General features: G+C 59.6%; 42 protein-coding genes and 1 tRNA gene (2 of these 43 cut by a window edge). 37 read left to right on the top strand and 6 right to left on the bottom strand.

Going from position 1 to position 57,671, the window contains the following annotated elements:
• From rpoC to ACOX7T_RS01590, 8 genes are all read left to right on the top strand, one after another.
• Positions 1-647 carry the end of a DNA-directed RNA polymerase subunit beta' gene (gene rpoC, locus ACOX7T_RS01625; protein WP_433439223.1) on the top strand. Its footprint begins 3,103 nt before the window's first position, so 647 of the gene's 3,750 nt are visible here — the last part of the coding sequence; the start codon falls outside the window, past its left edge; its stop codon occupies positions 645-647.
• A gap of 308 nt (positions 648-955) precedes the next feature.
• Positions 956-1,198 carry a ribosomal L7Ae/L30e/S12e/Gadd45 family protein gene (locus ACOX7T_RS01620; RefSeq protein WP_433439220.1) on the top strand — a complete coding sequence of 81 codons (243 nt, stop codon included), beginning with the start codon at positions 956-958 and terminating at the stop codon, positions 1,196-1,198.
• A gap of 71 nt (positions 1,199-1,269) precedes the next feature.
• Entirely contained in the window at positions 1,270-1,704 is a 435-nt protein-coding gene (gene rpsL / locus ACOX7T_RS01615; RefSeq protein WP_006573980.1) for a 30S ribosomal protein S12, read from the top strand.
• A 200-nt stretch (positions 1,705-1,904) separates the two neighbouring features.
• A complete protein-coding gene (gene rpsG, locus ACOX7T_RS01610; RefSeq protein ID WP_198286287.1) occupies positions 1,905-2,375 on the top strand; it encodes a 30S ribosomal protein S7 in 471 nt (156 codons plus the stop codon).
• 12 nt (positions 2,376-2,387) lie between these two features.
• The gene (gene fusA / locus ACOX7T_RS01605; RefSeq protein WP_433439216.1) at positions 2,388-4,496 is read left to right on the top strand and encodes an elongation factor G; all 2,109 of its coding nucleotides are present in this window, start codon (positions 2,388-2,390) and stop codon (positions 4,494-4,496) included.
• Positions 4,497-4,657: 161 nt separating this feature from the next.
• On the top strand, positions 4,658-5,860 hold the full coding sequence (gene tuf, locus ACOX7T_RS01600) for an elongation factor Tu (RefSeq protein ID WP_433439214.1): 1,203 nt from the start codon (positions 4,658-4,660) through the stop codon (positions 5,858-5,860).
• A 249-nt stretch (positions 5,861-6,109) separates the two neighbouring features.
• A complete protein-coding gene (locus tag ACOX7T_RS01595) occupies positions 6,110-6,958 on the top strand; it encodes a mechanosensitive ion channel family protein (protein ID WP_433439211.1) in 849 nt (282 codons plus the stop codon).
• 22 nt (positions 6,959-6,980) lie between these two features.
• Positions 6,981-7,571, top strand: a complete 591-nt coding sequence (locus tag ACOX7T_RS01590) for a hypothetical protein (RefSeq protein ID WP_433439209.1) — start codon at positions 6,981-6,983, stop codon at positions 7,569-7,571.
• Between the two features lie 54 nt (positions 7,572-7,625).
• On the opposite strand, the gene ACOX7T_RS01585 is transcribed toward ACOX7T_RS01590, so the two are convergent.
• Positions 7,626-8,105 carry a DUF4830 domain-containing protein gene (locus ACOX7T_RS01585; protein ID WP_433439207.1) on the bottom strand — a complete coding sequence of 160 codons (480 nt, stop codon included), beginning with the start codon at positions 8,103-8,105 and terminating at the stop codon, positions 7,626-7,628.
• 101 nt (positions 8,106-8,206) lie between these two features.
• Between ACOX7T_RS01585 and ACOX7T_RS01580 the strand changes: the two genes are divergently transcribed.
• From ACOX7T_RS01580 to ACOX7T_RS01555, 6 genes are all read left to right on the top strand, one after another.
• The gene (locus ACOX7T_RS01580) at positions 8,207-8,956 is read left to right on the top strand and encodes a pseudouridine synthase (protein ID WP_433439204.1); all 750 of its coding nucleotides are present in this window, start codon (positions 8,207-8,209) and stop codon (positions 8,954-8,956) included.
• A gap of 189 nt (positions 8,957-9,145) precedes the next feature.
• Positions 9,146-10,237, top strand: a complete 1,092-nt coding sequence (locus ACOX7T_RS01575) for a PucR family transcriptional regulator (protein ID WP_433439201.1) — start codon at positions 9,146-9,148, stop codon at positions 10,235-10,237.
• 153 nt (positions 10,238-10,390) lie between these two features.
• Positions 10,391-11,083 (top strand): cell division ATP-binding protein FtsE, encoded by a 693-nt coding sequence (gene ftsE / locus ACOX7T_RS01570; protein ID WP_433439199.1) that lies wholly within the window; start codon positions 10,391-10,393, stop codon positions 11,081-11,083.
• Positions 11,067-11,966, top strand: coding sequence for a permease-like cell division protein FtsX (gene ftsX, locus ACOX7T_RS01565; RefSeq protein ID WP_433439196.1), 900 nt, complete (start codon positions 11,067-11,069; stop codon positions 11,964-11,966). The genes ftsE and ftsX overlap by 17 nt, the downstream gene beginning before the upstream one ends.
• A gap of 27 nt (positions 11,967-11,993) precedes the next feature.
• The gene (locus tag ACOX7T_RS01560; protein ID WP_433439193.1) at positions 11,994-13,274 is read left to right on the top strand and encodes a murein hydrolase activator EnvC family protein; all 1,281 of its coding nucleotides are present in this window, start codon (positions 11,994-11,996) and stop codon (positions 13,272-13,274) included.
• Between the two features lie 109 nt (positions 13,275-13,383).
• Positions 13,384-14,556, top strand: a complete 1,173-nt coding sequence (locus tag ACOX7T_RS01555; protein ID WP_433439191.1) for a S41 family peptidase — start codon at positions 13,384-13,386, stop codon at positions 14,554-14,556.
• Positions 14,557-14,595: 39 nt separating this feature from the next.
• Here ACOX7T_RS01555 and ACOX7T_RS01550 read toward each other — a convergent pair whose 3' ends face one another.
• Both ACOX7T_RS01550 and ACOX7T_RS01545 read right to left on the bottom strand, forming a co-directional pair.
• Entirely contained in the window at positions 14,596-15,765 is a 1,170-nt protein-coding gene (locus ACOX7T_RS01550) for a YibE/F family protein (protein ID WP_433439189.1), read from the bottom strand.
• A 91-nt stretch (positions 15,766-15,856) separates the two neighbouring features.
• Positions 15,857-17,437 (bottom strand): alkaline phosphatase, encoded by a 1,581-nt coding sequence (locus ACOX7T_RS01545; protein ID WP_433439186.1) that lies wholly within the window; start codon positions 17,435-17,437, stop codon positions 15,857-15,859.
• Between the two features lie 188 nt (positions 17,438-17,625).
• Here ACOX7T_RS01545 and ACOX7T_RS01540 point away from each other — a divergent pair, with 188 nt between their 5' ends.
• The 17 genes from ACOX7T_RS01540 (at position 17,626) to trmFO (ending at position 41,786) form a co-directional block, all read left to right on the top strand.
• On the top strand, positions 17,626-18,378 hold the full coding sequence (locus tag ACOX7T_RS01540; protein ID WP_433439184.1) for a hypothetical protein: 753 nt from the start codon (positions 17,626-17,628) through the stop codon (positions 18,376-18,378).
• A 139-nt stretch (positions 18,379-18,517) separates the two neighbouring features.
• The gene (gene greA / locus ACOX7T_RS01535) at positions 18,518-18,991 is read left to right on the top strand and encodes a transcription elongation factor GreA (RefSeq protein ID WP_433439182.1); all 474 of its coding nucleotides are present in this window, start codon (positions 18,518-18,520) and stop codon (positions 18,989-18,991) included.
• Between the two features lie 76 nt (positions 18,992-19,067).
• The gene (lysS, locus tag ACOX7T_RS01530) at positions 19,068-21,023 is read left to right on the top strand and encodes a lysine--tRNA ligase (protein WP_433439180.1); all 1,956 of its coding nucleotides are present in this window, start codon (positions 19,068-19,070) and stop codon (positions 21,021-21,023) included.
• Positions 21,024-21,235: 212 nt separating this feature from the next.
• A tRNA-Ala gene (locus ACOX7T_RS01525) sits at positions 21,236-21,311 on the top strand.
• A 254-nt stretch (positions 21,312-21,565) separates the two neighbouring features.
• Positions 21,566-22,270: a LytR/AlgR family response regulator transcription factor gene (locus tag ACOX7T_RS01520; protein WP_433439178.1), complete on the top strand. Its 705-nt coding sequence runs from the start codon at positions 21,566-21,568 to the stop codon at positions 22,268-22,270.
• A gap of 2 nt (positions 22,271-22,272) precedes the next feature.
• Positions 22,273-23,580, top strand: coding sequence for a GHKL domain-containing protein (locus tag ACOX7T_RS01515; protein ID WP_433439176.1), 1,308 nt, complete (start codon positions 22,273-22,275; stop codon positions 23,578-23,580).
• Between the two features lie 225 nt (positions 23,581-23,805).
• Positions 23,806-26,682 (top strand): glycoside hydrolase family 3 N-terminal domain-containing protein, encoded by a 2,877-nt coding sequence (locus tag ACOX7T_RS01510; protein WP_433439174.1) that lies wholly within the window; start codon positions 23,806-23,808, stop codon positions 26,680-26,682.
• A 279-nt stretch (positions 26,683-26,961) separates the two neighbouring features.
• Complete coding sequence (locus tag ACOX7T_RS01505; RefSeq protein ID WP_433439172.1) at positions 26,962-28,374, top strand: Wadjet anti-phage system protein JetA family protein; 1,413 nt, start codon at positions 26,962-26,964, stop codon at positions 28,372-28,374.
• Positions 28,371-29,012 carry a DUF4194 domain-containing protein gene (locus tag ACOX7T_RS01500; RefSeq protein WP_433439170.1) on the top strand — a complete coding sequence of 214 codons (642 nt, stop codon included), beginning with the start codon at positions 28,371-28,373 and terminating at the stop codon, positions 29,010-29,012. Before ACOX7T_RS01505 ends, ACOX7T_RS01500 begins: the two co-directional genes overlap by 4 nt.
• The gene (locus ACOX7T_RS01495) at positions 29,009-32,323 is read left to right on the top strand and encodes an SbcC/MukB-like Walker B domain-containing protein (RefSeq protein WP_433439168.1); all 3,315 of its coding nucleotides are present in this window, start codon (positions 29,009-29,011) and stop codon (positions 32,321-32,323) included. The genes ACOX7T_RS01500 and ACOX7T_RS01495 overlap by 4 nt, the downstream gene beginning before the upstream one ends.
• Positions 32,310-33,590 (top strand): Wadjet anti-phage system protein JetD domain-containing protein, encoded by a 1,281-nt coding sequence (locus tag ACOX7T_RS01490; RefSeq protein WP_433439165.1) that lies wholly within the window; start codon positions 32,310-32,312, stop codon positions 33,588-33,590. The genes ACOX7T_RS01495 and ACOX7T_RS01490 overlap by 14 nt, the downstream gene beginning before the upstream one ends.
• A 354-nt stretch (positions 33,591-33,944) precedes the next feature.
• Positions 33,945-35,327 carry a TrkH family potassium uptake protein gene (locus tag ACOX7T_RS01485; RefSeq protein ID WP_433439163.1) on the top strand — a complete coding sequence of 461 codons (1,383 nt, stop codon included), beginning with the start codon at positions 33,945-33,947 and terminating at the stop codon, positions 35,325-35,327.
• A 61-nt stretch (positions 35,328-35,388) separates the two neighbouring features.
• The gene (locus ACOX7T_RS01480) at positions 35,389-36,042 is read left to right on the top strand and encodes a potassium channel family protein (protein ID WP_433439161.1); all 654 of its coding nucleotides are present in this window, start codon (positions 35,389-35,391) and stop codon (positions 36,040-36,042) included.
• Between the two features lie 33 nt (positions 36,043-36,075).
• Complete coding sequence (locus ACOX7T_RS01475) at positions 36,076-36,834, top strand: TrmH family RNA methyltransferase (RefSeq protein WP_433439159.1); 759 nt, start codon at positions 36,076-36,078, stop codon at positions 36,832-36,834.
• 20 nt (positions 36,835-36,854) lie between these two features.
• Positions 36,855-38,081, top strand: a complete 1,227-nt coding sequence (gene dprA / locus ACOX7T_RS01470; protein ID WP_433439157.1) for a DNA-processing protein DprA — start codon at positions 36,855-36,857, stop codon at positions 38,079-38,081.
• A 19-nt stretch (positions 38,082-38,100) separates the two neighbouring features.
• Positions 38,101-40,422 (top strand): type I DNA topoisomerase, encoded by a 2,322-nt coding sequence (gene topA / locus ACOX7T_RS01465; RefSeq protein WP_433439154.1) that lies wholly within the window; start codon positions 38,101-38,103, stop codon positions 40,420-40,422.
• A 59-nt stretch (positions 40,423-40,481) separates the two neighbouring features.
• Entirely contained in the window at positions 40,482-41,786 is a 1,305-nt protein-coding gene (gene trmFO / locus ACOX7T_RS01460; RefSeq protein ID WP_433439152.1) for a methylenetetrahydrofolate--tRNA-(uracil(54)-C(5))-methyltransferase (FADH(2)-oxidizing) TrmFO, read from the top strand.
• Positions 41,787-42,013: 227 nt separating this feature from the next.
• Here the strand turns inward: trmFO and ACOX7T_RS01455 are convergent, their stop codons facing one another.
• Positions 42,014-42,268, bottom strand: coding sequence for a DUF6809 family protein (locus ACOX7T_RS01455; protein WP_294552544.1), 255 nt, complete (start codon positions 42,266-42,268; stop codon positions 42,014-42,016).
• Positions 42,269-42,346: 78 nt separating this feature from the next.
• Between ACOX7T_RS01455 and ACOX7T_RS01450 the strand changes: the two genes are divergently transcribed.
• The 4 genes from ACOX7T_RS01450 to rnc all read left to right on the top strand — a co-directional run bounded on the left by ACOX7T_RS01450 (position 42,347) and on the right by rnc (position 44,798).
• On the top strand, positions 42,347-42,586 hold the full coding sequence (locus ACOX7T_RS01450; RefSeq protein ID WP_006575104.1) for a helix-turn-helix domain-containing protein: 240 nt from the start codon (positions 42,347-42,349) through the stop codon (positions 42,584-42,586).
• Between the two features lie 26 nt (positions 42,587-42,612).
• Entirely contained in the window at positions 42,613-43,653 is a 1,041-nt protein-coding gene (gene plsX / locus ACOX7T_RS01445) for a phosphate acyltransferase PlsX (RefSeq protein WP_433439148.1), read from the top strand.
• Positions 43,654-43,825: 172 nt separating this feature from the next.
• On the top strand, positions 43,826-44,062 hold the full coding sequence (gene acpP / locus ACOX7T_RS01440) for an acyl carrier protein (protein WP_433439145.1): 237 nt from the start codon (positions 43,826-43,828) through the stop codon (positions 44,060-44,062).
• 64 nt (positions 44,063-44,126) lie between these two features.
• Positions 44,127-44,798, top strand: a complete 672-nt coding sequence (gene rnc, locus ACOX7T_RS01435; RefSeq protein ID WP_294552533.1) for a ribonuclease III — start codon at positions 44,127-44,129, stop codon at positions 44,796-44,798.
• A 254-nt stretch (positions 44,799-45,052) separates the two neighbouring features.
• Here the strand turns inward: rnc and ACOX7T_RS01430 are convergent, their stop codons facing one another.
• On the bottom strand, positions 45,053-46,240 hold the full coding sequence (locus ACOX7T_RS01430; protein ID WP_433439142.1) for a YibE/F family protein: 1,188 nt from the start codon (positions 46,238-46,240) through the stop codon (positions 45,053-45,055).
• An 86-nt stretch (positions 46,241-46,326) separates the two neighbouring features.
• Entirely contained in the window at positions 46,327-53,019 is a 6,693-nt protein-coding gene (locus ACOX7T_RS01425; RefSeq protein ID WP_433439140.1) for an S-layer homology domain-containing protein, read from the bottom strand.
• A 385-nt stretch (positions 53,020-53,404) separates the two neighbouring features.
• Between ACOX7T_RS01425 and smc the strand changes: the two genes are divergently transcribed.
• Complete coding sequence (gene smc, locus ACOX7T_RS01420; protein ID WP_433439138.1) at positions 53,405-56,983, top strand: chromosome segregation protein SMC; 3,579 nt, start codon at positions 53,405-53,407, stop codon at positions 56,981-56,983.
• A gap of 71 nt (positions 56,984-57,054) precedes the next feature.
• Positions 57,055-57,671, top strand: the 5' portion of a protein-coding gene (gene ftsY, locus ACOX7T_RS01415) for a signal recognition particle-docking protein FtsY (RefSeq protein ID WP_433439136.1). 283 nt of this gene lie beyond the right edge of the window; 617 of the gene's 900 nt are visible here — the first part of the coding sequence; its start codon is at positions 57,055-57,057; the stop codon falls past the right edge of the window.

Below are 57,671 nucleotides of genomic sequence, written 5' to 3'. Positions count from 1 at the left end.
TCCCCAACTCTGCGGGCATCCGCGTGAAGGACGGCGACACGGTGAAGAAGGGCGACGCCCTCACCGACGGCGCCCTCTATCCCCAGGACGTCATCCGCATCCGCGGCGTCCACGCGGTGTACAACTACCTTATCCAGGAAGTGCAGAAGCCCTACCGTCAGCAGGGCGTTGACATCAACGACAAGCATATTGAGGTCATCTGCCGCCAGATGATGCGCAAGGTCCGTGTGGAGGACGCCGGCGATTCCGACCTGCTCTCTGGCTCCACCGTGGACATCATCGAGTTCAAGGACGCCTACAAGGCGGTTCAGGACCGCATTGATGCCGGCGAGACCAATGACGGCATGGAGCTGCGCCTGCCCACCTGCACCCGTCTGCTGATGGGTATCACCAAGGCCTCTCTGGCCACCGAGTCCTTCCTGTCCGCCGCCTCCTTCCAGGAGACCACCAAGGTCCTGACCGAGGCCGCCATTAAGGGTAAGGTGGACCACCTGCTGGGCCTGAAGGAGAACGTCATCATCGGTAAGCTGATTCCCGCCGGCTCCGGCCTGGCCGCTTACCGGAAGTACGACAAGCAGGAGGAGGCTCAGGCCGAATCCGCCTCCGCGGTTCACGCCACTCAGGAGCTCATGCGCTCCAGCTTCTAAGCAAATCCGGCAAAACACAGTGCTCCGCCGTCTTTCAGAGACGGCGGAGCACGTTTTTCTGTCTGAGCCATACAGAGAAGGGGAGAGGACTGTGCGTTTTCCACAGTAAGAAAGCGGTGACAAGAGGGCAAAATTGTTATTCGTGCCTGAAAGGGAAGAAAACCTTAAAAATGCCGTGTTTTCCGGTATTTTTGTGCTTGACTATCCAATCCACCTATGCTATAATCTCAAATTGCGCAGGTATGTCTGCGCCAAGCGTGTCAAAACGCTGCTTTTGAACAGAAAAATGGGAAGAAGGAGGCGTACAGATGCTCTCGGAGCTGAAGAATGGTCCCAAGGTGGCCGGCGTGAAGCAGACAAAGCGGGCGATCGGGGACGGGAGAGCGGTGCGCGTCTTTCTGGCAGAGGATGCCGACCCCCGCGTAACCGAGCCGGTAGAGGAGCTCTGCCGGGACAAGGGGATTGCCGTGGAGCATGTCCCCGCCATGAAGGAGCTGGGCGCAGCCTGCGGCATTGCCGTAGGGAGCGCTGTGGCGGCTCTGGTTCATTGATTTTAGCGGAATAATCTCACGGTTATTCTGTTAAAATATATTCTATCATCGTCTAAGAAAGGAGGAAAACCATGCCTACGTTTAACCAGCTCGTCCGTAAGGGCCGCGAGAAGGTGACCTACAAGTCCACTTCTCCCGCTATGCAGCATGGCCTGAACACCCTGACCAACCGCGAGACCGACCTGCCTTCTCCTCAGAAGCGCGGCGTCTGCACCGCAGTGCGTACCTCCACCCCCAAGAAGCCTAACTCCGCTCTCCGTAAGATTGCCCGTGTTAAGCTGACCAACGGCTACGAGGTCACCGCCTATATCCCCGGTGTGGGCCACAACCTGCAGGAGCACTCTGTGGTCATGATCCGCGGCGGCCGTGTCAAGGACCTGCCCGGCGTTCGTTACCACATCATCCGCGGCACTCTGGACACTCAGGGCGTCAATGGCCGTATGCAGGGCCGTTCCAAGTACGGCGCCAAGCGTCCCAAGGCCGGCAAGACCGCCGGAAAGAAGTAATCTTCCTGCGGCAACCTACCCCAGCAACACTGAAATGACACAATGCGCATGCGCGCAAGGCAGTTGTCCTTGCAGAAGCGCTTCCTTATATATAGGGGCGTTTCCGGCAGGGCACTGGACAAGCAGGCACTTGTCTTACACGGGGGCGCATGAGCGCCTTCGAGTACCTATGAAATCATACTATGAAGGAGGGAAGCAAAGTGCCCAGAAGAGGAAACGTACCCAAGCGGGAGGTTCTGCCCGACCCGCTGTATAACTCCGTACTGGTTACCAAGCTGGTCAACAGCATCATGCTGGACGGCAAGAAGGGCGTGGCCCAGAAGGTGGTCTACGGGGCGTTTGACATCATCAAGGAGAAGACCGAGAAGGATCCCCTGGATGTGTTCACCGCCGCTATCGAGAACATCATGCCTTCCCTGGAGGTCAAGGCTCGCCGCGTGGGCGGCGCCACCTACCAGGTGCCCATCGAGGTCCGTCCCGAGCGCCGTCAGACCCTCGGTCTGCGTTGGCTCACCACTTACTCCCGCGCCCGCAGCGAGAAGACCATGAAGGAGCGTCTGGCCGGCGAGATCATGGACGCCGCCAACAACCTGGGTTCCGCCGTCAAGAAGCGCGAGGATACCCACAAGATGGCCGAGTCCAACAAGGCGTTCGCTCACTACCGCTGGTAAAGGAGTTAAAGTATGCCTAGAAAAGTTAGCCTGGAGAATACTCGTAACATTGGTATCATGGCCCACATCGACGCGGGCAAGACCACCACTACCGAGCGTATTCTCTACTATACCGGCGTCAACTACAAGATCGGCGAGACCCACGACGGTACCGCCACCATGGACTGGATGGCTCAGGAGCAGGAGCGTGGTATTACCATTACCTCCGCCGCTACCACCTGCTACTGGCAGGGAACCAAGAACCAGTTCCCCCAGACCCGTATCAACATCATCGACACTCCGGGCCACGTGGACTTCACCGTCGAGGTGGAGCGCTCCCTGCGCGTGCTGGACGGTTCCGTGACCGTCATGTGCGCCAAGGGCGGCGTTGAGCCCCAGTCCGAGACCGTTTGGCGTCAGGCCGACCACTACAAGGTCCCCCGCATGATCTACGTCAACAAGATGGACATCATGGGCGCTGACTTCTATCACGTTCTGGACATGATCCACGACCGTCTGAAGTGCAATGCCGTGCCCATCCAGCTCCCCATCGGCAGCGAGAGCACCTTCAAGGGCATCATTGACCTGGTGGAGATGGACGCCGACATCTACTACGACGAGATGGGCAAGGACATGCGTGTGGAGCCCATCCCCGAGGATATGATGGAGCTGGCCCAGGAGTACCGGACCAAGCTGATCGACGCCTGCGCCGATCTGAACGACGAGATCATGGAGCTGGCTCTGGAGGAGCAGCCCATTCCTCAGGATCTGATCCGGAAGGTTCTGCGTCAGGGCACCATCGACAACAAGATCGTGCCTGTCACCTGCGGTACTTCCTACCGCAACAAGGGCGTGCAGAAGCTGCTGGATGCCATCGTGGACTTCATGCCCTCTCCCGTGGACATTCCCGCCATCAAGGGCGTGAATCCCGACACTGAGGAAGAGGATGAGCGTCCCGCTTCCGATGAGGCTCCCTTCTCCGCCCTGGCCTTCAAGATTGCCACCGACCCCTTCGTCGGCCGGCTGTCCTTCATCCGCGTGTACTCCGGCGTGCTGAACACCGGCACTGCCGTCCTCAACTCCACCAAGAAGCAGAAGGAGCGCATCGGCCGTATTCTGCAGATGCACGCCAATCACCGTGAGGATATCGAGACCGTGTACTCCGGCGACATCGCCGCCGTTATCGGCCTGAAGAACTCCACCACCGGTGATACCCTCTGCGACGAGAAGCACCCCATCATCCTTGAGTCCATGGAGTTCCCCGAGCCCGTTATCCGCGTGGCTATCGAGCCCAAGACCAAGGCTGGTCAGGAGAAGATGGGTATCGCTCTGGCCAAGCTGGCCGAGGAGGACCCCACCTTCAAGACCTACACCGACGAGGAGACTGGTCAGACCATCATCGCCGGCATGGGCGAGCTTCACCTGGAGATCATCGTGGACCGTCTGCTCCGCGAGTACAAGGTGGAGGCCAACGTGGGCGCGCCTCAGGTCGCCTACAAGGAGACCATCAAGAAGACCGTCGAGCAGGATACCAAGTATGCCCGTCAGTCCGGCGGTAAGGGCCAGTACGGTCACGTCAAGATCGTGGTTGAGCCCAACGAGTCCGGCAAGGGCTACGAGTTCGTCAACGAGATCACCGGCGGCGTCATTCCCAAGGAGTATATCCCTGCGGTCGACGCCGGTATCCAGGGTGCCATGCAGGCTGGCGTGCTGGCCGGCTACCCTGTGGAGGACGTCAAGGTCCGCCTGATCTACGGTTCCTACCACGAGGTCGACTCCTCCGAGATGGCCTTTAAGATTGCCGGCTCCATGGCCTTCAAGGAGGCCTGCCGCAAGGCCAATCCCATCCTGCTGGAGCCCATGATGAAGGTCTCCGTTATTGTTCCTGACGAGTACCTGGGCAACGTCATCGGCGATCTGAACGGCCGCCGCGGCATGATCCAGGGTCAGGAGAGCCGTACCGGCGCTACTCAGGTTGATGCTCTGGTGCCTCTGGCCAACATGTTTGGCTACGCCACTGACCTGCGTTCCTCCACTCAGGGCCGCGGCCAGTACTCCATGGAGCCCCACAGCTACGTGGAGATTCCCAAGAGCATTGCTGAGAAGATCATCGCCGAGCGCGGCCGCAACAATGCTGACTAAGTAATTGCTCATACCATGGCCCCCCGAAGAGGGGGGCTGCGGGATGACTTTTGCGCGGATGCGGAATAGGGTATTGCAATTTTCCCGTCAATGCTATACAATGTTTACGCATTCTCTACAACATCAAACATGTTAACATGTAATTAAGGAGGATATCCAACATGGCTAAGGCAAAATTCGAGCGTAATAAGCCCCATGTCAACATCGGCACTATCGGCCACGTTGACCACGGCAAGACCACTCTGACCGCTGCCATCACCAAGTACCTGGCTCTGCAGGGCGGCGCCGAGTACACCGACTACAGCTCCATCGACAAGGCTCCCGAGGAGCGCGAGCGCGGCATCACCATCAACACCTCTCACGTTGAGTATCAGACCGCTGCCCGTCACTATGCCCACGTCGACTGCCCGGGCCACGCCGACTATATCAAGAACATGATCACCGGCGCTGCTCAGATGGACGGTGCCATCCTGGTCATCGCCGCCACCGACGGCCCCATGGCTCAGACCAAGGAGCACATCCTGCTGGCCCGTCAGGTCGGCGTGCCCGCTATCGTTGTCTTCCTGAACAAGTGCGATCAGGTCGATGACGAGGAGCTGCTGGAGCTGGTTGAGATGGAGGTCCGTGAGACCCTGTCCAACTACGAGTTCCCCGGCGACGACATTCCCATCATCAAGGGCTCCGCTCTGAACGCCCTGGTGTCCGAGTCCACCGATCCCAACGCTCCCGAGTATGCTTGCATCAAGGAGCTGATGGACGCTGTTGACTCCTATATCCCCACTCCCGACCGTAAGGCCGACCAGCCCTTCCTGATGCCCGTCGAGGACGTGTTCACCATCTCCGGCCGTGGTACCGTTGCTACCGGCCGTGTCGAGCGTGGCCAGCTGAAGGCCGGCGAGACCGTCGACATCGTGGGTCTGACCGAGGAGAAGAAGTCCACCGTCGTCACCTCCATGGAGATGTTCCGCAAGACTCTGGACTACGTCGAGGCCGGTGATAACGTCGGCTGCCTGCTGCGTGGTATCGCCAAGACCGACATCGAGCGCGGCCAGGTTCTCTGCAAGCCCGGCTCCATTCACCCCCACACCAAGTTCAAGGGCCAGGTTTACGTCCTGTCCAAGGACGAGGGCGGCCGTCACACCCCCTTCTTCAACAACTATCGTCCTCAGTTCTACTTCCGTACCACCGACGTGACCGGCATCATCACCCTGCCCGAGGGCACTGAGATGTGCATGCCCGGCGATAACGTCGACATGGACGTGGAGCTGATCACCCCCATCGCCATCGAGAAGGGCCTGCGTTTCGCTATCCGCGAGGGCGGCCGTACCGTCGGTTCCGGCGTTGTCATCGACATCAACGAGTAATTGAGGTCCTGACACACGACTGATGTGTGCTCTCAGAGAGGCTTTATCCGTAATGGATAAAGCCTCTCTTTTTTTGACCATACGCAAGGAAAATTTCGGATAACAGCAGACGATTCGTGGAAAATGCAGGATGTACTTCACATTAGAAGCCGAATGTTGTATAATAATGCCGTTATACGGGCGCTCTGATATGCAGAATGGCATGGCAGGGGGCTCTTGTTTAAAGTTTATGAAGGGAGTGGCCGGCTGATGGACAGCAGTACGAGTGCAGCTGTTGGCGCAGATTCGGAAGAGGTAGTAAACGCTTTTACGAAGTTTTTCCAGGCACCGAATCTCTGGCAGCGGGTGCTGTATGTGGTGCTTCTTCTGGCGGTATGCCTGATTGTCATGAAGCTGCTGATGTCAGTGCTGAATCGGGCGCTGGATCGGCTGAACATTGAAAAGGGACTCCATACATTCATCAAGTCCGTGGTCAAAATACTGCTCTGGTTTTTGACTATAACTATTATCCTGGGCTATATCGGGATAGAGGTCACGTCGCTCATTGCGCTGCTCTCTGTCATCGGCCTGGCGGTTTCCCTGGCCATTCAGGGGACACTCTCCAATCTGGCGGGTGGAATCCAGGTGCTGGTGTCCAAGCCCTTCAAGGCCGGGGACTATGTTGAGACGGAGAGCATCAGCGGAACAGTGAGTGAAATTGGGCTGGTATATACCAAAATCAAGACCTATGACAATAAGATCATTATGATTCCCAACGGTCAGGTCGCCTCTGCCAAGATTACCAACTACACTGCCGAGGAGCGGCGCCGGGTGGACCTGAAGTTCAATACCTCCTATGACGCGCCGATAGAACTGGTGAAGGAGACACTTCAGTCGGTGATCCACAGCCACCCCAAGGCCTTGAAGGAGCCTGCGCCCTTTGCCCGGGTTTCAGCTTACCAGGACAGCTCCATTGAGTATGCTGTGCGTGTGTGGTGCGCTACAGACGATTACTGGGACCTCTATTCTGATCTGCTGGAGCAGGTCAAGGCGGCCTTTGACAAGAATGGAATTGAGATGACCTACAACCATTTGAATGTGCATATGAAGCGGGAATAAGAGTACAGGGAGGCGGTTGCCTATGGTGAGGCAGTTTTCTGCGGTGGGACAGGGGTTGATGAAGGTATTCTTCGGTGCATGCCTGTCCGCAGCTTATGTGCTGCTGAATACCACTGGGCTGCTTCTGGGGCTTATGCCGCTGCGGATACTCTCGGCAGTTGTATGTCTGGCCGGTTTTTTTCTGGCATACGTGGGCCTGACAGCGGCTGCCGTAGCTGAGAGCGGGTACCGGCGGGCCATTTGGTGTGCGCGTCTGAGCGCTGTGGCGGGCCTGCTGGCAGCTCTGCTGATGGATAACCCGCTTTTGATTCTTGCCCTTGCACTCTTCCGGCAGTGCATGGATCTGATTGGCATTGTGGTTGTCTGCCGCGTCTCCGGTCAGCTGATGACAGAGCAGCACGGTGAGAGTTATGACGGCAGGGGAGCGCTCACATGGAAACTGAGCCTTCTGTGCGGGGTGGGAGCCGGCGTGTGCGGCTGCGTATCCGTTATCTTCCTGAATGAAAAACTGCTGTTGGCTGCTGTAACGTTTTATCTGATACTTCAGATATTGGAGCGGCTGGTATACATGATTTTTCTCTATCGGAGCCATAACGTGTTCCAGAGCCGGTAAAAAAGAAGTGCGCCGTGCTTAGAACAAGCGCGGCGCTGTGGCTGGAATGCCTTCTCAGGATTGGGGAAGTGCCAGACCGTGGATAAAGCCGTCCAGTTGGCTGGAGAGCACTTCTCCGCCGATGACAGTATTTTTGTAGACCAGAAGGCCGGCCTGAACACCTGTCTCACCGGTTGGGTAATTGGTGATGGTGTAGGCATAGCGCTTGACCCGCTTTCCACAGTATTTGGTCAGGTCAAAGCCCTGCCCGGACTGGAGTTCCAGATACTGTGTATAAGTCTCGTCAAAGGTCTCCGGAATGAGGAGCTCCTCCACTGCGACGGGTTCCGGCTCCACGGTCCAGCCATATTGCTCCAGATAGGCGACGCGGTCCTCATTGGTTTTGACGCCGCTGGGGTCCACCAGTGCGGAGACCGCCGTCCCCTGTCCGCCCAGGAGGACGAACACGGCCACCAGCGCGCCGCAGAGCGCCACCCCGGCCACAGCCGCGGCGGTGAGCTTTCTGCGGTTTACTTTGGCGGTAAAGATAAACACAGCGCAACGCTCCCTCCGTTTTATGTCGTGGTAATCCATATGTGGACGGAGGGCTGGTTATGCCAGAAAGCGGTGCGGACAGATAAACAGAGGGGGATGGCATGGAGCGGCTGGATAAAATTCTGGCCTCTACGGGACGGTGGTCCCGTCGGGAGGTCAAGGAGCTGGTGCGGACCGGACGGGTGACCGCCAACGGAGCGGTGGTACGCAGCCCGGAGGAGAAGTACCAGCGGCAGGGCTTGGTGCTGCTGGTGGATGGGCAGAGTGTGCTCTGTGACCGGTATACCTATTTGATGCTGCACAAGCCTGCGGGACTGGTTTCCGCCACAGAGGACCCCAGACAGCCCACCGTGTTGGAGCTGCTGCCGGAGCATCTGCGGAAAATCGGGCTTTTTCCGGCCGGACGCCTGGATCGGGACACCGAAGGGCTGCTGCTGCTGACCAATGACGGCGCTCTGGCCCATGCGCTCCTCTCACCCAGAAAGCATGTGGACAAGACCTATTTTGTCCGCGTGGAGGGGATATTGGACCGGACGGACGTGGAGGCCTTTCAGGGCGGCATGACCCTGGGGGATGGGCTAGTGTGCCTGCCTGCCGGGCTGGAATTGCTGGAGGCGCCGGATGAGGCCCTTGTGACCCTGCATGAGGGGAAATACCATCAGATCAAGCGGATGCTGGCGGCCCGGGGCAAGCCGGTCCGCTATCTCAAACGGCTTACCATGGGGCCCCTGGTGCTGGATGAGAGCCTGGCGAAAGGGAACTGGCGCCCGTTGACAGGGGAGGAACTGGAGCAGCTGCGGGCTGTTCCAGGAGCTGGAACGGAAAAATCCACAGAAAAACTTGCCGAATAAGTGACGAAAACAATGAAAAAGCGCTGATTTACCCCGATATTGTCGTAAAATGAGGAAGCGTTGAACGAACTTCGGCAATTTTCACAAAAAATTTTGCGTTTCCTATTGAAATGCACAAAAAAATCCGCTATACTGTAAAGGAAAATGTGCGTTCCCATGATACTTAGAGTTTGAGGGAGGCTGTCGCCTATGTCCAGCAGGATTTTTCAGAGCGTCGTATTACAGATGAAGGAGAGCTCAGACAGAGCAATTGGCGTCATCGATTCCGAGGGAACGGTGGTGGCTTGTAATGAGCTGACCAATATTGGAGAGCGTTGGCCCGGTGCGGTGGATGTCGTGAATGCCGCCGGAAATGAGATTGTCACCTTTGAGGGCAGGACCTTCAAGCCGCTGACCGGCTGGGGGGCCCAGTTTGACTATGCCGTCTTTGTCCGCGGTGAGGATGAGCAGGCCAGGCTTCTCTGCGCCATGGCCGCTGTGGCCCTCAACGGTGCCAAGACCTACTATGAGGAGAAGCATGACAAGGCCACCTTTGTCAAGAACATCATCTCCGACAATATCCTCCTGGGTGACATCTATGTCCGCGCCAAGGAGCTGCATTTTGTCTCCGAGGTGCCCCGTGCCGTGTTCCTGATCCGCCAGGTGGGTTCCACCGACGTGGGTGCCATCGACGTGGTCCAGTCCCTGTTCCCCGAGAAGCAGGTGGACTTTGTCCTCTCCATCAGCGAGACTGACGTGGCGCTCATCAAGCAGCTGTCCGACACCACCGAGAGCAAGGATCTCTACAAGGTGGCCAAGCAGATTGAGGATGCCCTGGCCGAGGAGCTCAACGTGAAGGCGGTCATCGGTATCGGCACCATCGTCAGCCACATTCGGGATCTGGCCCGTGCCTACAAGGAGGCCCAGGTGGCCATCGACGTGGGTAAGGTGTTCGATACCGAGAAGAGCATCATTAATTATGAGAACCTGGGTATCGGACGTCTGATCTACCAGCTGCCCACCACGCTGTGCGAGATGTTCCTCCAGGAGGTCTTCAAGAAGAACCCCATTGACGCGCTGGATCAGGAGACCCTGTTCACCATCAACAAGTTCTTTGAGAACAACCTGAACGTGTCCGAGACGGCCCGGAAGCTGTTCGTCCACCGCAACACCCTGGTGTACCGGCTGGAGAAGATCAAGAAGCTGACTGGCCTGGATCTGCGGGAGTTCGATGACGCCATCACCTTCAAGGTGGCCCTGATGGTCAAGAAGTATCTGATCTCCCGGGGCATTGATTCCTGAACATGACAACCGCATATAGGGGACGCCGATACCGGCGTCCCCTATATGCGGTTGAACGGATATGCGGCGCCTGGTTGGTTGTGCGCAGGGAAGAAGGCTAAGAATTTCAAGGCTCGGCAGACACTATGACAATATCAGGCAGACGAGGTAGCTATGATTCGACTTATCGATATCTATAAAACCTATGACAACGGCACCAAGGCCCTGAAGGGGATCAACCTGCGGATTGATGACGGGGAGTTTGCCTTCCTGGTGGGCTCCTCCGGATCCGGCAAATCCACCATCATCAAGCTGCTGACGGCCGAGATTGCGCCTACTGACGGGCGGCTGATGGTGAACGGCTACAATCTGAACACCATCCGTCCCCGGCAGGTGCCCTATCTGCGGCGGACTCTGGGGGTTATCTTCCAGGATTTCCGGCTGATTGAGAAAAAGACAGTGGCAGAGAACCTGACGTTTGCCATGCGGGTGGTGGGTGCCTCCTCCCGGGAGATCCGCAAGCGGATTCCCTATGTGCTGGATCTGGTGGGCCTGTCCAAGAAGAAAGATATGTGCCCCAACCAGCTTTCAGGCGGCGAGCAGCAGCGTGTGGCCATCGCCCGGGCGCTGGTGAACAACCCCAGCATGATCATCGCCGACGAGCCCACCGGCAATCTGGACCCTCAGCGCTCTCTGGAGATTATGATGCTTCTGGAGCGCATCAATGAGCTGGGCACTACCATGCTGGTGGTTACCCATGAGAAGGAACTGGTCAACCGCTTCTCCAAGCGTGTGGTGGCCATTGAAAGCGGCAGGATTATCAGCGACGAGACAGGCGGGTATTACAACAATGAGACATCGTTTTAATTTTACCTATTTTCTGTCAGAGGGCGTCCGCAGCATCTTTACCCACGGTCTCATGTCATTTGCCGCCGTGTGTATGATTGTGGCCTGCCTTCTGATCATGGGCTCCTTTTCCCTGGTGGCCGTGAATGTAGGCGAGATGCTGGGGGAGCTGGAGCGTGACAACGAGTTCCTGGCCTATGTGGATGAGAATCTGTCCACAGAAGAAGTAGCCGCTCTCCAGGGCACGCTTGAGGCGGTACCCAATGTAGCATCCGTGGAGTTCATCAGCAAGGAGACCGCCAAAGAGGACTATGTAGAGCAGTATGCCAGCGGTGAGGACGCGGAACTGTTCCTGGATCTGCCTGATGAGGTGTTCCGGGACCGGTACAGCATCAAGGTCACCGACATTGAGCAGTTCTCTGAAACCGTGTCGGCTGTGGAGGCGGTATCCGGGGTGGTGAATATCCAGGCCATCCCCGAGATCGCCCAGGGCTTTGTGGTTATCAGCAATGTGGCCAGCGGCGTGGCCCTTATCCTGGTGGTGATGCTGGTGGTCATGTCACTGTTCATCATCGCCAACACCATCAAGCTGGGCACCTTTACCCGGCGGGATGAGATCGCCATCATGAAGATGTGCGGTGCCACCAACAGCTTTGTACGCTGGCCCTTCGTGTTTGAGGGTATGATTCTGGGCCTTGCGGGCGCCGTGGTAGCCTTCCTGCTCCAGTGGGGTGTGTACAGCCTTATCGGACAGGCGATTGAGACGTCCGACACCATTCAGCTCATCACCATCATCCCCTTTGATGCCATGGCCCTGAAAGTATTCGGCATTTTCTGCGGTACCGGCCTGGTGGTAGGTGTGGGCGGCAGTATGGTGGCTATCGGCAAATTCCTGCAGGTATAAGGGGAACCGTATAAAAAGGAGATACTCATGGCACAGAAACAGCACAACGGAAAGATGGGGAAGAAGAGAAACTGGGATACCAGAAGAACCCTGATGGCGGTACTTGCCGGCCTGATGGTGCTGCTCCTGCTCCTGCCCATCCTCACCATGGCTATGCCGGCGGCACAGGCCGTGACAGAGGACGAGCTCCGGCAGCAGATTGAGGACCTGAAGGGGAACGCCTCCGACGTAGAGAGTAAGAAGGAGGAGCTTCAGAGCCAGCTGGAACAGATCGAGGGCCAGAAGGATAAGGCCATGCAGGAGAAGCAGCTCCGTGACCAGGAGCTGGCCTACATTGACCAGCAGATTGCCAACACGGAGAGCATGATCGCCCATTATGACCAGCTCATTGAGCAGGAGACCGCTAATCTGGAGGAAGCGGAGGCCAAGGAGGCCGCCCAGTATGAGCTCTTCTGCCAGCGTGTGCGGGCCATGGAGGAGGGCGGCACTGTCTCCTACTGGGCCATTCTCTTCAACGCCAGCAGCTTTTCCGATATGCTGGATAAGCTGGTTTTTGTCCAGGATGTGATGGACTACGACAATGCAGTGATTGAGCAGCTCAAGGCGGACCGCCAGGCGGTGGCCGACGCGCTTGCCGCGCTGGAGAGCTCCCGGACCGAGCAGGCCAATCAGAAAACCCTGTTGGACCAGCAGCGGGCGGACCAGGCCGTCAAGGTGGAGGAGGCCGCCCAGGTGCTGAAGAACCTGGAGGACGATGTGGCCGAGTATGAGCGCCTGCTGGAGCAGCAGGCCGCTGAGGAGGCCCGGGTTAACGACGAGATTGCCCAGCGGGAGGCGGAGCTGGAGGAACTGATCCGGCAGAACCAGATTCAGTTTACTGTCAGCAACGGCTGGCTCTACCCGTTGCCCACCAGCTGCATGACCCTGACCTCTGCCTTTGGTTACCGGATTCACCCCATCACCGGCCGGCCCCACAGCCATACCGGTACGGATATCGCCGCGCCCTACGGCACGCCCATCAAGGCGGTCAAGAGCGGCGTGGTCACCATCTCGGAGTACGGCAGTTCCTATGGCAACTACGTTGTCATCAGCCACGGCGACGGCACCGCCAGCCTCTATGCCCATATGAGCAGCCGTGCGGTGAGCGTGGGCGACGTGGTCAGCCAGGGCGATGTTATCGGCTATGTGGGCTCCACCGGCAACTCCACCGGCAACCATCTGCACCTGGAGATCCGGGTCAACGGCACCCGAGTGGACCCGGAGCAGTACTGGCCTGATCTGCCTTTCTATCGCCAGTACAACACCTGATAACGGGAGAATATGCTTAAGACGGGAGCGGGCGGGGGAGACAATCCCCACCCGCTCCCTATTTTTATAACGTATCCGTACAATCTCCACCCTGAAAGGAAGCATCTCAATGACAAAGAAACGTTTTTCCCCGCTGACCCTGATTCTGGCCGTGGTGATTACTCTGGTGGTGACCCTTGGCGGTGTGGCGCTGGCCGCCTGGGCGTTCATCGGTCCCCAGGGGCTCACCCTGCTGGAGGGTCTGGCCCTGATCAACACCCGTTTCGTGGGCGAGTACGAGGAGAGCGAGGTGGTGGACGCGGCCATGAACGGCATGGTGTCCGGTCTGAATGACCGCTGGTCCTACTACCTGGACCCGGAGAGCTACGCATCCACCCAGGAGCGCCGCCAGAATGTATATACCGGTATCGGCGTGACCGTCAACTATACCAGTGAGGAGGGCCTTACGGTCATCGGCATCACTGAGGACGGGCCTGCCGACCAGGCCGGACTTCAGGTGGGAGATATCATCATCGCCGTGGACGGCACTTCCCTGGCTGGGGATGCCCGCTATGACGGCGCCAATCTGATTCAGGGCGAGATGGGCACCAGTGTGGAGCTGGAGGTCAAGGGCGCTGACGGCAGTGTCCGGACAGTAACCGCCACCCGCGCCCAGCTGGAGACTGACCCGGTGGATTATGAGCTGCTGGAGAGCGGCGTGGGCTATATTCAGGTGAAGAACTTCTACCGCCGCAGCGCCGACGGCGTGAAGGAGGCGGTGGACAACCTGGTGGCCCAGGGGGCCACGGCGCTGGTGTTCGATATGCGCAACAACGGCGGCGGCTATCTGGATGAGCTCACCGAGATGCTGGACTACCTGCTGCCCGAGGGCCCTATCTTCCGCCAGCAGGACCGGGACGGCAACGAGCGGGTGACCAACTCGGACGCCCACTGCATCGACCTGCCCATGGCCACACTGGTCAACGCTGACACCTACTCTGCTGCCGAGTTCTTCGGCGCCGAGCTTCAGGAGCAGGGGGTGGGGGTCATCGTAGGCGAGCCTACCTCCGGCAAGGGTTACTCCCAGCAGACCTTCCCGTTGCCCGGCGGCGGTGGCCTGGGCATCTCCACGGAGAAGTATTTTACCGGAAACGGCGTCTCCCTCATCGGTACCGGTGTCACGCTGGACCGGGAGGTGTATCTCTCCGAGGAGGAGAGCCAGCTGCTGCTGGCAGGACAGCTGCCCCATGACCAGGACGGCCAGCTTCAGGCCGCGCTGGAACTGTTGGGCGTAAGCGAATAAAAGAAAGCGGCCGTCTCGTCTGAGACGGCCGCTTTGCTGTTACTGTTCGGTGGATACGGCAGGAAGAACGTGGGCTCCCTTTCTGGTCAGAAGCCAGCCGCTGGTGAGGGCGGTAAAGGGCGCCACGGTGACCAGGCCGAAGGAGCCCACTACCGTATGGATGATCTCAGCAGCCACGTATTTGTAATTGATGATGTGCTGTACCGGCGTACCCTGGGCCATAAAGACCATGAGAAGGGCTACATAGCCGCCGGAGTAGGCCAGCAGCAGGGTGGTGGTCATGGTGCCCATGGCGGCCCGGCCCACATTCATACCGGACTTGACGGCCTCCTTCCAGCTAATATCGGGCCGCTTCTCCACCACCTCGTTGACGGCGGAGGTGATGTCCACGGACAGGTCCATCACCGCGCCGGAGGCGCCGATAAAGATGGAGGCCATGAAAATCCGGGTCAGGTTTAGGTCCTGGTACCCGGCGTAGAGCAGGCTCTCGGAGCTCTGCATGACGGCGCCGTGGATTTTGAACAGGTCGGTGAAGAGGGCGCCCAGCAGACAGGTCACCAGAATGCCCAGGGAGGCGCCGGACACGGCGGACAGGGAGCGGCGGTCAAATCCGTAGACCAGAGAGATGATCAGGATGGTCAAACCCAGAGTGATGGCCAGGCCGATGAGGATGGGGTTCCAGCCCTTGAGATAGAGGGGGACCAGAACCTTCCACAGCATCAGGATGGTGAGGACGAAGGAGAGGATGGCCCGGATGCCGGTGCGTCCGGCAAAGAGGATGAGCAGCGCGGCAAATAGCAGGGCGAGCAGAGCCTCAGCGCCCATGCGGTCATGGTCGATCATGGTCACGTTGGTGATGCCGTCCTCCGAGAAGCTTACCACCACCAGGGCCTTGTCTCCGGGGGAGAAGAGCTTGTCCTGCTCCACCGACCCGTTGAGCATGTTGACGCCCACGGTGGTCTGGCCCTTGAAGCGGCCGCCCAGCAGCTCCAGGGTACAGCGCTGCTCGCCGGAGCGGACCAGTCCGGTGTCGATAATGGTGGAGTTGTCCACGCTCACCACCAGAGCGGAGCAGCGATCCGCCTCCTGATACTGCACGGCGTCCTCATACCCGGTGGGCAGGAGCATCAGGACCACAATGAGCAGCAGGCACAGGGCCACAGGGGCGTAGTAGCGGCGTTTGGCCGGGTCTCGGAGAAGGGAATTCATATTGACGAGGACATCCTTTCTGTATCAGCAGACGGATGCGGCAGTATCTGCCGCATCCGTCTGCTTTTTTATGGGGAGAGGAAGGGAGTAATCAGGCAACGCCCAGCATGTCTGCCAGCTTGTTGTAAATCTCGGTGTTGTCGTAGTAGCCGTTGAACACCTCGGCGTTGACGCCGTGGGCCAGCACGGCCACGGGCAGACCGGTGTGGCTGTAAGAGGTGAAGGAAATACCGGCCTTGTTGTTGATGATGTGGGTGATGGTGACGCTCAGGGGCTCGTAGGTACCGTAGAGCACATACTCCTCCTGCTCATACTGGCTGGCGGCGGTGCCGTTGATGCTCTTCTCGTAGGCAGCGCGCAGCTGCTCCTGCTCATAGGCGGTGAGCACCAGCTTGTCGCCCTCCTCGCCCTGGGTCTTCAGCCCGAAGAGCGCCTCGATGTCCTTGAGCACGTCCTCGAAGGAGGTCTTGTTCTCCTTGTAGGCGGCCACGTAGTCGCTGTCAAACTTGGCGTAGGAGATCTTCTGGTTCTCCAGCAGGTCCAGATAGGTGTCGTAGTCGGTGCCGGCGAAGCCGATGGTCATACCGCCGGTCTCGTGGTCGCCGGTGACCAGGATAAGGGTCTCCTCGGGGTGCTCTTCGGCGAAGTCCACGGCCACCTGGACAGCGTCAGCCAGGGCCTGGGTGTCGTGGATGGCGGAGGCGGCGTCGTTGGCGTGGCAGGCCCAGTCGATCTTGCCGCCCTCGCACATCATGAAGAAGCCGTTGTCGTTGTCCAGAACCTCAATGCCCTTTTCCACGTAGTCGGCCAGGGACCACATGTCGTCGGTGCGGTCCACCTCGTAGGCCATGGCGTCGCCGTCGGCCAGGTGCTCGTCGATAAGGATGACCTTGCCGTCCTCGGCGGAGACAGCCTCAGCCTCGGCCTGGGTCTTGACCACCTTGTAGCCGGCCTCAGTGGCCAGGTCGTACAGGTCGGCCTGGTCGCCCTCGGAGCCGGTGGGCTTGAGCAGGCCGCCGCCGGCGAAGTAATCGAAGCCGGAGTCAATCAGCTCCAGGCCGATCTCGTAGTAGCTGCTGCGGCTGGCCTGGTGGGCGTAGAAGGCGGCGGGAGTGGCGTGGTTCAGGTTGACGGAGCTGATGACGCCGATCTTGTAGTCCTTCTGGGCCTTCAGCTGCTCGGCGATGGTCTCATAGGCCACGGTGCCGGTCTCGTCCACGTTGATGGAGCCGGAGTAGGTCTTGTGACCGGTGGAGATAGAGGTGGCAGTAGAGGCGGAGTCGGGGGCGAAGGAGTTGGAGTCAAAGGTGACGGCGGAACCGGCAGCCTCGAAGTTCATGAAGTTGAGATACTCGGGGCCGTCCAGAATAGCGCCCTGGTTATCGTCCAGGCTGGGAGCGGCCTGCCAGTAGTCCTCGTCATTCAGCGCGCCCAGGAAATCGGAGGTGGACTGAATCTGAGGATAGCTCATGCCGTCGCCGATGAAGAGGAAGACATACTTGGGAGTCTTGACGGTCTGCTCGGTCTCGGCGGAGAGCTGCTGAACTGTGGGCTGAGAGGGGGTGGACGCGGGGGGAGTCTCCTGACCGGTGGTGGTGCTGCCGCAGCCGGCCAGCATGCCGGAGAGTGTGGCGGCGGCCAGAGTGAGGGTCAGGGAACGTTTGAGCTTCATTTCGAATTTCCTCCATTCGGTGTCTTGTAGATGAACTTGGAACCGGACCTAATCATAGCTATTTCAGAAGGGACCTGCTATCTGAAAAAGGTAAACAAGGGAAAAGAGACGGTAAAGAATTGTAAGGAGCATTTAAAGGCAGGGCGGGGAATATACTCTCGGTGACATGGGCTGTTGGAGGAATTGGGATGTTGGGGCATGTGGTGCTGACCGGAGAAAAGGGCTGGAAAACGGTTGTGGACAGGTATGAGGTGCTGGGGCTGTCCCTGCTCCGGGTGTCGATTCCGGGGCAGTCCGGGCGGCATGAGAAGCGGCTGGAGCGCCGGATTGACCGCGCAGCCCGCCGCCTGAGGGAGGCGGGAGTCCGCCGGGTACTGACAGCCTCCGACTTTTCCTGCTGGGAGCGGCTGGAGGCCCAAGGGCTGAAGGGTGTAGATCCGGGCCCCATGTGTCAGACTATGGCGGCGGAGCTGGCGCTGGCGGCGCTGGAAGGCGGGCTCTGTCCGCCTGAGCGGGCGGTGGTGGCGCTGCGTGGCGGACGGGTGTCCAGACCATTTTTCCAGGCTGCGGTGGCGCTGTGCGCCCGTGTACGGGGCGTTGCGGTATGCGCGCCGTCCGGAGGCGGGGAACTGGCGGATTATCTGCGCCGTGAGTTCGGGCTCCCGGTATTGGAGCGGGAACAGCCTGCCCTGACGCTGGAATTTTCTCCTGTGTCCGGCGAAAACCACGGGGAACCGGTTATGGTGCTCCACGGACCTTCTCTTTCGCTTCTGGGGCTCTCGCTGGGGCCTGAACAGCCTGTCCCCGAAGGGCTGGCTTCACTGCCCCTGACGGCTGCCCTTTGGGAGGAGGGATACCTGACAAAACCGCATGTGATTATGGCTGGAAATTTCGCGAAACAGAGGGACGAGAAGGGAAAAGCCCTTGACAGAACCTTGTAAAATACCTATAATACGTAACGTCACTATTGCGAGATAGTGTATTTTTCTTATACGCAAAAATAGGGACCGACCCCGGCAGCGCCGCCCGGTCTCATTCACAGTTGAAATCTTCTGAAAACGGAAAGGTGTGCGCAGCAGCATGGCGAAAGAATTTAAGCTCAGCCCTGAGCGCTTCAAGGAACTGAAAGACGAGCTGGTCTATCTAAAGACTGTTCGTGAGAAAGAGGTAGCCGAGCAGATTAAGGAGGCCCGTTCCTTCGGCGACCTGAGCGAGAACAGCGAGTACGACGAGGCCAAGAACGAGCAGGGCAAGCTCTACTCCCGGATTGCCGAGGTGGAGAACATCCTGGAGAACTGTGTGGTCATCGAGGAAGAGGTTCACGACGGCAAGACTGTCCGCCTGGGCAGCAAGCTGAAGGTGCTGGACGTGGAGTTTGACGAAGAGCTGGACTACGAGGTGGTGGGCTCTCAGGAGGCCGACCCCATGAACGGCCGCATCTCCGAGGACTCTCCCTTCGGCCGGGCTCTGCTGGGCAAGTGCGTGGGCGAGGACGTGGTGGTAGAGGCCCCCGCCGGCGCTCTGCATTATAGGGTGCTGTCCATCAGCAAGTAAGCCGGGGCCCACAGCCCCAGCGGAAAAACATAAGAGAGGCCGGGAGGAACCGGCCATAAGATAAGGAGCAAGGAGTATGACAGAGAATACCAACGCCCCCGTTCAGGAGGAGCAGTCCCTTTCGGAGCTTCTCCAGATTCGCCGGGACAAGCTGAAGGAGCTGCAGGACGCGGGGATGGACCCCTTCCAGCAGACTAAGTACAGCGTGACCGCCCACTCCCAGGAGATCAAGGATAACTTTGAGACCATGGAAGGTCAGACGGTCTCCGTGGCCGGGCGGCTCATGTCCAAACGCGGCATGGGTAAAGCCATGTTCTGCGACCTGCAGGACGTCCAGGGCCGCATCCAGCTGTACGTCCGTATTGATGAGCTGGGGGAGGAGCCCTTCGCCCGGTTCAAAAAGGTGGACATCGGCGATATCGTCGGCGTGGAGGGCGAGGCCTTCCGTACCAAGCGGGGCGAGATCTCTGTTAAGGCGACGAAGGTTACACTCCTTTCCAAGTCCCTCCGGCCTCTGCCTGAGAAGTTCCACGGCCTGACCGACAAGGAGACCCGCTACCGCCAGCGGTATGTGGACCTGATTGTCAACCCCGAGGTGCGCCAGGCCTTTGTGGTGCGCTCCCGGTTTATCAAGCACGTCCGGGACTTCCTGGACAACCGGGGCTATATGGAGGTTGAGACCCCTGTGCTCAACACCATCTCCGGCGGCGCCACCGCCCGGCCCTTCATCACCCATCACAACACCCTGGACATCGACATGTACATGCGTATCGCCACTGAGCTGCCCCTGAAGCGGCTGATTGTGGGCGGCATGGACCGGGTGTATGAGATTGGCCGTATCTTCCGCAACGAGGGCATGGACCCCAAGCACAACCCTGAGTTCACCTCCGTGGAGCTCTACCAGGCCTTTGCGGACTTCAACGACATGATGGACCTGTTTGAGGAGCTGCTGTCCTCTGCTGCACAGAAGATTCTGGGCACCTATGAGCTGGACTGGCAGGGGGAGCATATCGACCTGACACCCGGCTGGCCCCGTCTGCCTATGCACGAGGCGGTGAAGCAGTACTGCGGCATCGACTTTATGGCCATCACCTCTGACGAGGAGGCCGTGGCTGCTGCCAAGGCCATCGGTGTGGAGCTGCCCGAGAGCAAGGAACCCACCTGGGGTAATGCCCTGTACGAGTGCTTTGACCAGAAGGTGGAGGAGAAGCTGATTCAGCCCACCTTCATTACGATGCATCCTGTGGACGTGTCCCCCCTGGCCAAGCGGTCTCCCAAGGACCCCCGTCTTACCGAGCGGTTTGAGCTGTTTATCTGCCACAGTGAGATGGGCAACGCTTTTTCTGAGCTCAACGACCCCATCGACCAGCGCGGCCGTTTCCAGAAGGAAGTGGAGGCTCGCGCCAAGGGCGACGACGAGGCCGGCATGATGGATGAGGACTTCCTCACCGCCCTGGAGTATGGTCTGCCCCCCACGGGCGGCCTGGGCATCGGCATTGACCGCTGCGTGATGATGCTCACCAACTCCGACACCATCCGGGACGTGATTCTGTTCCCCACAATGAAGCCTCTGGCCTCCGATAACGTTGCCAAGGCGGAAAAGGCCGGGCAGGCTGCTGCCAAGGCTGAGCCTGCTGCCGCTTCCGCAGAGAAGATTGATTTCTCCAACGTGAAGATCGAGCCTCTGTTTGAGGAGATGGTGGACTTTGAGACCTTCTCCAAGTCCGACTTCCGGGCTGTGAAGATCAAGGAGTGCTCTGCGGTGCCCAAGAGCAAGAAGCTGCTGAAGTTCGTGCTGGACGACGGCACCGGTACCGACCGCGTGATTCTCAGCGGCATTCACGAGTACTATGAGCCTGAGCAGCTGGTGGGCAAGACCGCCATTGCCATCGTCAATCTGCCTCCCCGCAAGATGATGGGAATTGACTCCTGCGGCATGCTGATTTCCGCTGTGCACGAAGAGGATGGCCACGAGGGCCTGAACCTGCTGATGGTGGATGACCGTATTCCTGCGGGTGCAAAGCTGTATTAAGCGGCAGCATTTTGGAAGAATAGAGTCGCCAGACGAATAATCCGATATGTAGAGCGGACTGTACCGGCATATGACGGTGCAGTCCGCTTTTCTTTGGGTCAGATAGCATGAGGAATCAAAGAAAAATTGCGATAAAAAATTTTGGATTTATAGTTGACATAGGACGAACAGGGTGCTATACTATACAAGCCGTCGTGAGACGGATATCATTTGGGGGTATAGCTCAGCTGGGAGAGCGCTTGAATGGCATTCAAGAGGTCAGCGGTTCGATCCCGCTTATCTCCACCAAAAAAGGCCTGAAATCTTATGATTTCAGGCCTTTTTGTATTTCTATCTGACAGTAAAATTCGCGCCCTGACAGCAGGCAGACGCATGAGGAAGAGGGAACGGTTACGGAGGAACACCTTTCCAATTGTGGACAGACATGTTATAATAATTTACCTTAGATGTAAGCGAACACCGTTTAAAATCCAACGGAACAGAAGGCAGATGGTATGACTGGGAAAGTATTTCAGCTCTAGATCCGTGAAAGGAGAGGGAAGATGGTACGCATAGCGGTTGCGGAGGACGATGCGGCGTGGGCCGGGCAGTTGCGGCAGTATGTGGATCAATATGCCGCCCAGACCGGCCGGAGTCTTGACCTGACGGTTTATAGCGACGGGGAGAGCCTTGTGGACGAGTACCACGGCCAATTTGACGTGATTCTTCTGGATGTGGAGATGCGCTTCCTGGACGGTATGGCCACAGCGGAGCTGATCCGGCGCACGGACCCTGCGGTGGTCATCATCTTTATCACCAACATGGCCCAGTACGCCATCCGGGGCTATGAGGTAAACGCCCTGGACTATATGCTCAAGCCGGTCAGTTACGATACGTTTGCCCAGCGGCTGGGCCGGGCGCTGAGCCGGATACACCGCCGGGAGAAGCGCTTTATCGCCCTGACCGTGCGGGGCGGAGTCATGAAGCTGGCCACGGAGGACATCACCTTTGTGGAGAGCCAGGGCCACCGGCTGATTTACCACACCACCACCGGGGAATTTACCAGCTCCGGCACCATCAAGGAGGCCGAGGAGATGCTGAGCGGGGCTTCGTTCTTCCGCAGCAACAAGGGTTATCTGCTGAATCTGGAGCACGTGGAGGGTGTGCAGGACGGCTGTGCCCTGGTGGCAGGGCAGAAACTCCTCATCAGCCGGGCATGGAAGGCACCTTTTCTGGAAGCGCTGGCAGCCTATCTGGGGGGGAGATGAGGATGTTCATAAAGGATATTCCCCGTCTGCATACCGCTCTGGCCGAGTGGATGAGCTGCATGATTCTGCTCTCCCTGGTTCCGAGGCGGCTGAACGGGTGGCGCTTTTGGCTGGCAGCCGGCGGGTCGCTGATTGTGATGTATGTATGGCTGGAGTCGACCCGGCCCCTTACCTCGGTGTTCTGGATGCTGGCCATGGCCGTAGCGGTGGGGCTGATGTTCCTGATGATGCTGCTGCTGGGCCGGATGAACGCTGTCACCACCGCCTACTGTACCATCCGTGCTTTTCTGCTGGCAGAGTTTGCCGCCTCTTTGGAGTGGCAGCTGTACAGCTTTTTCCACCACAGTGTGGAGCTGTCCCACTGGATGATATCACTGTTCTCCATGGCGGTGGTATACGCCGCCGTATTCTCTATCAGCTACTTCATAGAGCGCCGGGCCGCACGGGGTCTTCCACCCCCTGAGATGAGCTGGCGGGAGCTGCTGTCCGCTGTGGCGGTGGGCGTCTCGGCCTTTCTCATCAGCAACCTCAGCTTTGTCTGGTCGGATACGCCCTTCAGCAGCTCCATACGCCAGGAGATTTACAACATCCGCACTCTGGTGGACCTGGCCGGCGTGGTGGCGCTGTACGCCTATCATGTGCGGCTCTATGACCTGAACAGCCGCCGGGAGCTGGACGCTATCAAGAACATCCTGCAAAATCAGTATGTCCAGTACCGTCAGTCACGGGAGTCCATTGACCTCATCAACCGGAAATACCACGACCTCAAGCATCAGATCGCCGTGCTCCGCGCGGAGCAGGACCCGGCCCAGCGGGCCGCCTTCCTGGACAAGATGGAGGAGGAGATCCAGCACTATGAGGCCCAGAACAAGACGGGAAATTCCGTGCTGGACACTGTGCTCACCGGCAAGAGCCTCTACTGTGCCAAGCACAGCATCAAGCTCACCGCAGTGGCGGACGGAGAGGCGCTGCACTTTATGGAGGTGGTGGATATCTGCACCGTGTTCGGTAATCTGCTGGACAACGCCATCGAATATGAGCTGACCGTGCCCAACAAGGAGCTGCGCCTGATTCACCTGGAGGTGTCCACCCGCCGCGGATTTCTTCTGATCCGCTGTGAGAACCACTTTGAGGGAGAACTGGTCCTCCATCAGGGCCTTCCCAGCACCACCAAATCGGACACCAATTACCACGGTTACGGCCTGAAGAGCATCCGCTACACCGCCCAGAAATACGGCGGCAGCATGACGGTGAGCAAGGAGGACACTTGGTTTGTGGTGACCCTTTTGATTCCGATCCCTCCGGCATAATGCTGATGAATCAGGTGAAAAGCCCTCTTGATTTTGACGAAACGTCAAAATCAAGAGGGCTTTTTTGTAGACATTTCTGATATTGACAGACAGCTTGTGCATAAAATGAACTGTTTGTGTGTTTTCCGTGCAGAGACGGAATTTCCGTATAAAATAGTGCCTGTCATCAGGCATGTCCTGTGCCGGCAGGGGCGGCCTGAGAGCATAGGAAACGGAGGAAAGAAAATGCTGTCAATCAACATGGAAGACGTCTACAAAACATTGGAGACCTGTTCCCCCTATCTTATCGGACTCGGAATTGTCCTTGTACTGGCGATTGCTGCAATCATCGCCTGCCGGAAGCTGTCCGGCGCCCGGAAGTTTATCGTCCGCAGCCAGGCTGTGCTGGCTATGCCTCTGGCCCTTGTCATCGTGGTCAACCTGATCTGCTTCGGGCCTATGAACACGCTGATCACCCTTGCCACCGGAAACGGGACCATCAGCGAGCAGACCTCCGCCGACGCGGAGAAGCTGGTGCGGGAGATTGCCGGCGAGGGCATTGTCCTGCTGGAAAACAACGACGGCCTGCTCCCGCTGAGCAGCGGCAGCAAGCTGAACGTGTTCGGCTGGGCGTCCACCAACCCCTGCTACGGCGGCACAGGCTCCGGCGCTCTGAATGACAACTATCCCAAGGTCAGCCTGATTCAGGGCCTCACCGAGGCGGGGCTGGAGCTTAATCAGTCTCTTGTGGACTTTTACACCCAGTACTCTGACGTAAGACCCGGCCTGGGCATGCGCACCCAGGACTGGAGCCTGCCGGAGCCTCCGGCGGACACCTATCCCCAGGAGCTGCTGAGCGGAGCAAAGGAGTTCTCCAATACGGCTATGATTGTCATCAGCAGACTGGGCGGCGAGGGCTCCGACCTGCCCACCGACCTCTCCGCCGACAAGCTGCCCTATACCCAGAACTCTGACAAGTATAAAGACTTTGCAGACGGTGAGCACTACCTCCAGCTGTCCCAGACGGAGAAGGACATGATCAACCTGGTTACCGCCAGCTTTGACAATGTAATCGTGGTGTACAACGGCGCCAACGCCTTTGAGCTGGGCTTTGTGGAGGAGTATCCTCAGATCAAGAGCGTCCTGTGGTGCCCCGGCCCCGGCCAGAACGGCTTCTCCAGCCTGGGCAGCATCGTAACCGGCGAGGTGAACCCCTCCGCCAAGACCTCCGACACCTTTGTGTACGACCTGACCAGCACCCCCTACTGGAATAACATCGGCGACTTTGCCTATGACAACATGCAGGAGTTCCAGATCTACAACAAGTATCAGAAGCGGGATATTGTGCCCAGCTTTGTAAACTACGTGGAAAACATCTATGTGGGCTACAAGTTCTACGAGACCGCGGCTGTGGAAGGGCTTATTGACTACGATTCCGCCGTGCAGTATCCCTTCGGCTATGGCCTGTCCTACACCACCTTCCGCCAGACCATGGACTCCATGACAACGGGCAGCGACGGCAGCATTGTCATCAGCGTCACCGTGACCAACACTGGAGACACGGCAGGCAAGGACGTAGTAGAGGTCTACTACAACCCGCCCTACACCAACGGCGGCATTGAGAAATCCTCTGCCAATCTGATTGCCTTCGCCAAGACCGAGCTGCTGGAGCCCGGCGCGTCCCAGACTCTGACGCTCTCCTTCCAGCCCGAGGAGATGGCCTCCTACGACGCCAGAGTGAACGAAGCTTACGTGCTGGAGGCGGGGGAATACGTCATCAGCATCAACAGCGATTCCCACACTGTCATTGATTCCGAGACCTATACCGTGCCCTCCACCATCGTGTACAGCGTGGACAGCCCCTGCTCTTCCGACCAGACTGCCGCCGTCAATCAGCTGCAGTTTGCCGAGGGCGGCGTGGATTACCTGTCCCGGGCCGACGGCTTTGCAAACTATGACGAGGTCACCAAGACCCCTGACAACTACTCCATGCCCGAGGAGTATAAGGCCACTTTCATCAACAACAGCAACTACAATCCGGAGACCACCAATAATCCGGAGGACAAGATGCCCACGCTTGAGGCAAACAACGGCCTTAAACTGGCTGACCTGCGGGGTAAGGAGTACGGCGACCCCATGTGGGAGCAGCTGCTGGACCAGATGAGCGTGCAGGACATGAACCTGCTCATCTCTCAGGCCGGCTTCCAGACGGTCCAGATTGACTCCATCGGCAAGGTGGCCACTGTGGACTGCGACGGTCCCGCCTCCATCAACAACAACTTCACCCGCGTGGGTTCCATCGGCTTCCCCTCCGCCGTCATGGTGGCCTCCACCTGGAACACGGAGCTGGCCCGCGCCTTTGGCGACAGCATCGGCAAAATGGCGGATGAGATGAACGTCTCCGGCTGGTACGCGCCTGCCATGAATATCCACCGCTCCGCCTTCTGTGGACGCAACTTCGAGTACTACTCCGAGGACGGCGTCCTGTCCGGTAAAATGGCCGCCAACGCGGTGGCCGGCGCCCGGGAACACGGGGTGTACGCCTATCTGAAGCACTTTGTGCTCAACGACCAGGAGAACAACCGGGCCAACATGCTGTGCACCTGGGCCAGCGAGCAGTCCATCCGGGAGATCTACCTCAAGCCCTTTGAGCTGGCAATCAAGGAAGGCGGTGCTCAGGCACTGATGTCCTCCTATAACTATATCGGCAATAAGTGGGTGGGCGCCTCCTCCGAGCTGCTTCAGAGTATCGTTCGCGGCGAGTGGGGCTTCCAGGGCTTTGTCCTGACGGATTACTTCTCCGAGCACTACATGAACGCGGATATCGGCACCCGCAACGGCAACGACGCCTGCCTGTCTCCCATGGATGTGGGTGCCAACAACGTGCAGGACACCAGCGCCACTGCCGTGCTGGCCATGCGCCAGGCCTCCAAAAATATCCTCTATACCGTTGTGAACAGCCGGGCCTACGCCCCTGAGAATCTGAACAGCGGCATGCCCGCCTGGCAGATTGCGCTCATCGCAGCAGATGTGATTCTGGCCGCCGTATTTGTGGTGCTGGAGTACCGGGCGGTGAAGAGCTACACCCGCAGAAAAGTCTCGGAGACCCAGGCAAAGCAGTAAGTTGGCTGCACCAACAGAGAGAAACACAGTTCAAAACATCTGACGATCCATATTATCCGGGGCCCCGCGTGAGAAACGCGGGGCCCCGGATTTTCAAGGGTGGAAACTGCAAAAAATATAGAAAGAAAACAAATAAAATGTGCTAAAAAAGGTTGAATAAGAGACTTTTGTGGACAAAATATGCGGGATATGCTATCATCAAAATATAAAAGAGTGGGAGACAGAGCTCGTGCTGTACTGGCCGGGCCTCGCATGCGGCAGAGGAAAGCAGGTAATGGCATGGCATTCTTTCAAAATGCAGGCGACAAGTTTTTCAATCCTTTTGCATGCCGAAACAGGGAGATCTATTTTGACTGCATCAGCCAGCTGATTGAGCGCTCCAAGGAGGTGCCGGTGCTGTATGAGGCGGACGCCAGGGACTGCCTGATTTTGTACCTGCAAAACTGCATGTACGCCATTCAGCGGGAGGATATCGGGGAGGAGATCGATAGCGGGCGGACACCCCAGGAGAACGCCTCGGCCATCCTGCGCTATTTCCGTGCCTGCGGCTGGATTGCCCCGCAGGAGATTGGCCGCAGCGGTGACAATATCGCCTCGGTGTCGGTGTACTGCCGCAAGCTGGTGGACGCCCTGCACCGGATATTCGACAGCGAGGCAAACGGCGCCATCACCAACCACATCTTCTCCATGTATGAGATTTTGAAGGCGGCCTCTGAGAAGGAGGGGCACCGATCCATCCGGCCCTATTCCAATATTCTGGTGCCGCTTCTGGACCACGAGTGCGACCTGAAAAACGAACTGTTGACGCTGCGGGAGAGCATCCGGGAGATCATGCGGGCCATTATGCGGATGGCCGATGTGAACAGCTTTGGCCAGTTTCTGATGAAGGATGAGATTCTGGACCGCTTTTTCAACGACTACTTTTTCATCAAAAAGAGCGGCCTGCTGCCCACCTACCTGTCGGACATTGAGCGAATGCTGGCCAGACTCCGGCGGAGTGAGCTGTGCGGCCGCATGGTACGGGAATACATGGCCTTGAAAAAGGTGGAGGAGGTCCAGGCCCGGGAGCGGATTGACCTCCAGTTTGACGAGCTGGAGCGCTTTATCCAGATTGAGTACCAGCAGGACATGGACTATATCGACAAGCGTATCAACACCTACTACAATCTCTACTCCACCAGAATGGCCATGGTGCTGAACAACCGCATGAACCTGGAGAGCCAGCTGAACCAGCTGCTCCTGCTGCTGAAGGAGCTGGATGAAGGGGAGCGGGAGGAGGTGCTGGGGCGGCTGTCCCAGGCCCACCGGCTGCTGAGCATCGGCTATGTGGGCCGCAAGTCCTTTGAGCGGCGAAAAAAGCCAAACCCCAACAGGGAGCAGGCCGGTCTGCTCCAGGAGGAGCTCACCGAGGAAGAGAAGCGGCGGCTGACCGCCCAGCTGCTGGAGGAGCAGCCGGACCGGTACGGACTTGCCCAGGTGGAGCAGTATCTGGACCGGAAGCTGGCCCACCAGGACAGCCTGACCGTGGAGGAATGGGGCGTTGCCACCCGGGACGACGCCATGATGATTGCAGCCAGTATGATTTACTCCGGCACCGTCGGCTTTCCCTACGAGGTGAAGTTCCAGGACGGAATGGCCCAGACCGAGGTGGCGGCCATCAGCCGGGTTGAGATTAAAAGGAGAACGCCATGAGTGACATCAGCCTGCAGCTTACGATTAAAGAGGAGAGCGGCGGCCTGTTCAAGCGGAGCGTGCGCAAGCTCCTGGAGTCCACGTTCATCCTGCGGGAGAAGGACGAGCGGCTGTATGCCTTTGTGTCCAGAGAGTCCAACCGGCAGGATATCTCAGAGTACCTGCGGATGATGGGCTTTGACATTTTTGTGGATGACAAGACCGGGGTGGCCATGCTCCAGGCCAGCGAGGAGGACGCGGAGACGGTGGGGCTGAAGCGGGCCAACGTGGTCACCTTCACTCCGGCACAGTACCATCTCCTTTTGGCACTCTGGAAGGTCTATCTGGAGAACCTGGGGTACAATGAGGGGAATTTCGTGACCAAGGGGGACCTGATTGACAAGATCAAGGGGTACGGCCTTACACCGGTGCGTACGGAGCTGAACGCCGCGTTCAAGCTGTTCAAGAAGTACAGCCTGATCTCCTACGCCGAGGATGAGGATGGGGAGGACATGAAGATCCAGCTGCACCCATCCCTCCAGTTTGGGTGGGACATCCCACAGTTTCAGACTGTTGTGCGGGAGTACCTGAAAGAAGAGCCGTCGGACGGGGCGGATACACCCGAGGCGGCGCCGGAGGAGTTTGAGGAGGCCCCATGATTCTGCTGAAAAAGGTGCGGCTCATTAACTGGTATGGCTTTACCAACGTCACAGCGCCCATATGCCGCTTTACCCTGATCGCCGGGAAGAACGGAAACGGGAAGTCCGTCATGCTGGACGCCATCAAGTATGCGGCCTACGGCGACACGGTGTTCAACAAGTCCTCCGAGAGCAAGGGCAGCCGGACCCTCTCCTCCTACACGCGGGGGCTGCTGGATGCCACGGCCGGGACCTACATGCGCCCGGCGGAGAAGGCACCCAATGTGTACAGCCATATTGTGCTGGAGTACTTCGACCAGGTGGAGGAGAAGGCCTTTCTGCTGGGCACGGTAATTGAGACAAGCCCGTCCAACAACTGCCAGGCCTACCGGTACGTCATGGACCGCCGGACACTGGACCAGGTGGAGCACACCTACACGGACGGGGCAATCACGGTGCCCTATTCCGCAAGCGGGCTGCAGAAGCGGTACCGGCTGACTCTGCTGAACCGGGAGCAGGGGATTCCCCGCTTTATGCAGATGACCGGCCTGAAGCTGAACATGAGTCAGGTGCCCGTCTACCTGCGGAAGCTCAGGGGGATCATGTCCTACGACCCGGACGCCAAGGTGGACCGCTTCATCCGGGAGAGCGTGCTGGAGGAACGGAACGTGGACTTCACCAAGCTGATTGAGGCTAAGGAGAATATCGGCAGGCTGACAGAGATGTTCAACAGCGTGGAGAAGGAGATAGGTGAGCTGGACGCCATCCTGGCCAAGTACGACGCCCATGACAGCGAGCGGAAGCGCCTGCTGACCGACGACATCAAGCTGGTTTACCTGCGGGTGAAGAACCTGCGGGAGGATCTGGCGGAGCAGTCCGGGCGGAAGCAGCAGGCATCTGAGCGGCGGGAGGAGGCCGACCGGCTCCTGCGTGTTCTGGAGGAGCGGGAGAGGGACGTGGAGGCTCGCCTGCTCCAGGCTAAGGTCAGCCTGCAGCAGCTGGACAGTGCAAGGATGATTGTGGAGGAGGAGCGGCGCATCCAGGAGCTGACCGCCCGAAAAAAGCAGCTGGCAGGGGAACACCGGGCGCTGACCGAGCTCCAGGGCAGAGTCAACGAGATTCTTGGGTTTCTGCTGCCTGAGGGCGTGCCGGTAGAGAACAAGACGGTTCTGGCCTCCCTGTGTGGGGATACCTGCTCCCCGGCGGAAAAGGAGGCGGCGGTGTCCGCGCTGAAGGGCAATGTTGACGCCGCCTATGAGGAGCAGGTGAGAAGGCTGGACCGCCTGGACCAGCAGCTGAGCGCGCTGAACGAAAAGCTGGCGGAGCAGACGGAGATTCTGGAGGAGTGCCGCAGGCACCGGAACAGCTATGACCGGATTCCGGAGTATGTGGGCCTGCGGGATGAGATCAACCGGGAATTTGCCAAGCGGAAGCTCCCGGCCCGGGCACAGTTTGCCTGCGAATATGTGCTGAGCCTGCGGGACGAGGACTGGAGGGACGCCATCGAGGCCTTCCTGGGCCCCCGCCGGTACACCATCCTGGTGGAGCCCCAGTATTACGATATCGCCGACGACGTGCTCAACCGTTCCGCCCACAAATACGCCCATCTGTTCAACACAAAGCTGCTGATGCGGAAGAAGATACAGGTGGAGGAGGACTCCGCCGTACACATACTGGACATCAAAAACCCCATGGCCCAGCAGTATTTCAACTATCAGCTGGGCCGGATGCACGCGGTGCCCATTGAGCAGGTGCGGGAGTATGAGAACGCCATCTCCAGGGAGGGGCGTGTGTCTGTTGCCATGGACAGCTACTTCCTCCGGCTTGACCAGCTGCGGTTCTACTACCTGGGGCAGGAGACCTTTGAGCTAAACCGGATTGGGGCGGAACGGGCAATCCGCCGCCTGAAGGAGGAAAAGCAGCAGCACCTGTCGGAGAAGAAAGAGGAGGAACAGCGCAGGGGCCGCCTGGCCGCTGACCGGGCTTTCTTCAAAATTTACAATTACAGTGCTGCCCAGGAATATCAGACTGCTGCCGTACAGCTGTCCCGGGCGGAGGAACAGCTGTGGGAGCTGAAGCGGGCCCAGGCGAGCAACCGGGAGTACCTGGAGCTGAGCCAGATGGTGGCGCGGCTGGAGCAGGAGCAGCAGTCGGCCAAAAGAGAAAGGTCCAAGCAGAGCGATGAGAAGGTCCACCTTGAATCTGTGATTACCGCCTGCGAAAACCGGATCAGCGATAAATCCCAGGAGCTGAAACGGGAGGAAGCCGCGTTCCACGCGTATGAGCTGGAGGATTACAGCGTGGTCCAACGGGCGGTGGAGGCCTATGAGCACTTCCTGGCCAACGGGAAAAAGGGGCCGGGCGGACTGCTGGCCCAGGAGACCCGAAGCCGTGTGGACAGAAGCATCAAGCAGTACCGGGATGAGCTGGTGGGGCTGCAGAGCGCCTACCGGGGAAGAGCGGAGGAGGATGAGTTGCCCATCGGCGTCCAGGGACGGGAGCGGTACGCGGACAGGCGGAGCCGTATCTGGATGGATGACCTCCAGGAGATCCGCCGGAAGCTGGGGGAGCAGACCAGACGTTATGAGGACATCTTCAAAAACGAGTTTGTGCTCACCATTCTCAAGTCCTGTGATCGGGCCAGGGATGACCTGAAGGAGATCAACCGGGAGCTGGCCAGGCTGAGCTTTGCCGCACGGTACCAGTTTGATGTCCACTATGTGCGGGACGGGTCCGACTATGCCAGAATCATCGACTATGCCCGCTACCTGGATGAGCGGGAGCAGCGGGGGGAGACCGGCGGCCAGATGGTGCTGGGCCCGGCCCCGGCCATCTCCGACCAGGAGGGCGCCCGCCTGGAAGAGGATCTAAAGGGAATCATCAACCGGATCATTGAAAAGAACAGCGAGGAGACCATCGCCCGGTTTGCTGACTACCGAAATTATATGACCTATGAGATCCTCATCAGCAATCAGATCCTGGACCGTGCCAGGCTGTCCCGCCAGACGGGCTTCAACTCCGGCGCGGAGGTACAGATTCCCTATATTTTAATTTTGACCTCCGCTCTGCTGATCATCTACAACCAGCGGGTCAATTCCACCCGGCTGGTGTTTATCGACGAGCCCTTTGCCAAGATGGACCCGGGCAATGTGCAGCTGATGCTGGACTTTATGCGCTCCCAGAACCTGCAGGTGATTTTCTGCTCTCCGGACAAGACGGAATCCATCGGAAACGCGTGCGAGGTGATTCTGCCGGTGCTGCGGGTACGGGCGGACAGCATGCAGCTGGGGATTGTGCAGTTTCATGAGGAAGTGACACATGGAGCACTATGAGGAAAAGCTGCTGATCAGACTGGTGGAGAAGTACCGCAGCAGCAAAAAGGACAGCGGAACCAACCGGATTCACCGCCGGACCCAAGTGCAGCCGTCGGAGCTCTACCGGAAGTACGAGAGGAACGACGGGGACCTGGAGCAGATCAGCGCGGTGAATCAGGCGGCGGAACGGTGTCGGGCAATGGGCTTTCTGACCTATGAGATGAAGGGTTTCAGCAGTGAGATTGAGAAAATCTATCTGGTGGACGAGCGGGTGGAGGAGATTGAGGCCTATCTGGCCGAAAACTGCCAGTACCAGCCCAAAGGCATCAAGCGGAAGTACGTGGAGAATCTGATTGCCCAATACAGCGGCACTCCCGCCGCAGCGCAGGTGTGCGGGGAGCTGCGCCGCGCGCTGGAGAGCGGCAGGATACCGCAGAATTACCTCCAGACCGAGGATGTGCTGAAGGCGCTGGACTTTCTGGAGCGAAACCGGGAGCCGCTGTATTTGCGGGAGGCCTCCATGCTCATCTTCGGCAACTCCAAGGCCCTGGAGGAGCGGGCGCTGGAGGGGGCGTGCCGCGCCCTCAGGGCATATCACGGGAGGCCCTGCGAAGAAGACGAACTGCCCGATGAGATTCTGGAGGTGTGCAGCATCCTGCCGGAGCGGCAGCGGATCTCGCTGAAAGGGGAGGCGACACTCTTCCTGAATGGGAGAGCGGTGGACATCGGGGGATTGGCGGACGGCATCACGTTTTCCGCGGATGAGCTGGCCCGCCTGGAGCGGGTTGAGATCAGAGCTGCCAGGTTTATGACGGTGGAGAATAAGACCTCCTATCTGCGCAGCTGGGGCGATGAGACAGTCTATTTCTTCCTGGGCGGCTATGCCACCCGGTTTCAGCGGGATTTTCTGAAGCTGGTCTACCGGGACAATCCCTTCCTGCATTATCTGCACTTCGGGGATATTGACGCCGGAGGCTTCTATATCCATGAGCATCTGTGCCGGATTACGGGGATCCCATTCCAAATGGACCGGATGTCTGCCGCTCAGCTGGAGGATGTCCGGTTCCGGGACTGCCTTCAGGAGCTGACAGACAATGACCGCCGCCGGCTCAGTTCCCTCGTGCAGCAGCCTCCTTATCAAGAGATTGCGTCCTACATGCTGGCCCACAATGTCAAGCTGGAGCAGGAGATTGTGAGTTATCACAGCGAGGGCAGCGGACAACGCCATCAAAAGCCAGAGGAGAAAACGCCTGCAAAAAAAATCGTTGACTTACATTCCTTTTGAGCGTATGCTATACTTATTTCTGTATAAACTCGTCTGGAATCCCCTGAAAAGCAGAGTGCTCAAGGGAATAGCCCGATGAGAGGCAGCGGCTCCAGGGACTGTCAATACCCCTGCCGGGTACTGCCACAGATAATTTTTTCAATGAATGGAACGGAAGGCGGCAGTATGATATGGGATGTACAGACCCGGCGCGGGCCGGAGCGGCAGCGCGACCCATACCAATCGCAGGTTCCCGGAGAAAATGATACAAACAGCATACCAGAGCGGAGCGCCATCCCTTCGGTATGCTGTTCTGTGTAAAATGGAAAAATAGCGGAACAACAGGTGTCCGCCCATAGTTCTGGAGGCGTTAGATTGACAAAACATATCGGTTTATGGTTCAGGGATGTGCTGATCCGGCGAAAGAGCATGAATGCCACCCGCATGGTGGCGGGGAGCTTCGCTATCATTATTTTGTTAGGGACGCTGCTGCTGATGCTGCCTGTGGCATCTCAGAACGGCCAGAGCGCCGGATTCCTCACCAGCCTGTTTACCGCAACTTCCGCCACCTGCGTGACCGGCCTTATCCCGGTGGACACGGGGATGAGCTGGACCTTCTTCGGACAGCTGGTCATCATTCTGCTGATCCAGGTGGGCGGCCTGGGTTTTATGACCATCCTGTCCCTGTTCTCGCTGCTGCTGCGCCGCCGCATCGGCCTGTCCGAGCGGCTGATTATGGCCTCCACGCTGAACCTGAACGACATGGATGGCGTGGTCCGTGTGGTGCGCCATGCATTGATGGTCACGTTTACCCTGGAGGGTATTGGCGCGGTGGTGCTATCCACCCGTTTTATCTCCCAGTTCGGCATTCTGGGCGGCATCTGGCGGGGCATTTTCCACGCCATCTCCGCCTTCTGCAACGCCGGCTTTGACCTGGTAGGTGGAAAGTTCGGCGCCTTTACAAGCCTTGAGGGATATAATAATGACCCCCTGGTACTGTGCACCATTATGGTGCTGATTGTATCCGGCGGTCTGGGCTTTTTCGTGTGGGAGGATATCCTCCGCACCAGAAGGTGGAAAGGATTTTCCTTTTACACCAAGCTGGTGCTCAGCATTACAGCCGCGCTGCTGGTGGGTGGTACGGTGTTCTTCCTGTGCGCGGAATACTCCAATCCCGCCACGCTGGGAAACATGCCTGTACCGCAGAAAATACTCAACGCGCTCTTCCAGTCTGTAACCCTCCGGACAGCGGGTTTTGCCTCCTTTAATCAGGGCGGCTTGCTGGACAGCTCCATGGCAGTGTCCTGCATGCTGATGCTCATCGGAGGCTCTTCCGGATCCACTGCCGGCGGACTGAAGACGGTGACAGTGGCTGTGCTTCTGCTGAGCCTTCGCTCCAATCTGGCTGGACGGGAGCAGGTGACCGTTCGGGGCCGGGCCATCTCCTACCGGAAGGTTATCGACGCCATGACCCTGGCACTGATTATTATATTCCTGTTCCTGACCGGTTCCATTGTGATTTCTCTGGCGGATGGTGTGCCCTACCTCCATGCCGCATTTGAGACGGCGTCCGCACTGGGCACAGTTGGCGTCACAGTAGGCATTACCCCCACGCTCAGCGCCTTCTCCCATGTGGTGCTGATCTGCCTGATGTATCTGGGCCGCATCGGCGTGATTTCCTTCTCTGTGGCCTTCCTGACCCGGAGCCGCTATCCCGCCAAGATTAAGTACCCCAATTTGGATGTTATGATCGGCTGAGCGTCGGAAGACCTGCCGGAATAATTCTGTATCCGCCGACGGCGGAGAAAGGTGAACAAAAATGAAGACTTTTGTTGTCATCGGACTGGGCCGCTTCGGCACTGCAGTGGCCACCGAGCTGTGTGAGCTGGGCCATGAGGTGCTGGCCATCGACGCCCATGAGGAGAGCGTACAGCAGATTGCGGAGCGGGTGACCCACGCCGTCACCGGCGACGCCCGTGACCCCGCGGTGCTCCGGGCCCTGGGTGTGCGCAACTACGACTGCGCTATTGTGGCCGTGGGCGACGATGTGGGCAACAGCGCCCTGATTACCCTGAATCTGAAGGAGATCGGCGTCAAGCGGGTCATCTGCAAGGCTCAGAGCCATGTCCACCGGAAGGTGCTGGAGAAGATCGGTGCTGACCGTGTGGTATTCCCCGAGCATGAGATGGGCGTCAAGCTGGCCCAGGGGCTGTCCAGCTCCAATGTGCTCAACTTTATTGAGCTGTCCGATGACTTCGGCATCGTGGAGCTGGAAATCCCCAAGAGCTGGCAGCACCGTTCCATCCGGGACCTGGATGTCCGGGCCAAACACCATGTTAACATCATCGCTGTCCGCAAGGGGAGCACCGGCCTGCTGGACGTGGCTCCCGGCGGCGACTACGTTCTGGAGTCCAAGGACGCTGTGGTAACCCTTGGCCGGAACGAGGACATCAACCGTCTGCACGACCTGTAAGCAGCAGACAGAGAAAGAGAGAAGGAGGCCCCTATGGAGCATATTACCAGCCGGCAGAACCCTCTGATGGTCCGCATCAAAAAGCTGGGACAGAGCCGCGCCCTGCGCAGGGAAGAGGGAGTATTTGTCTGCGAGGGGCCCAAGCTGATAGAGGAGGCCCTGAAGTGGGGAGCCTCTGTGGAGACGGTTCTGACAGCGGAAGGGCGAACCTGGCCGGAAGAATTGTCTCGAGAGGCCCGTCAAGTAGAAGTGCCTGACAGCCTTTTGCGGGCGGTCTCCTCGGTAGAGACACCCCAGGGACTGCTGGCCGTATGCCGGACACCTGCGCTCACACCGCCGGACAAGCTCTCCGGCGGACGGTATCTGGTGCTGGACGGGGTCCAGGACCCGGGCAATCTGGGTACCATATGGCGTACCGCCGACGCCTTCGGCGCCGACGGCCTGCTGCTGGTCAATGGCTGCGCCGACCCCTGGAGTCCCAAGACCATCCGGGCCACTATGGGAGCCTGCTTCCGCCTGCCCGCCTGGGAGACCGACCTGGAGACCATCCGAATCCTGCTGGACGGGGCGGACATTCCCCTGTATGCCACCGCCCTCCGGGAGGACACCGTGGACGTGCGGGATGTGGACCTGAAGCGGGCGGCCGTGGTGATTGGCAGCGAGGGACGGGGCATCTCGGAGGAGGCCCTGGCCCTGTGCCGGAGGACCATCAAAATCCCCATGCGGACGCGCTGTGAATCCCTGAACGCGGCTATGGCGGCAGGGGTTGTACTGTGGGAGATGTGCCGGTAAGAGAACAGGAGGGGACAGCTGTGGCAGCGCTGAAATACTGGATCTGGCTCACCACAAGGCGAGGGCTTACGCCGCTTCAGACCTTCCGGCTGCTGGACCATTTCGGCACGCCGGAGGCGGCCTACTTTGCCGACCGGGAGGAGTACCGCCTGTGCGGCCTGACCGACTGGCAGCAGCGTACCCTGCTGGACAAGAGCCTGGACGGGGCGGAGCGCATTTTGGGCGACTGCGACCGGCTGGGCATCCGCATCCTCACCATTCAGGACGCGGAGTATCCCGAGCGCCTGCGGCAGATTGCAAACCCACCCTGTGTACTGTATGTAAAGGGAAAACTCTTCCCATTTGATGAGCTGGTGACTGTCGGCGTGGTAGGCACCCGGCGGCCCACGGAGTACGGAAAAATCATGGCCGGCCGTCTGGGCATGGAGCTGGCCAGAGGGGGCGCGCTGGTGGTGTCCGGTATTGCCCGTGGACTGGACGCCGCGGCGCTGCGGGGCGCCCTCAAGGGCGGAGGCAGCGTGGTTTCAGCGCTGGGCGGCGGAATCGACGTGGTCTACCCGGCGGAAAACCGCTGGCTCTATGAGGATGTGGCGGCGGTCGGAGCCCTCATCTCCGAGTATCCGCCGGGGACAGAGAATAAAGGAGAGCATTTCCCTATCCGCAACCGGATTATCAGCGGTCTGTCCCTAGGCGTGGCCGCCGTGGAGGCGGAGGAGCGCAGCGGTACCCTGATTACCATGCGCCTGGCCCTGGACCAGGGACGGGACGCCTTCGCGGTGCCCGGCAACGCCGACGCGCCCATGAGCCGGGGCACCAACCTGCTCATCCAGCGGGGCGAGGCCAAGCTGGTCCTCTCCGGCTGGGACATTTTGTGTGAGTATGAGCACCTGCTGCCCGGACGTGTAAGCCGACCGGAGCCTCTTCCGGCACAGGAGGAGGCCGCCCGGCTGGAGGTCGCGGAATCCCCTCAGGAGCCGGAGCCTCAGGAAGAGGTGACCGCCGAAACGGTTGACAACCCTGAGAATATGGCATATATTACCTTAGAAGACGGCGCGCTGACCGATGATGAGCGGGACATTCTTCTGGCCCTGGAGGGGCGCGGGCTGCGGACAGACGATCTGGTGGAGTTGACCCAGATTCCCGCCCGCAGGGTGTCCAGTGCCCTGACCATGCTGCAAATCCACGGCTATGTGGAGGAGAAGGCAGGCAGGCGCTTTGAGAGCACCGTGGTATTGAAGCGAGAATAAGCGAGAGGAGCCTGGCCCCATGGAGCGGCCGCTCCCCTTTTGGAGGTATATCGTGGCAAAGACAAATCTGGTTATCGTGGAGTCTCCGGCCAAGGCCAAGACCATTACGAAATATCTGGGCCCTGGGTATCAGGTCAAGGCGTCCATGGGCCATGTGCGTGATCTGCCCAAGAGCAAGCTGGGCGTGGACGTGGAGCACGGCTTCACTCTGGACTACCAGCCCATCAAGGGCAAGGAAGAGGTCATCGACGACCTGAAGAAGGCGGCCAAGAAGAGCGATCAGATCTTCCTGGCCACCGACCCGGACCGTGAGGGTGAAGCCATCTCCTGGCACCTGAAGGAGCTGCTGGGTCTGCCCGACGAGCGGACCCACCGTGTTACCTTTAATGAGATCACCAAGAAGGTGGTCAACGAGTCCATTGCCAATCCACGGGCCATCGACATGGACCTGGTGGACGCCCAGCAGGCCCGGCGTGTGCTGGACCGCATTGTGGGCTATCAGATTTCTCCCTTGCTGTGGAAGAAGATTCGCCGGGGCCTGAGCGCGGGCCGCGTCCAGTCGGTAGCTACCCGGCTGGTTGCGGAGCGGGAGCAGGAGATCCGGGATTTCCAGCCCGAGGAGTACTGGACCCTGGAGGCCGAGCTGGAGCGCATCGCCCCTGCGGCGGGCAAGTTCAAGGCGGCCTTCTACGGCCGTGAGAAGAAGATGGAGCTCCACAGTGAGGAGGAGGTCAACACGGTGGTGTCCGCCGTGGAGCACGCCCCCTTCACCGTCCGGGGCGTGAAGCGGCAGGACAAGCAGCGCAACCCTGCGCCGCCCTTCACCACCTCCACCCTCCAGCAGGAGGCCTCCCGCAAGCTGAACATGACCCCCCGGCGTACCATGTCCATCGCCCAGCAGCTCTATGAGGGCGTGGACATTGCGGGTGAGGGCACCGTGGGTCTCATTACCTATATGAGAACCGACTCCCTGCGCCTGTCCGACGAGGCCACCGCTGCCGCCAGAAGCTTCATCCTGGGCCGTTACGGCCAGGAGTACTATCCTGGCAAGGCCCGGGTTTACAAGGCCAAATCGGGCGCTCAGGACGCCCACGAGGCCATCCGTCCCTCCGACGTGAACCTGACTCCCGAGGACGTGAAGAAGGACCTGACCAGCGAGCAGTACCGGCTCTACAAGCTGATCTGGAGCCGCTTCCTGGCCTGCCAGATGGCCGCCGCCGTGTACGACAGCGTGACCATCGACGTGGAGTCCGCCGGATACACTTTCCGGGCCAACCACTCCGCCATCAAGTTCTCCGGCTACATGGCGGTGTACGTGGAGGGAAAGGACGAGGAGGAGGACGAGTTCCAGTCCCCGCTGCCCGACCTGAAGGAAGGGGAGCCCCTGGACCTGCGGAAGCTGAACCGGGACCAGCACTTCACCCAGCCTCCTGCCCGGTATACCGAGGCCACCCTCATCAAGGCCCTGGAGGAGAAGGGCATCGGCCGACCCTCCACCTACGCCCCCACCGTGTCCACCATTCTGGACCGGGAGTATGTGGTGAAGGAGGGTAAGTACCTGCGCACCACGCCTCTGGGCGAGGTGGTCACCGGGCTGATGAAGGACAAGTTCCCCGACATCGTGGATACCGCCTTCACCGCCCACATGGAGGAGCAGCTGGACGAGGTGGAGACCGGCAAGGTCAACTGGCGTGAGCTCATCAGCGGCTTCTACGGCGGCTTTGAGAAGGAGCTCCAGCAGGCGGAGCAGGATCTGGAGCGTATCAAGGTGCCCGACGAGGTCTCCGAGGAGCTGTGTCCCAAGTGCGGCCGGAACCTGGTCATCAAGTCGGGCCGGTTCGGCCGGTTCCTGGCCTGCCCCGGCTGGCCTGAGTGCGACCACACCCAGCCCATTGTGATTGAGATGCCCGGTCGCTGCCCCAAGTGCGGCGGACGGATTCTGAAAAAGACCTCCAAGCGGGGCTTTGCCTACTACGGCTGTGAGAACAACTCGGGCCGCAACGGCGTGAAGTGCGACTTTATGACCTGGGACGTGCCGGTGAAGGACAACTGCCCCTCCTGCGGCCACACCATGTTCAAGAAGTCGGGCAGAGGCTTCAAGAAGCCCTTCTGCATTAACCCCGAGTGCCCCAACTTCCTGCCCGAGGACCAGCGGGGCTACAAGAAGAAGCCGGCTGCCGAGGGAACCGCTGAGGCCGCTCCTGCCGAGGGAGAGGAGAAGGTCAAAAAGACCGCCGCCAAGAAGACGGCTGCCAAGAAGACAGCCGAGAAGAAGCCTGCGGCGAAGAAGACCACCGCCAAGAAAACGACGGCCAAGAAGGCTGCCAAGACCGAAGAATAACCCTGGGGCAGGGACGGGAGCAGCCCGCCCCTGCCCTCTTGCGATACAAAGGAGATAAGATGGAACCAGTGATTGTAATTGGCGCAGGCCTGGCCGGGTCCGAGGCCGCGTGGCAGCTGGCACAGCGGGGCATCCCGGTGGAGCTGCGGGAGATGAAGCCGGAGAAGATGACCCCTGCCCACCACACGCCCTGGTTTGGCGAGCTGGTGTGCTCCAACTCCCTGCGGTCAGACCAGCTGGAGAACGCGGTTGGCCTGCTGAAGGAGGAGCTGCGGCGCATGGGCTCCCTGATTCTGTCCTGTGCCGACGAGCACCGGGTGGAGGCGGGCGGCGCGCTGGCGGTGGACCGCCACGGCTTTGCCCAGGCCATTACGGAGAAAATCCGCAGCCACCCCCTGATTACCGTAGTAGAGGGGGAGGTGGAGCGCCTTCCGGCAGAGGGACAGGTCATCGTGGCCTCCGGACCTCTGACCTCTGACACGCTGGCGGAGGATATCAAGGGCTTTTTCCCCGAGAGCCACTACCTGAACTTCTTCGACGCCGCCGCGCCCCTGGTGACCTTTGAGAGCGTGGACATGGAAAGCGCCTTCTTTGCCTCCCGGTACGACAAGGGCACCCCGGACTATATCAACTGCCCCCTCACCGCCGAGGAGTATGAGGCCTTCTGGACCGAGCTGTGCGCTGCCCAGGAGGCGGAGGTTCACGGCTTTGAGGACAAGAACGTGTTCGAGGGCTGCATGCCCGTGGAGGTCATGGCCCGCCGTGGACACGACACTCTGTGCTACGGTCCCCTCAAGCCCCGTGGCCTGAAGGACCCCAAGACGGGCAAGGAGCCCTTCGCTGTGGTGCAGCTGCGCAAGGACAACGCCGACGGCACCATCTATAACCTGGTGGGCTTCCAGACCCACCTGAAGTGGCCTGAGCAGAAGCGGGTGTTCTCCATGATTCCCGCCCTGAAGAACGCCGAGTTCCTCCGCTACGGGGTCATGCACCGCAACACCTATCTGGACTCGCCCCGTCTGCTGGACCGGTATTACCGGGTGAAGAAGGACCCCCGTATCTGCTTTGCCGGTCAGATTACCGGCGTGGAGGGCTATGTGGAGTCCACCGCCTCCGGCTTCCTGGCGGCGCTGGAGCTGTCCCGCCGACTGCGGGACCTGCCGCCCGTGGACTTCCCCCAGGAGACCGCCACTGGCGCCCTGGCGCTGTATATCAGCAATGAGACGGTGACCGACTTCCAGCCCATGAACGTGAATTTCGGCATCATCCCGCCCCTGGGCTATAAGGTGAAGGGCAAGCGGAATAAGAACGCCGAGCTGTCCAAGCGGGCGCTGGAGAAGCTGGCGGAGCTGGACACGGAATAAGGTAACGGCCGCTTGCCCTGCGAGCGGGAGCGAGCCGCGCCGGGGGCGCGTCCAAGCGTTTTCGCAATGCGAAAACCTTGCCGAAGGGGCGATTCACTCGCCCCGAGGAGATGGAATCAAGGGGCCCCCACGAAATTATAATTTCGTGGGGACAAGCGGAACAAGAACGCCGAGCTGTCCAAGCGGGCGCTGGAGAAGCTGGCGGAGCTGGACACGGAGTAAGGGGATTATACGCCCGCTTCCAGCACTAGCCGCATGGCCAGACGGAAGCCGTGGCGGAAGCAGACCAGCCGTTCGTGGTAGGCGGCTTCGGCCTCCAGGTCGTTGAGACGGTCGAGAAATTCCAGCCCGAGAGCGGTATGGATGCGGCTGTAACAGGCGTTAAGGGCCTGCTCCCGCGCGCCTGCGTCGGGCGAATGGCTGAAATCCAGTCTGCCACGCTCCAGCTCTGCTTCAAAGAGCTCTTCCAGTAAATCAGTCATAAAGAATACCTCGCAGAAATTCACTAATTAGATGAAAATAGGATATCATCTAATTAGTGAAAAATCAAGGAGAATTTTATGACCACAAAAGAAATTTTTTCTCAGAGGATGCGGGAGCTGCGCAAGCAGACCGGCCAGCCCCAGAAGGTGCTGGCGGAGCTGCTGGATGTCAGCGTCAACCAAATCAGCGAGATGGAAAAGGGGACACGGATGACAACGCTGGAAAAGCTGGCGGTTATTTGCCAGCATTATAATGTCTCCGCCGACTATCTGCTGGGCCTGACCGACGAGCGGCGGCCTCTGCGTGAGGACAGATAAAGAAAACAGTTTTGGGAGGAATCAAAATGAAAATCATCGTAGATGCCATGGGCGGCGATAACGCCCCTGCTTCCAACGTCAGAGGCGCCCTGCGGGCGGTGAAGGAGCTGGGAGCCGAGGTGATTCTGGTGGGCCGTGGTGAGGACATCCTGGCCGTCCTGGCCGAGGACGGCATCAAGGACCTGCCCGCCGGCATCGAAATCGCCCATGCCTCCGAGGTGGTGGAGATCTGCGACAACCCCGCCACCGCCTTCAAGGAGAAGAAGGACTCCTCCCTCACTGTGGGCCTGAACCTGCTCAAGGAGGGGAAGGGAGACGCCTTTGTCTCCGCCGGCAGCACCGGCGCCCTGCTCTCCGCGGCCACCCTGCTGGTCAAGCGGGTGAAGGGCATCCGCCGTGCGGCCATGTGCCCCGTGGTGCCCACGGCCAAGGGCGGCGCCCTGCTCATCGACTGCGGCGCCACCGCCGAGTGCACCCCCGAGTACCTGCTCCAGTTCGCCTTCATGGGCTCCTACTACGCCGAGCGGGTCATGGGCCGTCCCGAGCCCCGTGTGGGCCTGCTGAACATCGGCGCCGAGGAGTCCAAGGGCACCGACCTGCAGCGGGAGACCTGGAAGCTGCTCAAGAAGGCGGACGCCGAGGGCCGCATCAACTTTGCCGGCAACGTGGAGGGCAAGGAGGCCGTTCTGGGCGCGGTGGACGTCATCGTCACCGACGGCTACTCGGGCAACATCTTCCTCAAAACCATGGAGGGCGCCGGCAGCTTCCTGGCCGGTGAGCTGAAGAAGATGTTCATGAAGAGCATCACCACCAAGCTGGCCGCCCTGCTGGTGAAGGATGGCATCAAGGACTTCAAGCGGATGATGGACTCCCGCGAGGTGGGCGGCACCGCCCTGGTGGGTATCTCCAAGCCGGTCATCAAGGCCCACGGATCCTCTGATGCCTACGCCATCCGCAACGCCATCCGCCAGGCCATGCAGTTCGCCTCTTCCGGCATCATCGACGACATCACCGAGAACGTGGAGTACATGCGCCTGCCCGTCATGCACAAGCCTGCCGCCGAGTAAGTCAGGCGACATATGTCCGGATTGTGTCGGTCAGAAGCGGGAAGAATGTTTTGAAATGTTGCGCAGGGCATAAAATTTTAGAAATGCTATTGACACACTGGCTGAATATGCCTATTATTTTTAGTGCAAGAGATGCCGTGCGCGGCAATTAAATAACTGGGAGTCGATAGTTATGATTTTCAACAAGCTGACCGAACTGCTGGCTGAACAGTTCAGCGTAGAGCCTGAGAGCATTACCATGGACACTTCCTTTGAGGACGATCTGGGCGCCGACTCCGTGGACATCGTGGAGCTGTCCATGGGCCTGGAGGAGGAGTTCGGCATCGAGGAGATGAGCGAGGACGACGTGGCCACCATCAAGACGGTGGGCGATCTGGTGCACTATCTCCAGGGCAAAGTCGAGGAATAAAGCAAGCAACGAGGTCAAAGCCCCGCCGGGTGCGGGGCTTTGATTTTTACTGGGAGGGAAACAAATGGAGAAGCTGGAGGAGAAGCTGGGCTATACCTTTCAGAACCGGGCCCTGCTGGAGAACGCACTGACTCACAGCTCCTACGCCAATGAGAACAAGCACACCGGCGCTCAGAGCAACGAGCGGCTGGAGTTCCTGGGGGACTCGGTGCTGGGCATGGTCACCGCCGACTATCTCTACCGGGCCCATCCGGACCTGCCGGAGGGCGACCTGACCCGTACCCGGGCGGCCCTGGTGTGTGAGGGCAGCCTGGTGGAGGTGGCCCAGCAGCTGGAGCTGGGGGCCTACCTGAAGCTGGGCAAGGGCGAGGACGCCGGCGGCGGCCGGGAGCGGCCGTCCATCGTGGCGGACGCAGTGGAGGCCGTGCTGGCGGCGGTCTATCTGGACGGCGGCATCGGCTCCGCCCGGAAGATCATCCAGCGCTTCATTCTGGACCGGGAAGAGGAGAAGAGCGGCAGCCGGGACTACAAGACCGCGCTCCAGGAGCTGGTCCAGCGGGAGAGCGGCCAGGTGCTGGCCTACCGTCTGGTGGGCTCCACCGGCCCCGACCATGCCAAGCGCTTCCAGGTGGAGGTGGAGCTCAACGGCGCCCCTGTGGGAGCCGGAGAGGGGCGCAGCAAGAAGGAAGCCGAGCAGATGGCGGCTAAGGCAGCCATCGCCAAGCTAAAGGGGTAAACGGCCGCTATCTGCTCGGCTGCGAGCGGGAGCGAGCCGCCGCTGTGCGGCGTCCAAGATTCCGGCGTAGCTGGAATCTTGATGGCAGGGCGCATTTTCGCCCTGCCAGATAAAAGGAAATAAGCGTCCGGGCGGCATCGCCGCCTGGGCGCAGGTGGCGGCCAAGGCTGCCATCGCCAAGCTGAAAGGCTGAATACAGTACAGCGGGCGTACCGGAATATCCGGTACGCCCGCTGTTTTTATGCCGTTCTCGTTTACTTCCGCTTCCGGCCCATGATGTAGCCGCTGAGGGCCGCCACAATGGGGACGGTAAGGATGATGCCCATGGACCCGGCGATGCCCTGGAGCAGCTCCAGGCTCAGCAGGTCGCTGTTGAGCAGCTGTATGGCGGGGTAGTCGTAGACCTGGAAGAGGAGCAGGGTGTTCAGGGAGGAGCCGGCAAAGGCAAGGATCAGGGTGTTGGCCATGGTGCCCATGGCGTCCCGGCCGATGTTCATGCCGGAGCGGAACAGACCCAGGGGAGAGAGCTCCGGGGTGTGGGTGTGCAGCTCGTGGAGGGAGGAGGCGATGGCCATAGCCACGTCCATCACCGCGCCCATGGACGAGATGAGAATGCCGCACACCAGCAGCCCGCTGATCTGCAATCCGCCGTCCGAGGCCTGGAGCACCAGAGCCTCGGCGTTGTCCGTGTTGAAGCCGTTGAGGGGCGTCAGAGTGCCCACAATGGCCGCCGAGATACCGGCCACCGCCACGCCGCCCACACAGCCCAGAGTGGCGCACAGGGTCTTGAGTGTGGGGCCGTCCAGCAGCAGCAGGGACGCGGCGGTGGTGAGGGCGATGATGGCTACCGTAGCAGGGACAGGGGAGACGCCCCGGAGCATCATGGGAAGCAGCAGGAACCAGACGCAGGCCAGGGTGAAGAGCAGGCCCAGCAGGGCCTTGACGCCCTTCCAGCCGCCCACCACAATCATGACAAGGGCAAAGACCAGGACGAAGAGGCCCACAACCTGCCAGCGGTCGTAGTTGAAGATGCTGACCACATAGAGTGAGCCGTCGTCATCATAGTCCAGCCGGACAATGAGACGGGTGTTCTCCTTGGCGTCCAGGTTGGTGTAGGCGTTGAGATAGTTGTAGGTCTCCAGAAACTCGCCCTTGTGCTCACCGGAGCAGATCTCCAGCTCCAGCAGCTGGGTGCCCAGCCTGCGGCCCTCGGTCCAGTCGTCCGGCTCGGCGTTGTCCATCAGTACGTCGTTGACCCGGGCCACGGCAAAGGACATCTGGCTCACGCTGGTGGGAACGTCATCTTCGTTGGGAGTGTTGAGATAGACGCCAAAGCCCACCAGCAGGATAAGAACCAGAAGAGAGACTGCAATGGACACAATCCTTCCACGTGTGAGCTGGGGCAGCTGGAGCTTCCTGGGCGCGTTGTCCTGTTTTTTCATAGAATCCCTGCCTTGTCATCAGTGTGTGGGAAAAGGGCTTCGGGGCCGCCCGTGAGGGCGGCCCCGAAGGCTGTCATGCTTGTGTTTTACTTGAGCAGAGAGAGGATGAAGCGCTGGACCATGACGGAGAGCTCACCGCGGGTGAGGGATGCGTTGGGGGCGAGCTGATTGTCAGGTCTGCCGGTGATGATACCGCTGTTCTGGCAGTAGAGGAAGGCTTCCATGGCATCCTCAGGGATGGCGGCCACATCGGTAAAGCCACTCAGAGAGCCGGAGACATCCGTCTTGGCATTCAGTGCACCGGCCATTGCATACAGAGCCTTGGCCACGTCGGCGCGGGTGGCGGTCTGACTGCCGTCAAAGTCATTGGAGATGATGGACTTGGAGGCGGCCCACAGGGCGGCCTGGGCGTACCACTCGGTGCCAGCCTGGCCCTCCACGGCGGGACAGCCAGCCAGCCGCCACAGGACAGTGACCAGCTCGCCGCCGGTTACGGAGGCGTCGGGTGCGAAGTAGCCGCCGCCGGTGCCCAGGAGAAGCTCACGTGCGCTGACGAAAGCCACAGCGGGGGAGTACCACAGGGACGCAGCCACGTCCACAAAGACCTTGGTGTTGTCAATGAGCTGGAGCTTGCTGGAATCGCCCAGGGAGAGAATCTTGCCGTTCTCCACAACCGCGATGGGGACGATGGTGTAATGTCCATCCTTGTCCACCTGGACGGCGACCGTGTAGGCACCGGCATCAGCGGGAGGCACGGGAGTGAGAGGAACGCCGTTCTCGTCAATGATGACTACGTCATCCTTGGGCGGGTTATAGGGCGGGTAGTAATCCACGTGCTCGGGCGGGATGTCTACCACTTCAGTGCCGCACACAATCTCAGCCCGGTCGCGGACACGGATGCGGGGTGCGGGGCCGTCGAAGCTGTTGTCGTAGGAGGACAGACCGATGACGGTGATCTCATGGCCCACCGCTAGGTTTTCGATCTCCTTGTTCTGGGTGATGTAGCCGTCGATGAACACCCGGGCGTCGTAGCCGGTCTCATCCCGGACCATGATGGTCTGGATGGAGCCCTGGGCCTCGGCAAAGCTGACCACCACACCCTGGATCTTTACCAGGCTGCCCAGATAGGTGGACTGGGCGGCCTCCTGTGTGGTGATGAGCTTGGGCTCAAGAGGCGTGACCTCGCCGATCTTCTCGATGGAGGTCACGTTGAGCTGGCGCTCGCCCTGATAGGAGGAGGTGGTGCCGGTGATGCGCACCTTGTCACCCAGTTTGAAGCTGCCCGCCACGGGGAAGGCGTTGATGCCGGCGGTGTCATCCTGGACATAGATACAGTCGAAGAAGGCGGTGTCCTTGTCAAAGCCGGAGGCGTTGGAGGTGACTACACCCTCGACCGTGTACTTGATGCCCTCCAGCTTCTGGGCCTGCACGTCGGCGATATTGGAGATGGTGATGGGATTGAGGCAGTTCACCAGATTTTCGCAGATTTTGTAGTTGGAGTAGTTCTTCTCGGCGTTAGAGTCACCGATGGTGGCCTGGACCTCAAAGTTGGACAGGAAGGCCGCACCGGAGACAACGATGAGACCCTTGCCGCCGCCCAGGTCCTCGGTAGCCAGCGCCATGAGGCGGTTGTCGCCCTCGGCGTACTCATACTTGGGAATCTCGCCCAGGCCGCCCCAGTTGTCCTTGTCGTCATCGGCGGAGTAGCTGGTGGCGAAGCCGTACACCACCGGGGTCACGGTATCGGGGATGACGGTGGTGGGCTGTCCGTCCGTATCCACCACATGGATGGAGGCGCCGCCGTACTGGCTAAACAGCTCGGTGTACAGGTTGTTGTGGGGGTTGTCCGCATCGAACTCCACCCGGTTCAGCAGGAAGGAGTTAAAGTTGTAGCTGCTCAGGTAGAGGCGCTGGGGCTGGCCGCCGTTGTAGGTTTCGTCCTTGAGCTCATCGTCGCTGATACGCAGATGGGAGCCCAAGGCTTCCAGAATTAGGTTTTGCTGGGCGGCCATATGGTCCTTTGCTGGGAAGTCCTTATAGCTCTCGTAATAGTCGCCCCAGCCGGCCACAATCACCGCGCCGCCAGCGGCGTTGAAGTCCGCGATGGCCTGGAGCTCTTCGGTGGTGTAGCACAGGTAGGGATCCCGCAGGCTGTCGCCGTTGCGGCGGGAGGGGGCGGTGAGCACCAGAGCCACATACTTGTCATTGGCATTTTCGCAGGCGGCGAGCAGGTCAGCACTGGTGTTCAGCTGAACTGTGCGCACCGAGTAGCCGGCGGCCAGGTTGCTGAAGTTGCCCATGGAGTCCTTGTAATTGCCGGCCACATACTCATTATAGTGAGAGGCGTCGATGCCGATGTACACCAGCTGGCTGGCGTCCAGGATGTCCAGGGTTACGCTCTTGGAGTAGCTGTACTCGATGTCACCCTGTGCAATCACGGCAGTGGCGGTGATTGTCATCACCCGGGCCATATCGGGGATATAGCTCCAGTCCACAGCCAGGGTGCCGGAGGCGGGGATAGTCCGCACGGTGTTGTCGGTGTACAGGGTCTCGCTGCCGCTGGTGTAGGTGATGGACTTCACAGTGGCCGCAGAGGCCTCGCTGTTGAAGAGGGTGGTGGTGAGGGTGAGTGCCTCGCCGGTGACGGGGGTGGCGGTGCCGCACTCCACGGAGGAGACGCCCAGCTTCACCACTTCGCCGATCCACACGGGGGCGGTGACCGCCAGGTCGCCGTCGCCCTGGGTGACGCGGATGAAGTAGTAGCTGTAGTCGGCGGGGATGGTGCACTCCAGCTGGCCGGAGGACAGCTCAGCGGGGTCCTCCCAGGTGTAGGCCACCTTGCCGGAGTTGACCACCACTTCCACCTTGGAGATGGAGTCGGAGGGGTCGGGGTCGTACACGCTGACCTGGATGTTGGCGGTCTCCGCCTCCTTGATGGTGGAGCCCAGCATCTGGCCGTTGAGGGTGTAGTGGATCTCCAGGTTCTTGTCCTCGGTGGCGTAGACCCGGTAGTTGCGGATGGCCTCGTAGATGCCCTCCTGGGAGAAGTCGTCGGTGAGGACGACGTCACGGGCGTCGTTGGCGTTGCCCCAGCTGCCCTTGTGGTTGTCCTGGTTGTTGGTGGGGGCCAGGTGCCAGCCCTTGTCCAGGGCCATGATGTACTGCTCATAGCTGGGGTAGTAGCCGCCGGCGCCGATGGCGCCCTCGCCGTTGCCCACCTCGACGAGGTACATCCGGGTGTCGATGATGGGGTCGTAGTAGGCGAAGTCGCTGAAGTTGCCGAAGGTGGTGCCGGGGTGGTTGAACTGGCTGATGGAATCCACCAGGTTCTCGTTGCTCAGCAGGGCGTAGTAGGCCTTCATGCCCGCGTCGGCGGTCTTGTCGTTGAGGGTCTTGTTGTTGCGGGAGACGATGCCGGGGGTGTTGAAGGTGTTGATGTGGCCGGGGCCGCCGGACCAGGTCATCTCGAAGCCCGCCAGGGCCACGATCTCGCCGACATACGTCTCGTTGAAGGCGGCGACCTTGCCGGTGTAGGTGTCCCACTTGGCCTTGCTCTCCTCCGTCATCTGGGTGACGTCGTAGAGGGCGGCCTCGGGGTTGGCGCTGCTGGTGGAATCGAAGTAGTTGGAGTGGTCGGTGAAGGCCACGAAGTCCACGTTGGCGCTCTCAGGCAGTCCGGCCACATAGGCCAGGCCCTCGTCCAGGGTGCCCGCGCCGTCGGAGTACTCCTTGGTGTGGGAGTGGAGCTGGCCGAAGTAGAGCTGGTACTGGGCCGTGCCGATGGTGAAGGTCCAGGTGCGGGTGGCGCTCAGACTGTCCTCCCGGGTGACCGTGGCGGTGACGGTGACCTTACCGTCGGCCATGTCAGCGGTGGGCTTATAGGAGACCTTGCTGCCATCCACAGTGGTGGTAACATCCTGGTCGTTCACCTTCAGGGTGATGGTGGGCTTATCGCCTGCGTTGCCGAAGGTGAAGCCGATCTCAGGCCGCTTGTTGTCGCCGGTCTGGTCATTGACGGCGGGGAATACGTCGAGAATATAGGGCTCGTCCTTCACCGTGATTTCGTCGGAACCGGAGATAGCCACACCCTTGGTGTCAGTGCCGCTGACGGTGACGGCCAGCTTGCCGCCCTTGGTCAGAGCGCTGGCGGGAATGGTGAAGGAGTAGGTGCCGTCTTTCTCAGTGAGTACAGCTTCTGTCTCGCCGTATTTGGCGGTAAGACTATCAGCCACGCCGAACACACTGTCCACGGTAAAGGTAACAGTGTAGTCCTGGCCCACATAGGCGTCAGACAGGAAGCCAAAGGTGACGCCGGGGATATTGACTACGCCTTCCGTAATTTCTACGCCTTCAGCTACAGGATAGAACTGGAAGGTGTAGATGTCCTTGTCGTCTTCCGGTTTGCTGTCGTACAGGCTGTACGTCTTATAGCTGCCGCTGTAATACTCCAGGTACTGATCGTACTTGCCGTTATACTTGGCAACCCGGCTCATCAGCTTGTAGCCGCCGTTGTAAGCGGAGACAGCCCAGTCGGATTCCTGGGTGGCTTCGGTAAGATAGAAGGCGTTGCTGCCGGTGCCATTGGAGGAGAGGTAACCGTCGTGCTCGTTCTTGAAACGATAGTAGCCGTCAGAGGTGGTCTCCACGGTAAACACGCGGGCGCCGTTTGCAGGAGTGACAGCTCCGTCAGAGAGTGTGGCGGATGCGTTATTCACCGAGGGGCTGGTGGTGTTGCTGTCCTGTCCGGCCAGCACACCCTGGGAGCTGATGTTGTAGATGACGAAGGGAGCATCAGGGAACTCCACCTCGCCGCCGGGCTCAGAGCCGTCGTAGTCTACTTTGATGAGCTGCATGGCGTAGATGCTCTCATTGGCAGCGGAGTAATTATAGGTGGAGAACTCGGAGTATTGGCTAAACCACTCCACATAAAGGTTGGGCCGGTTAACGTTAATGAGGTAGTAACAGCCTTCCGTGGTAGCGGCTTCGATTTTCCAAGTGTCGTTCACCTCATCCAGAGGCAGGCTGTTGTTGTTAGCGTTGACAGAGAGCTTTTGCCCATTGTTGCTGAAGAGATAATTGCCGTCCGCATTTACGCTGACATCCCACACCAGATCGCCGGTGAGGCTGTTTACACTGGTCACCGGGTCAAAGGCGACGCCCGCGCGGTAATAGGTGCCTTTGGCATTTGCAGAGAGGGCCATTCCGGAACCTGGGTTATAAATGACCACCTGGTCACCGCCCACGATAGGACCGGTGCTGGGATTAAAGGTTCCGGTCTTGTAGAACTGGAAGGTATAGATATCAGTATTGCTGCCCATGCCGTAGCAGGTGAAGTAGCCGCCGTAATACTCCAGATACTGGGCTTTGCCGGAGAACTGGGCATTGGTGCTCCTGATGAAAGAGCCGGTTTCCTGCTTCTTCAGGTCAAAGAGGGTGTACTCGCCCTGTTCGGCTACCAGACGCACATTGGTGCCGTCCAGATAGAGGTAACCGGCGTCGCTCTCAAAGGTGTAGTGACCGTTCTCGTCCACATGGACCTTGAATTCCGCTGCACCCTCAGGCACAGTTAGGAGTCCATCAGTGAGCGTACCGTCCACAGCCACCAGCTCGTCCTTCTTTTCATTGTAGGTGTAGGACTCGGTGCCCATGACCTTGCCGTCAGTGGGATAGTAGATAACCACGATGTCGCCATTGGCAGGGGTCTCCACCAGTTCGGCGCCTTCTGGATCGGGATCCGGCGTGCTGCCCGGTTCTTTCACATCATTCGCCAGGAAGAATTGGAAGGTATAGATACCAGCGTTACCGCTGTCGTATCCATAGGTAGTAAATCCACCGTAATATTCAATGTACTGTGCACTACCGTTAAACTGTGCACTAACATTCTTGACCAGCCAGCCCTCGCCCTGTTCCTCCAGGGTCCAGTAGCTGTACTCGCTGGCGGTCTCGGCCATGGTGAGACTGTTGCCCGTCTCACCGGAGGTGAGATATTTGCCGCCGGCGGAGAAGGTGAACTGGCCCTCCTCGTTGGCTTCAACGGTAAAGACAGCGGTATCCTTGGCGGTGGCCAGGATGCTGTTCTCCAGGGTGGCCTCCTGGCCAGCCAGTTTGGAGCCGCTGGCGGTGGTGGACATGGCCATCTGCTGGTCGGGCATATAAAAGACTACCTCATCCCCGGCTTTGATGGGGGGCTCGCCGGGCTGAGGATCGGGGTCTCCACCGGGGTCAGTGGTGCTGCCGCCACCTTCGGCTTTGAACACAAGCAGGTCGAAGACGTATCCGCTGGTATTGTTGATGGAATAAGCGCCGAACTGTTCATTAGCTTCTTGCCACGCAATGAGACGGTTTTCATCGCCGGAAGCGATAAAGCGGAATGTCCCATCGTTGTTGGAGGCAATATTCCAGATATATGCTTCCTTAGGCTTTGTGAAATTGGTTCCGCTGGAGCCGTATCCAAGGTAGTTGCTGCTATTATAGAACGTAGCTGTTTCACCAGATACGGTGACCGTCCAGGTTGGAATACTGCTGTCGGAGGTGAGGCTGCCTTCCGTAAAAGTCACATCGGTTCCGCCAATTTTGCTGCCGATGTTCGTGCCGAGGGCTTTTGCACCGGAAGCGGTGTCTGCGACCAGAACATACTGGCCGTCTGTCAGTTCGCTCAGTTCAGTAATCTTTGTATATACCGCATCCTCACCAGCGGCGGAAGCGGCGGCGGGGAAGAAGGTGAGCAGCATTGCGAGGGATAGGAGCAGTGCAAGGTTCTTACGGAGCTGTCGTTTCATGATCTCCATCCTTTCTCTCGTCCGCAGCGCAGTACGGACGTCAACGGGACCCGCCCCGTTGACAAATGATTGCCTGTCATCTGGTTCCGCTGTTACGTCACCTCCCTCAAAACGGTCACATAAAACAAAATTAGATTTCTTACATATTCATTCTACATGGAAAAATGGTTACATTCAACGGGGAGAGGTGTTGATTTGCACAATAAAAAGTGAAAATAGACATGTAAAATTAGTGTAAAGTGGACACATGTACAAAAGAGAAGAACAATTGTGCGCAGAGGGTGTTACAGAGTGAACTGTCGGAGCGGAAAACTATTTGCAATGAGGATAGGAACTTGATATAATATAGTATTCAAACGCATTGCACCAAAAACGCAAATGTGAGGTGCCCGATTTGTACTTAAAAGCACTCGAAATTCAGGGGTTCAAATCTTTCCCGGATAAGACGGTTCTTACCTTTGGAGAGGACATCACCGCCATCGTAGGACCAAACGGCAGCGGCAAGTCCAATATCTCCGACGCCATCCGCTGGGTCATGGGAGAACAGTCCACCCGTGCCCTCCGTGGCGGCAAGATGGAGGATGTCATCTTCGGCGGCACAGCCAAGCGCAAGCAGCTGGGTTTTGCCGAGGTCTCCCTGGTGCTGGACAACTCCGAGCATTTCTTTGACCTGGAGGAGAGCGAGGTCATGGTCACCCGGCGGTACTACCGCTCAGGAGAGAGCGAGTACTACATCAACCGCCGCAGCGTCCGTCTGAAGGACATCAACGAGCTCTTTATGGACACCGGCCTGGGCCGGGAAGGCTACTCCATCATCGGCCAGGGCAAGATCGACGAGATTCTCTCGGTCAAGTCTGGCGACCGCCGGGAGATTTTTGAGGAGGCGGCGGGCATTTCCCGCTACCGCCACCGCAAGGAGGAGGCGGAGCACAAGCTTATCCGTACTGACGAGAACCTGGTCCGCATCAACGACAAGCTGGACGAGCTGGAGCTCCAGGTGGAGCCCCTGCGGGCCCAGTCGGAGAAGGCCAGAAAATACCTCCTCCTGCGGGACGAGCTGCGTGGCCTGGAGATTTCGGTCTGGCTGGACCAGCTGGAGAAGATCCGTGCCGCAGCCATCAAGACCCTGAGCGACTACGAGAACGCCGTCCGCCAGAAGGAGGATGCTCAGCGCCAGGTGGAGGTACTCTATGCCGCCGCCGAGGGCTACGCCGCCCAGATGCGGGAGAAGGACGTGGAGGTTGAGCACATCCGCTTTGAGATGATGCAGCGGGAGGCGGATGCCAACCTGTGTGACAACGCCATCGCCGTGCTCAAGACCAATATCCAGAACAATCTGGAGAACAGCGGTCGCCTCCAGGAGGAGCTGGCCGCTCAGGAGGGACGGGACGACAGCATTGGCGCCCAGATTGAGGACCGCCGGAGCAGAATCCGTTCTATTATAGAGGAAGCGGATGCCCTGCGGGCGTCTCTGACGGACTATCAGAACCAGTCCCAGGAGGCGATACGGAACGCCGGAACCCTGGCTGCTGAGATGGAGGCCCTGCGCCAGAAGGAGGCAGTGGAGAGCGCCTCCGCCTCCGAGGCAAAGGCGCTGCTGTCCGCCCTGGCCGCCGCCGCCCAGGAGCTGATGGACCGGGACGAAGCGGTGCGTCAGGAACTGGCCGCCGCCGAGGAACGGCTGAACACCGCCCAGGCGGAGGAGAAGACGGCCCGTGCTGAGTTGGAGCAGGCCCGTGAGGATCGGGACGCCCTGAAAAACGTCATCAGCGGCTACACTTTGCGTCTTGAGTCCCGCAGCCGGAAGGCGAAGGAGACCCAGGACCGGCATATGAAGCTCCAGATGGAGGAGAACGCGCTCAAATCCCGCATCCACATGCTCCGGGACATGGAGAAGGCCTATGAGGGTTACTCCAAGGCCATCAAGGTGGTCATGGGGGAGGCCGAGCGGGGTCAGCTGCGGGGGATTCGCGGCCCGGTGGCCGGTCTGCTCCACGTGGAGGACCAGTACACCGTGGCCATTGAGATCGCCCTGGGCGCCGCCATGCAGAACATCGTGGTGGACACGGAGGAGGCGGGCAAGGCTGCCATCCAGTGCCTGAAGCGGCGGGACGGCGGACGCTGTACCTTCCTGCCTCTGACCTCTATCCGGCCTTCCGATTTCCGGGACCGGGCAGTAGAAAAGGAACCTGGCTTTGTGGGCATGGCCGACCGGTTGGTCCGGTTTGAGCCCGCCTATGAGAAGGTCTTTTCCAACCTGCTGGGCCGGGTGGTCATCGCGGAGGACATGGACTGTGCCATTGCCATGGCCCGGAAGTACAGCTACCGGTTCCGCATCGTCACCCTGGACGGACAGGTCCTTAACCCCGGCGGCTCCATGACCGGCGGATCGGCCTCCCGTTCGGCGGGTATCCTCAGCCGTGCCAACGAGCTGGAGCGGCTGAACACCCAGCTAAACGGCGTCCGGGACGCCCTGGCCGAGGCGGCCAAGGTACTGGATGAGGCCAGACGCGAGGCGGCGGTGGCCCAGTACGAGGTGGAAACCGCACAGGCCCAGCAGCGTACCCATGAGGACACTATCCTCAAGCTGGAGGAACGCTGCGGCCACTATGAGACACAGCTTGCCGATCTGCGCCGCCAGCAGGAGGTCCAGCGTGCCGAGCTGAAGCAGCTGGAGCAGCGGGCGGCCCAGACCGAGGCGGACACCGCCGCTGCCAGAAGCCGCATTGAGGCTCTGGAGGGCTCCGCTGCCGCTCTGCGGGCGGAGGCAGACAGCAAGGCGGAGGGCCAGAGCCGCCTGCAGGAGCAGGTGAGCGCCATCGGCGAGCAGATTGCAGCATTGAATATGAAGCTGGCCAGCCTGGAGGCCGAGCAGGACGCCTCTCAGAAGGCTCTGGAGGAGCTGGAGGATCTGCGCCGCGACATGGCGGGAGACCGGGAGCAGCGGGCGAAGATGATCGCCGAGCTGAAGGCCAAGAACGACGACCTGAACGCCCAGATCCTGGAGCAGGAGCGGAAGCTCCAGACCATCCGAGAGGAGAACCAGAGTCGGAACGAGGCCATCCAGCGGCTCAACAATGAAAAGCTGGAATTGGAAGGCCAGCGGAATCAGGCCGACCGGGAGAGCCGGGACAAGAACACCGAGCTGCTGTCCATGGAGCGCGAGGTGTCGGTGCTGGAGCAGAAGAAGCTGTCCAGCGCCATGGAGGAGAAGGGAATTCTGGACAAGCTGTGGGAGACCTACGAGCTCTCCCACGAGGCCGCCCGCCAGCAGCGGGTGGAGCTGGAGAGTGTGCCCAAGGCCCAGCGCCGCATCGGAGAGCTGAAGAAGTCCATCTCCGGCCTGGGCAACATCAACCTGGACGCCATCGAGGAGTTCCAGCGCATCAACGAGCGGTATACCTATCTGAAAGACCAGCGGGACGACGTACAGAAGTCCAAGAAGGAGCTGGAGGGCATCATCGCCGACATCACCGCCGAGATGAAGACCATCTTCTCCAACCGGTTTGCCATTATCAATCAGGCCTTTGGCGAGACCTTCCAGTCCCTGTTTGGCGGCGGCCGTGCCACTCTGGAGCTGGAGGACCCGGACGATATCCTCAACTGCGGCATTGAGATCAAGGTCCAGCCTCCGGGTAAGGCGCTGAAGATCATCACCCTGCTCTCGGGCGGTGAAAAGGCCTTTGTGGCCATCGCCCTCTACTTTGCCATTCTGAAGGTGAGCCCCACGCCCTTCTGCGTGATGGACGAGATTGAGGCCGCCCTGGACGACGCCAACGTGGTCCGCTTTGCCCACTACCTGCGGCAGATGAGCGACAAGACCCAGTTCATCGTCATCACCCACCGTCGTGGCACCATGGAGGAGGCCGACGTGCTCTACGGCGTCACCATGCAGGAGCAGGGTGTGAGCCGCATCCTGACCATCAATCTGAACGACGTGGAGAGGGAACTGAATATCAAGTAAAATGCCGCGTTTCAACACCGGATGAACGCGGAATACTGAAAATAAGGAAGAACGAAAGGAACCGAGCGTACATGGGCTTTTTTGACAAGATCAAGGCGGGCCTGACCCGCACCAAGGAGAACATCGGCCACTCGCTGGACAGCCTGTTTGCCGGAGAACTGGACGACGACTTCTACGACGAGCTGGAGGAGACCCTCATCCTGGGCGACATGGGCATGGACACCACCATCAAGGCGGTGGCTGAGCTGCGCCGCCGGGTAAAGACGGAGAAGATCAAGGACACGGAGGGGGCCCGTGAATGCCTGCGCCGTGTGCTGACCGACATGCTGAACGTTGGCGACAGCGCCCTGGACCTGAGCGCCTCTCCCGCCGTGATTCTGGTCATCGGTGTCAACGGCGTGGGCAAGACCACCACCATCGGCAAGCTGGGCGCCCGGCTGAAGGGGGAGGGGCAGAAGGTGCTGCTGGCCGCTGCCGACACCTTCCGTGCTGCCGCCGCCGACCAGCTGGAGATCTGGTCCCAGCGGTCCGGTGTGGAGCTGGTCCGCCAGCACGAGGGTGCTGACCCCGCCGCCGTGGTGTTTGACGCCATGCAGGCCGCCAAGGCCCGCAAGACCGACGTGGTGCTGGTGGACACCGCCGGCCGTCTCCACAACAAGCAGAACCTGATGAACGAGCTGAACAAGAT

The organism is Pseudoflavonifractor sp. (genome assembly GCF_050943825.1).
Taxonomy (GTDB): Bacteria; Bacillota; Clostridia; order Oscillospirales; family Oscillospiraceae; genus Pseudoflavonifractor.
This window is presented reverse-complemented; position numbering and strand designations above follow the sequence as displayed.

Coding starts and splice junctions, on each gene's coding strand:
- ACOX7T_RS01620 (WP_433439220.1), top strand. CDS start 956: ATGCTCTCGGAGCTGAAGAATGGTCCCAAGGTGGCCGGCGTGAAGCAG.
- rpsL (WP_006573980.1), top strand. CDS start 1,270: ATGCCTACGTTTAACCAGCTCGTCCGTAAGGGCCGCGAGAAGGTGACC.
- fusA (WP_433439216.1), top strand. CDS start 2,388: ATGCCTAGAAAAGTTAGCCTGGAGAATACTCGTAACATTGGTATCATG.
- tuf (WP_433439214.1), top strand. CDS start 4,658: ATGGCTAAGGCAAAATTCGAGCGTAATAAGCCCCATGTCAACATCGGC.
- ACOX7T_RS01595 (WP_433439211.1), top strand. CDS start 6,110: ATGGACAGCAGTACGAGTGCAGCTGTTGGCGCAGATTCGGAAGAGGTA.
- ACOX7T_RS01590 (WP_433439209.1), top strand. CDS start 6,981: ATGGTGAGGCAGTTTTCTGCGGTGGGACAGGGGTTGATGAAGGTATTC.
- ACOX7T_RS01580 (WP_433439204.1), top strand. CDS start 8,207: ATGGAGCGGCTGGATAAAATTCTGGCCTCTACGGGACGGTGGTCCCGT.
- ACOX7T_RS01575 (WP_433439201.1), top strand. CDS start 9,146: ATGTCCAGCAGGATTTTTCAGAGCGTCGTATTACAGATGAAGGAGAGC.
- ftsE (WP_433439199.1), top strand. CDS start 10,391: ATGATTCGACTTATCGATATCTATAAAACCTATGACAACGGCACCAAG.
- ftsX (WP_433439196.1), top strand. CDS start 11,067: ATGAGACATCGTTTTAATTTTACCTATTTTCTGTCAGAGGGCGTCCGC.
- ACOX7T_RS01560 (WP_433439193.1), top strand. CDS start 11,994: ATGGCACAGAAACAGCACAACGGAAAGATGGGGAAGAAGAGAAACTGG.
- ACOX7T_RS01555 (WP_433439191.1), top strand. CDS start 13,384: ATGACAAAGAAACGTTTTTCCCCGCTGACCCTGATTCTGGCCGTGGTG.
- ACOX7T_RS01550 (WP_433439189.1), bottom strand. CDS start 15,765: ATGAATTCCCTTCTCCGAGACCCGGCCAAACGCCGCTACTACGCCCCT.
- ACOX7T_RS01545 (WP_433439186.1), bottom strand. CDS start 17,437: ATGAAGCTCAAACGTTCCCTGACCCTCACTCTGGCCGCCGCCACACTC.
- ACOX7T_RS01540 (WP_433439184.1), top strand. CDS start 17,626: ATGTTGGGGCATGTGGTGCTGACCGGAGAAAAGGGCTGGAAAACGGTT.
- greA (WP_433439182.1), top strand. CDS start 18,518: ATGGCGAAAGAATTTAAGCTCAGCCCTGAGCGCTTCAAGGAACTGAAA.
- lysS (WP_433439180.1), top strand. CDS start 19,068: ATGACAGAGAATACCAACGCCCCCGTTCAGGAGGAGCAGTCCCTTTCG.
- ACOX7T_RS01520 (WP_433439178.1), top strand. CDS start 21,566: ATGGTACGCATAGCGGTTGCGGAGGACGATGCGGCGTGGGCCGGGCAG.
- ACOX7T_RS01515 (WP_433439176.1), top strand. CDS start 22,273: ATGTTCATAAAGGATATTCCCCGTCTGCATACCGCTCTGGCCGAGTGG.
- ACOX7T_RS01510 (WP_433439174.1), top strand. CDS start 23,806: ATGCTGTCAATCAACATGGAAGACGTCTACAAAACATTGGAGACCTGT.
- ACOX7T_RS01505 (WP_433439172.1), top strand. CDS start 26,962: ATGGCATTCTTTCAAAATGCAGGCGACAAGTTTTTCAATCCTTTTGCA.
- ACOX7T_RS01500 (WP_433439170.1), top strand. CDS start 28,371: ATGAGTGACATCAGCCTGCAGCTTACGATTAAAGAGGAGAGCGGCGGC.
- ACOX7T_RS01495 (WP_433439168.1), top strand. CDS start 29,009: ATGATTCTGCTGAAAAAGGTGCGGCTCATTAACTGGTATGGCTTTACC.
- ACOX7T_RS01490 (WP_433439165.1), top strand. CDS start 32,310: ATGGAGCACTATGAGGAAAAGCTGCTGATCAGACTGGTGGAGAAGTAC.
- ACOX7T_RS01480 (WP_433439161.1), top strand. CDS start 35,389: ATGAAGACTTTTGTTGTCATCGGACTGGGCCGCTTCGGCACTGCAGTG.
- ACOX7T_RS01475 (WP_433439159.1), top strand. CDS start 36,076: ATGGAGCATATTACCAGCCGGCAGAACCCTCTGATGGTCCGCATCAAA.
- topA (WP_433439154.1), top strand. CDS start 38,101: ATGGAGCGGCCGCTCCCCTTTTGGAGGTATATCGTGGCAAAGACAAAT.
- trmFO (WP_433439152.1), top strand. CDS start 40,482: ATGGAACCAGTGATTGTAATTGGCGCAGGCCTGGCCGGGTCCGAGGCC.
- ACOX7T_RS01455 (WP_294552544.1), bottom strand. CDS start 42,268: ATGACTGATTTACTGGAAGAGCTCTTTGAAGCAGAGCTGGAGCGTGGC.
- ACOX7T_RS01450 (WP_006575104.1), top strand. CDS start 42,347: ATGACCACAAAAGAAATTTTTTCTCAGAGGATGCGGGAGCTGCGCAAG.
- plsX (WP_433439148.1), top strand. CDS start 42,613: ATGAAAATCATCGTAGATGCCATGGGCGGCGATAACGCCCCTGCTTCC.
- acpP (WP_433439145.1), top strand. CDS start 43,826: ATGATTTTCAACAAGCTGACCGAACTGCTGGCTGAACAGTTCAGCGTA.
- rnc (WP_294552533.1), top strand. CDS start 44,127: ATGGAGAAGCTGGAGGAGAAGCTGGGCTATACCTTTCAGAACCGGGCC.
- ACOX7T_RS01430 (WP_433439142.1), bottom strand. CDS start 46,240: ATGAAAAAACAGGACAACGCGCCCAGGAAGCTCCAGCTGCCCCAGCTC.
- ACOX7T_RS01425 (WP_433439140.1), bottom strand. CDS start 53,019: ATGAAACGACAGCTCCGTAAGAACCTTGCACTGCTCCTATCCCTCGCA.